Source organism: Hahella sp. CR1 (assembly GCF_029813005.1).
Classification (GTDB): Bacteria; Pseudomonadota; Gammaproteobacteria; order Pseudomonadales; family Oleiphilaceae; genus Hahella.
On the sequence record NZ_JAPELK010000007.1, the window covers coordinates 230,685 to 288,355 of the forward strand.

Genomic DNA, 57,671 nt, shown 5'->3' on the forward strand with positions numbered 1-57,671 from the left:
GCGGCTTAAAACGCTCCAACTGACCACCGGATTGTTTTTACCACACCAGACTCGTCTCCGACGGCAATCAGGTGATTCTGCTCATCGTAATCAATCGCAGTAATCTGCTCATTTCCCAGATTAAGCTTATAGAAAGCGTCTAACTTCGAACTCCAAATGACAAGGCTTCCACTATCATCGCTAACAAATAAAAAAGGCCCCTTATTCGCCAGTAAGGCGCCGCCTTTTCTAACTTTCGCGTTAGCCAGCTTTCCATAGCTCTCAGAGTCGAATACAGATACTTCGTCATCGTCCAATACAGCAAACCAACTATCGTCAGCAGAAAATGAAACGAACCTTGGATACCCTGACAGTGGCATGTCTTCAGTGACCAACTCTTTCTGAACATCCCAGATCAACAATTTGTTATCTCTGGTTGCGGTCACCAGCTTTTTCCCATTAGCATCCATGTCCGCACAGACCATTTTGACACCCGTCCGCCATTGCTTGGCGTTATTGTTCGCCAAATCAATAACATCAATGCTCTCACCCCAAAAGCTTGTTGCATAGAGCATATTTCCCGACGAGAACTGCAGTGAAGATTGGCCCGCATGCTGAAGACCTTCGCGGATAATTTTCTGGCTATGCAGATCAAATACTACATCCCCATAAGCAACATACTTTCCACTGGGGGATAACGTCGCATAGGCAGAGTCATCCTCTAGCTTATACTCAAATTCAAGCTTATCGAGACTATAGTTCCATACCTGAAATTTTCCTTCTTTTAAGGCGAGAAAAATGCCTTCTCCTCCAACAATTTCATCAAATCCAACCACTTCGTCGTCAAACTTGAGAGTAGAGGGCGGGGTCATATCATCTATAGGCAAATATGAGACATTCTGATAAATAGCTGCCGCTAATATCCCTTTTCCTGATGAAGAAATCACAACCTTCTTCACGCGAGTATCAGCGACTTTATGCTCGCTCAGGATATTCCAGTTATCAACCTGCTTAATCTCCTGGTTTTTCACACAACCAGAGAGTGCAATAACAAGCAAGAGAGCAAAAATTTTCACTTGATTAGCCATTCCTTATTTAGCCGAGACAAAGCCGTAGTAAAAATCCATAAAATCTCCCATTTTCAAATCAGATATATTTCTATTTACCGGCCAGTGATCATTACCCCAAGTATAAACTGTAAAGCTAATCTTTTTATCCCACATTGCACTCTCGTCTTCTCTTCTACTACCGTTTGTAAAAAAAGAGGAGATAGGCTTATTGTCGACAAGTATAGGAGAAGTCAGGACAACCCAGTGATCTGCAGGCGCTCTTCCTTTCTTAGTCCCAATAAATATGTCAGACCCAACAAAGAGGCAAACGTTGTGCCCACTTAAAAATTTACGACTTGCGTTTGCCAGATTGCTTGCCGACTTATCAAAGATAAGATTTGTATTATTCTCTACAGTTGTATAACCAGACTTTTTAAACCATTCTGAAATCTTACTCGGCAACGTAATACCAGAAATAGCATCTGAATGTGAATCATAATTAAAAAATAAATTCTCAGAATCCCTAAGACTTGCAAGAGTAACCCAATCACATACATTTATCGCACTGGAATATGTGTAGCTTCTACATGCACGACTAGGTTTTACCACAATATTCCCAATACTCGCGACGCCACGCTCATACAAATCAATTGCATACTTCACATAGGCCAATGGCTTTTGAGTTGCCAATATATAAATAAAAGCAGCCGGACCACAAAGGCTAGCATCCTGTTGATATATCGATTGAGGCTTATTTACGCGCTTTCTTAGATAGTAGTAAAAGTCCTCTCTTGTAATATTTGGAAAAGAAGCTGTATCTTTTTTGCCTGAAAAGCTTTGAATCAATGATAATGCTTCTCTTTTCTCAAACAGAATAGACGTCGAATTAACTGAAAGGAACATTTACCTACTCCAATAAGGGCGTTCTCCACAAAATTGGTTACATATTATTCATCAAGGCACGCTGCCTCAATAGTAAATTGAGGCTAGTCCTAAACACGATTATTCCCCTGGATGGAGCTATCTGGGTATGCTATGGGTCTTCTGATCATCAAACGGGGAGTAACATTTATGATCAATTGGACACGCAAGGCTTTTAGTGAACTAACGCTTGATGAACTGTACGCATTATTGCGCCTACGGTCAGAGGTTTTTGTTGTGGAGCAGAACTGTCCCTACTTGGATGCGGACGGCGCGGATAAAGACTGCCTGCATTTACTGGGCTGGTCGGACATAGAAGGCGTACAAACGCTGACAGCCTATCTGCGTCTTGCGCCGCCAGGAATAAAGTACACAGAGACCTCCCTGGGCAGAATTGTCACCGCACCATCTGCGCGAGGCGGCGGTTCAGGTAAGAAGCTAATGGCTGAGGGCTTGAGTTGGGCGCGGGAGCTGTATCCGCAACATGACATCAAGATTCAAGCGCAGGCTTACTTGGAAAAGTTTTATCAAAGCTTCGGTTTCGTCACTATTTCCGAGCAGTATGACGAGGACGGCATTCCTCATATTGATATGTTGCTGGCAAAGTAAATTTCTTACGCACGGAAAACCATTCAAGGTTTTCTGTCAGATAGAAGGGCGACGGGCGGCTTCCATGCCTGGGTTTAACAGCGCTTCTGCGTCAATTCCGTTTATAAGTCCGTTTCGACCCAGCCGGGTCTGCGGGCTAATCCTTTTGTGAGTCCATTTGTGAGTCCTTGATGAGAGCGTCCCTCTCCATCCCGTCGCAGGAGTAATATTACTTTTTGCAGCGACAAATACTGTCGCGGACTCAGAATTTTTTAGCGATTATGACGACGCCAGTGCAGGGCTTTTAATGCATCGATGGCGTGCTGTCCCCAATGAATGCGGAAGCTTTCTTCCCAGTAGCACACGGCTTCTTTGACGTGATTATGGTCCCATAAGGACAGGCCGTCTTTCATGTCACGATAAATATCCGCCAGATCATCGGCGATGTCGCCCGCATTGACGGAAGCGGATTGCATATCAAACGGGTCGTCGATATCGCGATACTGTGTGAAGGGCATCGAGCTGAATCGCTGGTAGACTTTCTGCCAGGCGTCGTGGGTCATGGTTTCAAATTCCAGATCCGTACCCGCCGGTTCAAAAGGCAGATCCAGTATCGTCGCGTAAAGCTTGGCCAGCAGTCTGGTAGCTGTCGCCATTTCTTCATCTTGGGAGCCCGGCGTCGCTTCGCTCCATTGACAATATTCCCGGGCCAATTCTACAAAACGTTGAGTTTGCTCACTGCTGGGTTCTATTGTTTTCAAGTTCAGTTACCTCTGAATATTAGGCTCGTTGTAATTCTATTGCGCAGGCCATTGCACAATTACAGCCGCGATTTTCGCCGCCGACTCATTCTTTATTATCTACGCAAAGACAGAACGCCTTTCGAGTTAATTTGTCACCAACGTTATCAAATACCCCATTGATTCAACAGCTAGTATTAATGCTAGCTCTGTATTCATAAATTCGAATGGAGAATAATGGGCTTCTCTTGCAAATTGCTGACAACACGCCGTTAATCATCTCAATACAGGATGTTATGACATGAGCGAAAACCTGCACTGCTGGGCCCATAATCCAAAGCAAAACAACGCGATCATTCTATTCGTACACGGGGGGCCCGGAAGCCACTCGCATTATTTCAAAGAGTGGCTGCAACGTTATCCTATTTACAGCGAACATTTTGGCTGGATCTCTTATGACCAGCGCGGTTGCGGACTATCAGCGCAGACGCCCGCGCTCAGTCATCAAGATAACGTCGATGATCTTATCGCCGTCATTCATCGCCTAAGCATCCGCCATCCTGGCTTCTGCGCCGTGGTCGGACACAGTTACGGCGCCAGATTGCTTTATGACGCACTTAAACAAGATGACGCCATTGAGACTAAAGCCGTTTTTCTGGGGAGGTCTCTACGACCGGATATTCCCGCTAAGAGAAACTTCCTGATAGATCAAATCCTGATGAAAGTTTTCCAACGGGATGACTACGCCACGCTGATGCAGGAAGTTGAGTATGATATTCAAAATCCCGCCAGCTTATGGAGCGCCAAACAAGCATTCCGGGAAAAGCTGAAACACCGCGATCTGCGAACCTTGTTTTATTGGTCAAATTTTCAGGCCATGGATGAATACGCCGCCATCAAAGCACAGACGGAGTTACAGGAAAGCGATGAGGTGTTTAAGCAGATTACCGGCTCAATTCACAGTTAGTCAGGGCCGGACGAGGTATATGACTTCGCCAGCTTGAAACAAGACTCTTTGCACATTATGGGCGTGGGCGATTTCGTCATGGCGGGGGACACTTACACTGCGCCAGCGGACAACGCCTATAGCGCCAGAATGTTTTCCAAGTCAGGACATTATCCGCATCTGGAAGAGCCGGAACCGTTTATCGCGACGCTGGAGCGCTTCCTTCTCCACCGTCGCGCATAACCACCCGCCGCGACTCAATAGGCGTGCGGCGCGTTCTCGCTATTCCCAATGTAAAACGAGGCTTCTCAGTAACTTCTCAGCCGGACTTTGTTTAAAAACTGAGTCCGCTCATGTTCGTCAGGAATACACTCCGCCATCGCCTGATAAAGCTTGATTTCCGTCGGCGACTCTTCACGGCATTTGCGCACGATACAGCCAGCCAACGGCCCGACATACCGGCTGAGAAGCTGCGTCAGACGCTGCAGCTTTTCTTCACTCAAGGCGGTTCCAACGCTGCTTTTATATTTGGGCTTCGGCCTGTTCGTGTTCGCCGCAGGCGCGGCTGCTTTTTGGCGCGCAGTGGAATCCAGGCTGCGTCCGGGATGCGTCATAACGTCATTTCTGTGGGCGCGATCAAGAAAAGTATCTCGCTCGGCGCCGTTGGGAATATGCAATGACAGCGTATCGATCATTTCCGGCAGTGAGCGGGAATGCGAGGCGGCATTGCGAATAAGGTGAGTTGAAACCGGCCCCAAGTGTCGCGCCAGCGCGACGGTCAAGATGCCATAGATTTCCGCTGACAGTTGAAGTGGCGATGTTGTTTCAGATTGACCATTGCGCGTACTGCTTCGGCTTGCGCTCTCTTCGGCCGTGTGACTTCCATTCTTCCCATAAACTCTGGTTGCCAAAATATCCATACCATAGCCGCCTGTAATGTTGCTTTCGTTTTTAGTATCAGGAGATGTGAGAGAGTTTCACATTAAGAGAGGCAAGGCCTTGCAAGGCAATACAGAGTCGACCGCATGACATCCCTCTCATACGCCGCGAACACTGCTGGGTTCTGGGCGTGTGGCGGCTCAAACAAAGCATTCCAGGCTTCATGGGCCGCCAAATGAGCAAGCGTCGCATCAAGCGGACAACCGTCATTAATTTGATAAACGATCGCCCGCGCGATGACGTTAAACGCCTACGACGTCACACTCTATCATGATAAAACGTCAGTTTCAGTCCTCTCCTACCTCTACCCCGCCATTTTGTTTGGGTGCATGAGCCAAAATTCGATCCGCCAGCCGAGAGAACGGCAAACTTTGAATCCAGACAGTCCCGGTTCCCCGCAGGGTCGCCAGAAACATGCCTTCTCCGCCGAAAAACATACTGCGTATGCCTTTCACCATCTCAATTTCGTAACTGATGGACGGCGTAAACGCCACCAGACAGCCTGTATCCAAACGCAGCGTTTCGTTATCAAGGCGCTTTTCCACCACAGTTCCGCAAGCGTGGATAAAGGCCATGCCGTCCCCTTCCAGCTTTTGCAGCACAAAACCTTCGCCGCCAAAGAAGCCGCTGCCCAGTCGACGATTGAACTCCACGCTAATGCGAGTCCCCATAGCCGCCGCCAGAAAGGAGTCTTTCTGACAGATAATAGTTCCGCCCTGATTGGCCAGATCCACGGGTACGATGCTGCCTGGATAAGGCGCCGCAAATGAAACCTGCTGCTTGCCATGGCCGCTGTTGGTGAAGTGAGTCATGAACAGAGACTCCCCGGTCATCATGCGTTTGCCGGCGCTGAACAACTTGGAAAAGAAGCCCTGCTCAGGGTCCGAGCCATCGCCCATCTTGGTTTCGAATTCTATGCCGCCGGTCATGTAGTTCATGGCCCCGGCTTCCGCGATGACGGTTTCACCTGGGTCCAGCTCCACTTCCACCATTTGCATATCGTGGCCGATGATCTTGTAGTCCACCTCGTGGCTGCGCATATCAGTTTTTCTCCTTGCGATTTTGTTGATGACCTCATAACGCCATAGTTATCAAACAGATGCAAGCCTCTCTCCTTCTGCAAAAGACAGTACAGGTCGTTGTGTTCTGTATTATTGGCCAGGATCGACACAGCCATTGATAAAAGCAGTTCCATCATTGTTTTGCACTCAGCGCACAGCCAATTTCATCACTGCAATTGTCCCGCCGCTGAGGTATAAAGGGAGCGCAAAAATGTTCGGAAACAAAGACTACAACAGGAAGCTTTTAGGCAGGATCAGAACCATGGAACGTACTGAAAGGGAGCAGACTTCGGACAGCAACAAGGCCTTGCGCACATTACGCACCGCGATGCTGGCTGGAGCGGCGGCAATCGCCCTCTACGCACTGCAATTTTCGGCGCTCTCGCAAAAAACGGCAGTGGCCAGCGTTGGACTGATGGTGGCGGGCGCCTTCCTGCTTATGGGCGGCGTACTCGGCTTTATATTCGGCATTCCCCGCACCTTGCAACAAGAGTCAGGCGGAGCCATCAAAGTCGGCGCCAGCGACAGCCCAGGGGCGGGCTACCTCGCCAACACCAATCTTGAACAAATATCCGACTGGCTGACCAAGATGCTGGTTGGCGTGGGCCTGACTCAATTGACCGCCATGCCCTCTCACCTGCGCGCGGTAACCGGATACATTGCGGAGGGCATCGGCGGCGGGCGGGACGCCTCTATCTTCGCCTTATCGGTGCTGCTGTACTTTTCCATCATTGGTTTTTTATTCGGTTATCTCTGGACCCGCCTGTTTCTCGCCGGCGCTTTTCGTCAGGCGGATCAAACCGCGCTGGGCACATTGTCCGAGCGCATGGAGCGGGCGAACCGCGACATTGAGGAAATCAAGAAACAAACCAAACTGGATGCCGAAGCGCAAAACCTGGTGGACCGCCAGCTTAACCCGAGTTTTGAACTTCCTCCCGCCCCACAACCGGAGCTGGATGAAGCCATCGCCGCCGCCTCGCCGGAAGCCAAAGCGAAAATCTTTTATCAGACCTGGAAAGTGCGCGGAGAAAACTGGCGTAACAATAAACAACTCATGGAGAAAACCATTCCCATATTCCGCGCACTGGTCAAGTCAGACCCAGACGGTCGCTACCATATGAACCATGGGCAACTGGGCTTCGCGTTGAAGGATAAGGTGACGCCGGAATGGGAGAATGCGCTAACAGAACTGTCCTGCGCCATTGATATCCGCGGCGGCAATAAGGAAGAAGGCTGGAGATACTATGAGTTCAATCGCGCTATCTGCCGCATTAACCTGGATGAGGACTTTCGCAGCAACCAAGCCTCTGCTCCGCCTGTGCGCAAAGCTATAGTGGCGGATCTAAAGGAAGCAATCGCGCACGACTTTACCGATTTGGTCAGCGCCAACGAAAACATTCAGGCATGGATGCAGCTGAATCAGGTCAGCATGGAAAATATTGCCGCCTGACCAGTGAGAGCGTAATGGGAAGTCTTATCAGGCTTCCCATCGGCTTGGATCACTCTAACTCGACGATCTCAAATTCTTTCTCCTGGCCCGCTGCGACAAGCACAACCACGTCGCCCACCGTTTTCCCCATCAGTTTCATACCGATGGGAGAATGCCGCGTAATAACCAACACCTCTTGTTCATCCAGCAGAAACTTATACCCAGCCGCTTCAGGCCCCACGAACAAACGACGCTCGGAGCCGTCTTCCGCTTCCAATGTGACTAACGCAAAAACGCCGACCTCATCTTGATCAGTAAAACGCTTGGGCGGGGTATTTTGATAAGAGGCGAGCGCCAGTTCCAGTTCCCTCACGCGCCGGGATTGCCCTTCCGCCAGATAAGACGCCTCCAGACCGAAAGTGTCGTATTTGTTTTCCGCAACGCTTTCTGTATGGGTGGCGGTTTCATGAGCGGTATTGGCCGCCTGCTGGGCGACAGCCAGGTCGTCCTGCAGTTTGGCGATAATCTGTTGGTGAATTTTCTCTTTTCGCATGGTCCTAAAGCACAACGGCGCAGAAAACGAAGAACATGATTAAAACGGCGATACGCCGCGGCAGACAAGCGCTGACACACAACAGCCTATCCATTCAGACAAATAGAAGGAGACAGCGGGCCTGCCGGATGAATAAATAAACCAGATTCGTTTTCCTGTCCATATCCGCCGTGCAAAGAGCCGGATTACAGCCGCAAAAAAGCCCGGAACCGCACAAGGCGGCGCCGGGCTAAGCGCTATGGGTTTACCAACCAAGGATCAGTGGATTATTTGATCCAGTGTTTACCCCAGTGAGTAATGTCGTAGGAAGAAGCGCTGGAGCTGGAGCTCGCGCTGAATGCGCGCATTGCCGCAACACCTTCGTCTTTCTTCGCCGCAGCTTCGATTTCATCATCGATAACTTTGGTGGACAGAGACAACCAGCTGGTTACGAACGCCACTGCGTCGATGTTGATTTCCAGTGCGTCCTGCGCGATGTTGTTGATGTCGTCGCAAGCCTGGTGGTAGCAATGGTCCAGAGCAACGCCTGCGTCGCCGCCGTATTTCTCCGCCTGCTCTTCAGTCTTCGCGACTTCCGCGCCAGTGAACAGACCGCCGAAGGCTACGCCGTCAGTGAAGAACTGCGCATAGTCGGAACGGAAGCTGATCTCGGTGCCTTCATAAGGCAGCGCACGCAGCTTGTAGTAGTCTTCAAACAGTTTTTCAGTGGCTTTGGACCCAGGAGGACCTTCCAGACCGAAGTCAGAACCATCGCCGTCATAAATCATATAAGCGAAGTTCGGAGAAGCGATCATATCGAAGTTCAGGTAGACCTTGATTTTCTTAAGCTCGTCTTCCGGCAGGTTCTGCACGTAGTGTGTAGAGCCAACCAGACCTGATTCCTCAGCGCCCCACCATGCGAAGCGGATTTTGTTGCGTGGATGCGCGCGACGCATTTGCAGCGCCATTTCCAGCAACGCAGCGCTACCGGAGCCGTTATCGTTGATGCCAGCGCCTTCATAGACGGAGTCAAGGTGCGAACCGACCATGACGACGTTGTCCGGATTGCCTCTTCTGGACTCAGCGATCACGTTAACTGTCTCGGTTTGCTTTCTCACGACGTCAGTCACGACGTGCATCTGCAAGCCTTCAGTTCCGGACCATGCAACACCGTTGTCGTAGGTCGCGAACACAACAGGAATGCCGCCAGTGTAATCATCGCCCAAGGTAGCATTCATCAGACCTTTGCGGTCTTCAGTGTTGCCCTGGTTGAAGATGATGACGCCGATTGCGCCAGCCGCCGCTGCATTTTCCGCTTTGATCTGGAAAGTACAGGAACCGCGCTGAACCAATGCGATGGAGCCTGCCGGGAAGCCGGCGAAGTCTTCCGCTTCACATCCACTGGTAGAGCCGTTATCCGGACCCAACGCCAGATCAACCGCCGCCACAGGACCTGTTACATCGCCTGCGTCGGTTTGCGACAGATAAGAGAAATCAACTTCCCACTCATAGGAAGTGGTGTCTGGAGCGGTGGATTCCAGAGTTCCCGGACCCTGCGGATAGAACGCGTTGAACGGGAATGGAGCCAGCGTCACGTTGTAACCCGCGCTTTCCAGCGTGGATTTGATGTAGTCGACGGAAGCCTCGTAACCCGGCAAGCCAGCGGCGCGAGTGCCGTCGTTAGCGCCGGCGATATCGTTCAGCATTTGCAGGTGCGCCATGACGTTTTTAGCCTGCATACAACGAGGCAGCCCCCATGGGGAGTTATTTAAAACGCCAAAGCGGCATTCCAGTGGATGCAGGCGGTCTGGGCTCCAGAATTCGTTCAAGAGATCACTGCGTGAAGGGGGAGCCGAATGAGCGGCGGTGGCGAGAGCAAGAGTAAGGGAGCTCAAAGCCATGGATAGGCTTGTCTTCTTCGTTAGCATTTATTCCTCCAGTCCATATAGGAGATTTATTTTTATCTGATAGGCCTGCTTTTGGCCGGCTATCATTTTCGCCCTATACAACTCCTCTTAGGCGCGATCAGTCTATAGTAGTCAGATTGAGTCTATGCGGAAGGGGTTAGTCCGGGCTTTAGGTAGGTAATTACCGAAGGCCGTTATCCCTCACGTTTAATTAATGTGAAGAGGCTCACACTTTATAATGTCAACCCTTAGTGGACTATCCCAATAGTCTCGATTGGACAATGGGTTAGCGTGCATAAATCGCATTCTCGGCCTTCTCAATCGGCTCCCTGCAAGGCTTTATGTGCCATAATACGCCGCCTGATAAGTCATATAACAACACAGCAAACACACACAGTTAAGGAGTCCACGATGAGCGAGTTATTGAGTTATGAACTCAAGGACAATATTGCCGTCATCACGCTAAATAACGGCAAAGTCAACGCCATTTCCCCGCAATTGATCGAAGAGTTCAACGCAGCATTAGACGCTGCGGAACAGAGTAAGGCCGTGGTGGTCATCACAGGAACACCGGGCATGCTCTCCGGCGGCTATGACTTGAAAGTCATGACGCAAAGCATGGAGTCAGCGATGGCGCTGGTTAAACAAGGGTCCACCCTGTCTCACCGCCTGCTTTCTTTTCCCATGCCTATTATCGTCGCCTGCCCAGGTCACGCCGTCGCCAAAGGCGCCTTCCTGTTGCTGTCCGCAGACCTGCGTATTGGCGTCGAAGGCCCCTATAAAATAGGCCTGAATGAAGTGGCGATCGGCATGACCATGCATCACGCCGGCATCTCTATCGCCCGCGCGCGTCTGGCGCCGGTATACCTCAACCGTTGCGTCATCAACGCGGAAATGTTTGCGCCTCAACAGGCCAGAGAAGCCGGCTTCCTGGATATTGTGGTAGAAGAGTCAGAACTGATGGCGAGGGCGATGGAGGAAGCCAAAAAAATGACGGCGTTGAATTTGAAAGCGCACAAGAACACCAAACTGAAAGTACGCAGCGCGTTCTTGAGCGAATTGGCGGAAGCCATTGAGAAAGACGCAACCGGATCACTGTAATCCCGCACGTCACAGGCGCGCCCGCTCAAGGTTAAGCTTTCAAAGTAAACCGATAACAGCAGCGACGCGCGCCTTTCAACACATGTTCCGTACGCTCCACCGTTGCAAGCTCTTCAAAACAGCGCTGGAAATTTTGCAGCTCCGCTCGACATAATCCCTGACAATGCTGCGCCGCCACGCAAACAGGACAATGGTTTTCCACCAGATACCAGACGCCTTCGTCCTGCTCAAAAAACGCGGCCGCCATATACCCTTCCGCACTGCGCAGCTCCGCCAGTTTGGCGATTCGCTCTGACACATCAGGATACACAGATAGCGCCGTTAAATAGCTCTGCAATTGTTTGGCGTTGCGCGCCTCAATGAGCTTATCCAACCCCTCTTCTCCAAACACCTCACGGGTGGATGCGATCAAGTCGACGGTCAGATTGGCGTGACTATCCGGAAACCGACTCTGCGCCTTTTCCGTCAGACGCCAGACCGCGACAGGGCGTCCACGCGCCTTCCTTTCCTCTACGCTATACAAAAGGCCCTCTTGCTCCAGCTTTGCAATGTGTTGTCTGGCGCCCATGGTGGTCATGCCCAGCATCCCGCCTAATTCGGGAGCGCTGGCCGGCCCTCGGGATTTAATCAAGTACAGAATGCGCTCGCCGCTGTCTTCCTGCGTCGTCAAAGAAGTCTCGCTCCTACAATGAATGGATAGCGCCTCAGTATACGTTGATAGGAAAAATTTAGTAAAGCGATAGCTTTACTAAAGAAAAGAACAGGAATAACCTATTTGGAAAGCAAACGCTTTACTAAATAAACCTAACAACAAATACGCCCCCCAGGGCGACAATGGAGAACGAATCATGTATCTGGAACACGCTAACATCACCGTTGAATCCATCGAAAAGTCCATGGAGTTTTTGCAAGCCGCTTTCCCCGACTTTGCATTACGGGGCGAAGGCGATCTGATGAGTCAAAACGGCAGATGGGCCCACGTGGGCAATGACCGCTTCTACTTCGCGCTACAGCAGTGCGATAACCACCTGAGCGATGTCAGCACCCGCTATATCAACGACGGCATTAACCATATTGGCATGGTGGTGGAGGATCTTGATGGCGTGACAGGACGTTTGCAGCAGCGCGGTTACGATGGTTATGAAACAGAGGCGCATCCGTTTCGCCGCAGGGCCTATTATTTCGACCCTAACGGCATCGAGTGGGAGTTTGTACAATATCTGAGCGAAAACCCTGCGGAGAAGAACCGTTATTAGAGCGCCCAGGCAACGCCACATCTATAAAGCGTTAAACGCCCCGTTCATGGGGCGTTTCATGGCGATACCAGAAAAGTTGTCGATATAGCGATCAACGTGCAGAAAAAGTCCATTTATCGGGCATTTATTTAACAAAGTTTCACAAATAACCGCGAAATAATTATCGGAGAAACCCGCCGCCATCGGATACCATGGCTCTACATTATTACAAGAACTGAGAGTGCTATGACCAAGTTAGTTTTCCGGGTCGCAGTCAAGCAAAGTGAGAAAGCGGACTACTTCTCGTCGATACCCGGACTTCTGGTTTGCGGCGTGGGAGGCACGCTGGAGGAAACGCTGGCCAACACCCAGCTCATCATCGCTGACTACCTAAAAGACAGCATCAATGCCCCTGTTGCGGCGCTAGCGGACACTAAGGTCACTTATACCGACGTCACCTGGCATATCGTCGAAATTAACCGTCCATAATTTCAGATTACTCTGGGCATAGCATCACACGAACGCAGCTTGCGCACGTTTAGGCGCCGAGCTTCAATCCACGCTACTGACAGCCAAGCGATATTTCTTCATACCCGACGACAAGGTCAGCGGAGACGACGACTCTTCGCAAAGTATCGCTGCTTTTCTCATAAAACCAGAGAGATTGATCTCCGCCTTGGGAGACACTGACCCGTGTATCGCTGTTCCTTAATACTTTGTCACAAGAGGGGACCGGAAAGCGCATTAGTAAAGCAATTTCTCGACTGACGGCATCTTCAACCCGCCCAGCGAACTCGCTCCACTGAATAAAATATCCAATCCCAAACCCAAGCGAGAGGCAAAGCACCGCCACAATAACTGTCTTCATCTGCACACCCTGATATCCAACAAGCTTCAGACAGATAATTTACAGCAATAGAGAAAATAAAACGCTTTTCCATATTCGCCCCAAGCTGAGACTCAGGATATTCCTCAGTCCTGGCGTTATGGAGAAACGCTCTTGTGGGCGCTTCCCTTCAGCGACAAAAATGCATAAGACGCAGCATGGTTTCAGTATGTAGTCTTATACGCATTCGCTAAAAAGAGCAAAAACGGCCAACAAGCGTAGCGCAAGGCACGGAATATGTAGCCCTGCAAAGTATTTGGCCTAAAAAGTCGGCGACAAAAGTTTGTATGACGCATATACCGCGCGCCTTTACCAATGGGCCACAACTGTAAACAGTCGCCGGGATTCGAACCCGAAAATTCGCAGCCCCGATGTAGTCATACGGGCATTCGCCGACTTACCAAAGAACTCTTGCATCAGATGCAAAAGCGCTTTCCCATAATTTACTCATTATGGGGAAACGCTCTTGCAAGCCTTTCCCTTCGGCGACGAGAGTGTGTGTGACAATCCTGCTCTCCCGACTGAGCTACCACGCCATTTTAAGCGTGGGCGGGACTCGAACCCGCGACCTGGCCATTAAAAGTGGTGTAGTCACACAGGCATTCGCCAAAACTAAATTAAGGCGGCCAACAAAAAACCGTCAGGAAGTTATTTGGGAAAAATGTAATCCTGACCAGCATTTGGCCTAAAAAGACCAGCGACAAAAAAGTCGTATGACATCTACGCTCGCGCTACCACTGCGCTACGGTTGTCAGCCAACCGCCGGGACTCGAACCCGGGACCTCGCGCTCCTATGTAGTCATACAGGCATTCGCCGGTTTAACTTTAAAAACGTCTGTTTATCTCTCCTTAAAACGCTTTCCCATAACCTTCATGTTATGGGGAAACGCTCTCACGAGCCTTTCCCTTCGGCGACAAATATGTGTGAGATACTTTCCTGCTCTATCCAATTGAGCTACCGCGCAAGACTTCCGCGCGAACGGGACTTGAACCCGCAACCTGGTCGTTAACAGCGATGTAATCCCACTGGCATTCGCCAAAATCAACATTGGGCGGCCAACAAGTTGTGGTCTGGATGTTTTTGGATGTAATCCTGACCGGCATTTGGCCTTAAAAAAACGCGGCGACAATAAGGGCGCATGACATGTCATCTGCTCTACCAGCTGAGCTACGGTCAGAGACCGCCGGGACTCGAACCCGGGACCAAATGGTTAATGTAGTCATACTGGCATTCGCCGTTTAAATCTGAAAACTCTTACTTATTTTCCATAAAGCGCTCTTCCATTACGCTCGCGCGATGGGGAGACGCACTCAGAATCCTTTCCCTTCGACGACAACAGTTTGGTATGACGCTCGCTCTGCCAACTGAGCTATAGCCGCGCCCGGCCACCGGGACTCGAACCCGGGTATGGAGTCATACAAGCATTCGCCGATATCAAAAATTAAGCCTTCGAATCAGGCCGCCCGCAGGCGGCCTTTTTCTCCACCAAGATCCCTGGCTACAGTTCGATTTCCTTGATGGTGCGCACCCAGGTCTGTGGGTTATCGCTCAAAAAGGACTTCATCACTGTGAACACCTGATCGGAGAATCCTCCCACGTTCAGGATGTCATCACGCTCCATCGCCTGGGTGTACGCATTGGGCACAACATCGATACACACCATTTTTGCTTTGGGGTTACGCTGCTTCAGCTTCAGCCACTCCTGCATTACCGCCGTCCCTGAGTTGTACCCCGCATAACGGCTGTTCGTATCAATCCATGACTCGTTATCACTAACGAAGACCACCGTATCCACCTCCGCTTTGCGCCGGTTCAGCTCTACCAGAGGCGCGGAGCAGTCCGTTCCGCCGCCGCCCAGTTGCGCCAGTTTGGTCGCGTTGGTCATCACCGAATCCCGGGGATTCAAACGCACCTGATGCACTGAGGTCGCGAACGGGAGAATCTCCGCATCCTTGTTTTTCGCCAGGATAGCCGCAGCCACCAGAGCGGCGACATCAATACATCGCACCTTACTGGAAGCGCCGGGACGATAACCTGATACCGACTGAGTCATAGACCCGCTGGTATCCGGCAACACGACAACCCGCCCTTCCAGCGCCGGCACATTCTGCAGCGCGATCTCCATCGCATCCTGCAAGGCCTCCGTCACCATTTTAGGCACACCTTCGCCCGCCATGGTGTAGGCAGCCATCAATTGGTACGGAAACGCCTTGGCCTTGCGAATGGCGTTCTCATCACGCAGACGGTCAGCGATCACACGGTCCATTCCTTTTTCATTGAACACGCCCTGCCGCGCAAAGGTATTCAAGTTCATCCGCGTCATCTGCCATCCCGCATTGCGGGCGATGCCAGCCCAATGCGCTTGCGTCAGGTTCAGCGCCGTCAGCAACCGAAACTCCACTTTCGGCAGCGGCTGGGACTGATCCGCCTTAAAGGCCTCATAATCCCGCACAACCTGCGGCAGCTTCTCCGCATCGTATTCTCTATCGATCAGATAACCGTACAGAGCCTGCCGCATCAGGTTTTCCGGCTTTGGACGCACCATCTTGATGACATCCTTCATCGAAGGCGACGCGCCAACAGAATCCATGAACAAAGAAGACTCGCCGCGGGCGTTAATCCACTCTTTCACCAACCGCTTGGGCATGGTTCCCAGGGATTTACGCCCAACAACGCCGGAACGCATGATCTGCACAAAGTTTCTCACCATACGGCCGTTATCAATGACCCGCTTGAACACAGCAGGAACCAGTTCCGGCGCCCGCACTGTCAGAATGGCGGTCAACAGCGCTGGCATATCTTTCATGAAGCCGCGCTCCCGAGCGAACACCGCCAATTTTGCGATAAACTCAGGCTCCACTTGAGCGGCGAACTCCATGACTTTTTCCAACTGATCTTCAGCGGAAGCATAGAATGTGCTGGTGAAACATCCGGTCACCGCGTACTGCGCCAGCGCATGCTCTGCGGAGTATTTATAAGCCAGGCCGCCGGCCTGATTAAGGGTGTCCGCCGCAGGCGCCATATTTCCGCGCTGGGTGTTGAATAGTGTTTTACTCGCCATTTCTTTACTCCCGCCGACAATACATTCGGCTTTACTGAATTTCACTGCTATCTAATCTGGTAATCAGACTCTGTCGCAGTGTTCCAAGACATTGTTTGTTTACTTGCCAGATGTATTGCAGCCCACATGCCAACTTTCCCAAATAATCCGGAAATATTTTTTAACTTATTGATATTAAATAACTTAATTTTTATTTCTTGATTTATTACGGAGAAATGAGGGGGCTCATAAAATGGACTTTATATCTATAAAAATAAAAAATTATCCAAATAAATAACCGCGATTATCCTAATCCACTTTTAATTGGCCTCGTGTCTCGTGTCTCGTGTCTCGTGTCTCGTGTCTCGTGTCTCGTAATAACGACTATACTTAACGCCACAATGAAAACGCTTTCACAAAATTCATAAAAATCAGATCGCTTGAACAGAGAGTTAATAACGGATTAACAAGGAGGCAATATGGAGATAACTATTTGAAAATAAATATTAAAAAAGAACAAACATCGCCAGTTCCGTCAACGCTTCCATCTGGCATGAAGGGAAATGCTAGTCCGGATTACCGATTCATCTCACCGCCTGAGCGTTGTATAAGCCTGAACTGGCCAATACCAAACAGGGATAGCTTTAGATGTATGCGCTTTCCTTAAGATAAAAATGGTAACGCTTTCATAAAGAGACCGCCTATGAAAACCAAAGACTCCATTATGGACAAGCTGCTGACGACTCTACTGCTGCTTTCAGGAACCGCCTACGCCGCTGATCCCGGCGACCCTCGCGAGTTCACGCAAATACTACAGATGAATGGCGGCTCAGCCATGCTGCGCTTTCATTCTCCCCAAGCCCTCAACCTGCGCTCCCCCACGGAACGGGTATATATCAACTACCGCATCAATGGCTCGCCAATACAGGTTGAAGAGTTGACGGAAACCGCTTCACAAACCGATTTTGAGGCCCAGATTTCCGGATTAAACGATGGCGACCGCATTGAGTATTACTACACCCAGGTGCTGGACGCCCAGTTCGCAGAACTGCCGGTGGATAGCGGCTGGTTCAAATACAGAGTCGGCGAAGGTTTCTCAAAACCCGCCTACCCTCTTACCTTTACCTTCGGCGGTCGTTTTCGCGATCGACACGAGGGCGAAGGCCGCTTTGATCACTATGTCGCCGGCTACACCAGCGGCACCAGTTACATCGCCACCTTCAAAGACTGGGGCGACCGCCTGGAAATGACAGTCGTGACCGACGATCCTACCGATAACGGCGATATTCGTTGGAGCGACCACATCGGCGTGCCTGACCCGCTGAACAAGCAGGATGTCTGCTACCGCGCGGAATTCGATAAAGGCGGCGACATGGAGCAGGTCAACGCCAATACCTGGCGCTATGTCATCAATGACGTCACAGAAGGCCAACTGATTGATCTGGAATGGACGTTCAAGCGCGCCAGCACGGATCAGCAGTACTACAACGATATTTTCCGCATCCGCATTGGCGAGGGACGTCTCTCTCAGGAGCGCCAGCATCCTTATTTCTCACCCGGCGGCGCCACCACGCCGAACATCATTCAGGACAAACAGTTTCTGTTCGCCCAGCACCTGGTCAATATCGGCGGCCAGGAAATGAAAAACTTCCTGGCGGGGAAAACGCTGTTCGACACCGACTTCGGCGAGAGCAATCCAGATATCGCCTTGCATGCGCCTCAGACCAAATACGATTGCATCGGCGACCAGCCCTCTCCCAAGCAATATATCGACTTCCCTCAACGGGCTCGCACGCCAGTCACGCTGGCGAACCAACTGGGACCTCAGTTCAACAACAGCTCCTGTTTCGCCTGCCACACCAATGACGGCCGCGGAACGCCGCCAGAGCCCGGCCAGCCGATGCAGTCCATGCTGTTAGCGCTCAGCATTGAGGGAACCGACGCTCACGGCGGACCCGTTCCGCATCCTACTTACGGTGGGCAGCTACAGGATAAAAGCGTAGATGGCGGCGCCGGCGAAGGCCAGGCGACCGTGACGTACCAAAACATTGTCCGCAACCATATTGGCGGCGGCGCTTATACTCTGCACAAACCTGTTTACGATTGGACGTTGGACTCTCCCATCGACAGTGGCGATATTCTGTTTTCACCCCGCATTGCGCCGCAGCTGACCGGCATGGGTTTGATTGACGCCATCTCCGACGCCACCCTACTCGCTTTCGCCGATCCCGATGACGCCAATGGCGACGGCATCTCCGGCAAAGCCAACTATGTGTGGGACAGGCAGTCGCAAACCATGCGCCTGGGCAAATATGGCTGGAAGGCCGGACAATCCAGCGTCTTACAACAGACCGCCAAGGCGGCCCATGAGGACATGGGAATCACCAACCCCCTCTTCGGAAACGGCGCCGAGTTTTCCATGGAAGATTTGCACAAGATCGAATCCTACGTACGTCATCTCGCCGTGCCGCCCAACCTGGAGTTTTTCGCCGACGAGGCGTCTCAAGCCAGCAAGCTAAGGGGCAAAGAGCTGTTCAAGGAAGCTAACTGCAGCGGCTGCCATATTCCCACCATGACCACTTCACCGGACTTTGAAGTCGTCTCGCTCCGCAATCAGGTTATCCAACCCTTCTCCGATTTCCTGTTGCACGACATGGGACCAGAACTCGCCGACAAGCGCCCGGAATACGCCGCTACCGGTTACGAGTGGAGAACGCCGCCGCTATGGGCCATCGGGCACTTCGCGGAAGTTAACGGCGCCGCCCGTTATCTGCATGATGGTCGCGCCACCTCCATAGAAGAAGCGATCATGTGGCATGGTGGTGAGGCCGCCGCCTCTCGCGACGCCTTCTCAGCCATGTCGCCCGCGGAGCGCGAAGACCTCCTCGCCTACACCCGCTTCCCGTTTGTTGACCCTGTCGCAGACGGCGGACCTGCCGTGAAAACGCCATCCGCGTCAATTGTCTCCCCGGCCCAGGGTAGCCAGGTAGAGAGTAATTTCGATCTGGCGTTCACACTGCGCAACTGGGAAATGAACGCTGACGGTCGTCATCTGCATTGGTTCGTGGATGGCGTCGACCAGGGTGAACGCTATGACGCCTCCCCTATCGCGATCTCGGGGCTCTCCGACGGAGAACACACTATCGCCGTGAAGCTGGCGAACGCCGACCATCAGTTTGTAGGCGGAGCGCAGGTCAATGTGAAAGTGGGCGGCGACGCGCCCGGACCAGATCCGCAGCCGCAAGGCATTACAAAGAACGCGGATGGCAGCGTCACCTACTCCATCACGCTAACCAGCAGGATGGAGCGCGTGCAGTTATTTGTGGAGAAAAACGGCGGCCCCGGCTATTTCTGGGCGCCCTTGTTGAAGGCGGATGGCGGCTTACAGAACGGCGCACAGGAAACCGCTAACAGCGATGGCTCGTACCGTTACAGCATCACTCATCCGGCATCGCATTATGCGCAAGTACAAACCTTGCGCCATCGTTTCTACGCTTACAGTCCTGCGGCGGGACAGCTGTTTCAGCCAGGTCCCGGCGACGCGCTGGGCGAGGTGTTCAACTACTGAAGCCAAGTATGAAACGCGCAGTATAAAACTGTCGCAGACATTGCAGACATTAAAGGGGCGCTAGCGCCCCTTTTTACGTTCTACGTTTTACGTTTTACGTTTTTTTATAGCCCTTAGGCCAATAAGGCGAGAATCTCCGTGACAGCCTCGTCAATTCCCGTCAAAGCTGGAGGCTTCATAGGCGGCGCAGCGCAGATCTGATTCAGCTCGTCGCCAAGCGCGCCACTGAACAGGCGCCGCTCATCGATTTCCTGGCATGGGACATGTTCCTGCAGCCATTCAATCTGATAAGGCTCTTCCGGCCAATCCCGCCGCGGCAGGTACAACACCGGCGTCTGATTCACCGCCGCTTCCGCCAGCGTGCCGTAGCCGGGTTTGGTGACGACGGCGTCGCAGCTGGCGAGAAGATCGATATGCGGAATTGGGAAATCTTTGTAGCAGATAAAGTCATCCCGGCCGTTTACCGGCTCCCCTGTCAACCAGACCAACCCCGGAGTGGTTGGCCAGTCGTGAAAAGGAATGGCGTAAGGCATGCCGCCCATAGACACCAACACGAATCTGTCCGCGTCCGGGCGCTGAAATGCCTCACGCAAATCGCTTCGGACACCGGACCGCGATATCGGCCCGATTGGCTTCACATGGGCCATGCCCGTCATCGGCATCCCAGGAGTCACCCGCAAAAACGCCTGGGCCTGATTATAGGAAGCGCATAACCACGCGTATATTTCCTGACTCCTGGGCCTGTCGCCACAGTAGGAAAGAAATATATCGGCCCAGTTCAGCGAGCAGAAGTGCATGGAAGGAATACCCAACTCTCCCGCTGCGGCGGATAATCGATAGCTGATATTGGTCAGCACCAAATCCGGCTTCTGCTCACGCAAGTGCGCGGTTTCCGTCGCCAGCGTCTCCGCCCACGTCTCATATTCATTCAGGTACGCATCATAAGTGGCCTGAACATTGACCTTGAGAGCGTCGAACATGGGCATGCCCAAATCCGTTTGCCTGATGACATGACGAAACGGACACTGCAGCCAGGTTTGCAGGATCGACAGCGGCGCTTCGCTTTGAATGATCAATTCGATATCCGACCGCTCACGCATCAGGCGATTCAGCACCGGGGCTACTTGCGCCAGATGCCCGAAACCATGAAAGGAAATCGCGCAATAGACGGTTTTCATCACGCCCCCGCTTCGCCCAAAATCAATTCAGCGCCCAATAGCCGACCGGCTTCAGGTGCTTGGTGAAAAACGCCTTGGTCAGCTCGACCACTTTTGCGTCATTGAAACGACCATGCTGCCCGCCTTTTACCGTATAAAAGGACACCGGCACTTCCGCCGCTTTCAACGCAGCCTCCAGCAGTTGGCTTTGATGATGAGGAACGATGGGATCAGCGTCGCCATGCACAATCAGGAAAGGCGCGTCGCCTTCGTTGACATAGGTGATGGGATTCGCCCGCTCAACTTTGTCTTTGTTGTCCTGTATTGCGCCGCCAATCAAACGGGATTCGGGAGAGCCCGCTTTGTCGTGAGACTCACTGGCGGGCAGACGGTTCTCGTCTATTTGAAGAAAATCAGTGGGGCCAAAGTAATCCACCACCGCCTGCACCCGGCTGGAAACATTCAGGTTTTCACCCACGTCAAAATCCTCCACGTCCCCCGTCGTTCCCAACAACGCGGCGAGATGACCGCCGGCGGAAGCGCCCCACACGCCAATGCGCTCAGGGTCAATGTCATATTGTCCTGCGTTGGCGCGCAACCAGCGCACCGCCGCCTTAACATCTTCTAACTGCGCGGGAAATTTGGCCACATTACTAAGCCGATAGTTGATGCTGGCGACGGCATAGCCTTCATCCACATAACCGATGGGAACGCCCTGGGTTTTATCGCCATTCATCCAACCTCCGCCGTGAATCCAGATAATCAGCGGGATATTTTTACCGGCGGAAGGAAGGTGCAGGTCCAACTTCTGTTGCGCATGGCCGTTACTCACGTACGCCATGTCTCGGTGCGAAATAACGCCCTGTTCCGCAGGAGGGATAAATCCGGAGTCAGGGGTCGGCGCCGACTTTTCCTGCACGGGCGACTGCGCAGGCGCGGGCGTCGCCTCAGGGGCACTCTCGGTCGCCGCCACTGAAACACTTACCATAAAAAAGGAAGCAATGAATGCTTGAAGCCGCATCTGACTATCTCCTTTCGATGCAGTGACCACGCGCCGGTTTTAAGCACATCCTTTTTCCATGCGCGCTAAAAGCATAGGTCCGCGCAGAAAAAGCGCCAGAAAATCCGACGACGCCAAATGGCGCTGAACATAACATGCGGAAGAACGCAGTGACAACCGAGCTGGTTTGTCGCCGACCAAGGAGAGAAAGAGAGGAAGCAAAGGGCCGGGTATGCGCCCGGCCCTGTTCAGCAGAATAAAGAAAATAGCGTTATTGCAGCGTTACCGTTGCGCTATCCGAAGGCGACACTGGCGCCGAACCATCGTCATCCACAACGGTTGCGGTGACGGTATTGGTATGAGTCGCACTGTTCACCCAGGCCTCGAAGCTACAGGTGTAACTGTCTCCAGGTTGCGCGGCGGGCTGCAGTTCCTGCGGCGTCACACAGGTCGTGTTGTAGAGATCGCCCTGAACCACCGTTACGTCGCCGAACATATCATCCACCAGAGCGGTGACCGTCAGCGCTTCAGCATCGGAGGTATTGGTCACTGTCACTTCAAACGTCACCAGCGCCCGCGTCGCGGTTTTGGTAAGCGTCGCCGCCGGCGGCGCATTGATGATGTCGACGGTGGCGTCGCTCATGGCGCTGAGCACCTGTCCGTCATCATCCACGCCAAGCGCCAGCACCACGTTGGTGACCGAGGTATTGCCATTGCCGCTGACAAAGGTGGTCACTGAACAGGTGAAGGATTGCGAGGAGTACAGGATTTGCGGCAGCGCGCAGTCGCCCATGCCGTTCAAATCGCCCAGCTTGTCGTCGTCCAGGTTTTCAATGGTCACTGCATCGACGGTGGACAGGTTGGTCACGGTATAGGTGTAGGTGACATTGCCTCCCGGCTCATCGACCTGCTCTGGATCGGCGGTTTTGGTCACCGAAATTTCCGAAGGCACGTTAACGATCACCACGGTTGCAGAGTCACTGGCGCTCACCATATTGCCCTCGTCATCGGCGCCGGAAGCGGTGACCGTATCCGTCTCCGATTTGCCCGCGTTGCCCATGACATTGGTGGTGAAGGAGCACAGATACTCCTGCCCCGGCGCAATGACAAGCCCGGACTGGCAGTCGCCTTGACCATTGAGGTCACCATGAATGTTGTCCACTAATGAACTCAGCGTAATGGGATCGCTGGACGCCGGACTCGTGTTTTTCACGGAGACGGTGAAAGTGACAGGACCGCCGGGCTCCAACAACTGTGTGGGCGAAGCGGTTTTGACCACTTCCAGCACCGGAGGCGAATCCAGAATGGTGACGCTCGCGCTATCCTGCCCCGACAGTGAGTAACCATTGTTATCCACGCCGCTGGCGGTGACCGTATCGGTCTCCACAGTGTTGGCGTTCGCATTGATCTGCGCGGTGAACTGACAGCTATAGGTGTCCACGCCGCCAGGATTGCGATCATCCGCCGGGATAGTCTGCGGCGTCGCGCAGGTAGTGCTGATTATGCCGTCATGTCCCGCCATGGTGATGTCGCCGTAGATATCGTCGGTCAACGTATTCATCGTCACCGAGTTAGACGGATCGACTCCCACGTTAGTGATAGAAATGGAGAACGTCACCGTCCCGCCCGGCTCCGTCAGCGTAGTCGGTGAGGCGGATTTAGACACCAGCAGTTCCGCCGGCGGCACATCGATTGGCACGTTGAACCCTTCGTCGCACTTACACTTCGAAGGCGATCCTGGGAAAGCATCCGTGGGAGTCACGCAAAGCTCATTGGCCCCCGCCTGCCGCCAGCTGGTGCAGTACGGCAGGTTCAACTTACCGTCGGCATCCGGGTCGATACACACAGCGGTAATCGTGATAGTCGGATACAGCGGATTATGCCCGGGCTTGTCGATATCGCCACAGGTATCCTGCACCCCTGACGGCCCTGATGTGCCAGGAAAAGGATCGTTAGTTCCGTCCAAGTCCAGCCAGGGAGGGTCTGGTTGAAACGGCAATGTGGAAATTGCGCATGAACCACTGACGGCTCCGTCCCCTTCCGGGTCTCCGTCAGTGACGAAGTAGATGCCGATATCGTGTCGCTCTTTCGCCGACGACACCAACTCAAACGTAGCGGTGAACTCAACCGTATCTCCCTGATAAGCGCAACCGTCATCCAGTATTTCAAGTTGCGGCGTTCCATCCGGGTTCGTGGCGACGCCGGCTATCTGAATATCGTTAGCCGAACATTGCACATTGAAACCCGCGGTTTCCTCCATACAGCCCGCTTCCACCAAGTTCTGCGCAAACCCTGGTGAGCTTATAAGCATGGCCGCGGCCAGCGCCGCCATGCCACTCACCTTTCGGCGCTCCTTTCTCGTACCTGATAATTTCGCGTTAACTGACTGCATATCCTTTTTTTCCTTTGTGATTGATTTTCACTTTGGCCCAGCGCAAACCGACAAACCACAGGGCCTCCAGCAGGATAAAGACTAGTCCATTACACATAGTTCATATTTTTAATTTAACGTCGGTATGTAACCCAACGTTTGAGGGGCGGGGAAGTTCACCGGTTATAGAGAGAGTGTGTATGCCCTCGGTGACATGCTTTTGGAGATCAGGGGCGGAAATCGAACACAAAAGACAAGAACACTGCCATTTGTCACTAGAACCAGACACATGAAAGAGTGATATATCGCATCGTTTTTCTAGTCTTATGTTCTGCTAAAAGAGGTAAAACATTGTTAGGAACGCAAGTAGCAATCATTGTCATAAAAGGCGTTCTATTTTTTGCTGTCGATGGTTTCATACAATTCGCGAGCGGCCTCGCCAAGAGCGCGAGAGAACAGGCTGAATACGGCGGAACGAGGCTCTGAGCGTTCAATCACGCCAATACGCCGATAAAAAACATCACCCTTTAATTCAAAAACACGCACTTGGCTGACATCCAATCCCGGCGAGATCGGCAACAAGGCCACACCCAATCCTTCCTCCACCATTTTGACGATCCCTGTGAGCTCATCCATCTCGGCGCAGTCATTCACATGCAGACGATGCCGGCGTAGAAAGCGTTCCACCAGTCGACCGCCAAATGCGCCGCGGTCATAGCGGATAAAACGATGCGCAGTCAGTAGCGTGCGCCAGTCACTTTCCTGCGCGTCATGGGGTGCAACCAACGCATAACGCTCATTCGCCAGGGGCGACCAGTTCAACTCACGAGGCAAGGCAAAAGGCGGCTCTACTAATATCGCCGCATCGATTTCGCCGCTATCGACCAGCGCCAGCAGCTGCAACGATGAGCCGGGGATAATCCGCAGCGATATCTCGCTTCCCGCGCGACGCAGATGAGACATCGTTACCGGCAGCAGACCAGCCTGCGCAGTGGAAACCGCCCCAAGCCGAACCTCGCCGCGCACAGGTCCTGGCTCCGCCCCCTCGCACATGCCGCCGAACAGGTCGAGAATCTGTTCCGCTCTACCAATCGCCGCCCGGCCCTCCGGCGTCAGTTGCGCCGACCTCCCTGCGCGTTCAAACAATGAGTAGCCCAATGCCTCTTCCAGACGCTGCATCTGCGCGCTGACCGCAGACTGGGTCAAACCGATGCGATCGCCGGCGGCGGCGAATGTGCCGCATTTAGTGACTTCCAGAAAGGTTTTAAGCTCTCTCAACATCGTCGATTGGCCCTCTGTAGCTATGTAGATAGACAGCGTCGGATAAACGAATTGATCAATAAAATTTGATAATAGGCTAAAAATTTATTGTTTTAAATTTCAAAAATTAATCAATAAAGTGACTCCGCTGATGTCCAGAAACATACGGAGAAATACGGTGTCCCTACCTTTAACCAACGATGGCGCGCAATGGGTGAAATCCATTCAGGACGGCGAATGCACAGCGGAAGAAGTATGTGAAACATTGATCGCTCAGGTTACTCGCTATGAGCCGGACATCCGCGCCTTTGCTGCATTCGATCCACACAGAGTTTTACAACAGGCTCAGGCGATAGACTCCCGCCCCAGCAAAGGAAAACTGAGCGGGCTCCCCATCGGCGTAAAAGACATCTTCGACACTGCCGACTTTGCCACAGAATATTTCTCTCCTATCTATCAAGATCACCGCCCTTCACGGGACTGCTCCGTGGTGGCGCGACTACGGCGAGAAGGCGCTATCGTCATGGGTAAAACGGAGACTACTGAGTTCGCCTTTATGCATACCGGACCGACCCGCAACCCACATGCGCTGGATCACACGCCAGGCAGCTCCAGCGCTGGTTCCGCCGCAGGGTTGGCGGCGGGCTTCTTCCCGGTGGCGTTGGGTTCGCAAACGGCGGGCTCCTTGCTCAAGCCCGCGTCCTATTGCGGTCTGTTCGCTTTCAAACCGACTCGCGGAATTGTCTCTCTGGAAGGAGTCAAACCCCTGGCGCCCAGCTTCGACACCGTCGGCTGGTATGGACGCAGCATGGATGATTTGCAGTTACTCGCGGAGGTCCTGCTGGAGCCTTACTTATCGCTGCAGACGCCTCCTATCAACAGACCTCTCCGACTGGCCTGCGTCATTGACGAGTTTTGGTCTACCGTGGAAACGCCGGTCAAGGAGGCATTGCTCACCAGCCTTTTAACGCTGCGCTCCCAAGGACATCACATTCAAAATACCTCCACGCCGTTCAGCCTGAAGCAGTTGGCCGACAGTCATAAAATCGTGAACGACAGGGAGGGCAGCCGCGCGCTGGCTTACGAATACGCCAGCCGCCGCAACCAGCTCAGCGCTTCCACGCTGGAAATGATTGAGAACGGCTTACGCCTGACCTTCGCCGAAGAACTCGCAGCTAAAACCACGATCACCGCCGCCGCAGACGCCCTCCCTCAATTCATGAACGGCTACGATGCCATTATCACTCTCAGCACGCCCCACACCGCCCCGGAAGGCCTTCTCAACACAGGCACATCGGATCTGATCAAAGTCTGGAACGCCCTGGGCGTCCCTCAACTCAACCTTCCTCTCACCCTTCCCGGACGCCTGCCGGTAGGACTACAAATCGTCGGGATACAAGGCGGTGATGGATGGTTGTTGGAGGTAGGCAGAGTGATCGCTGGCGCGTTAGGGGTGAGCAGGTCAATAGAGACCTTAAAGCCTTACTGACAATGTAGATTAGACCTTATACCCGAGTGACCCGTTTTAGCTGTTCCTTTTAGAATTCGATTTCTATTCGCTTACGCATACAAGGAAGTTATTCAATGTGCATAAAGAGCAGTGTGGGCCTGCGCGGGACCAACTCAAAAACAGACGTAAAAGTCATTCAAGCAGCATTAAATCTTTATACATCTGACTCTTTTCTTTTAGAGTCGAAGTTAACTATAGATGGACAGATAGGCCAAAAAACCATACAGGCCATAACGTTATTTCAAAAATCCTCGGTCCAAATATCCAAACCTGACGGAAAAGTCGATCCAAAGGGAAAAACACTTAAAACTCTAAAACAGGGCGTCACGAAAGGATTAAGCGAAGACGCTTTGACGGCAATCATGGCGCACGGGAAATCATCGACAATTAACAAGTATTTTCCCTTACTCCAAAATAATCTTTCCCGATACCAGATAAATTCACCACTTCGCACTGCGCACTTTCTCGCCCAAGTCGGCCATGAAAGTCTGTCTTTTAGATACACAGAAGAACTGGCCAGCGGAGCCAATTACGAGGGCAATCTAGCACTCGGAAATACACAATCCGGCGATGGTGTTCGATTCAAAGGACGAGGATTAATTCAGCTAACCGGTCGCAGTAATTACTCTGAGTATGCCGAGTATTCCAGAATAGACCTCATGAAAAAGGGGAATGAGGTATTAGTGGCATTAACTCCCGCCTACGCATTGGATGTAAGCCTGTGGTTTTGGAATAAGCGTCGCTTAAACATCAAAGCTGACAAAGATGATCTCCGTGGAGTTACTTATCGTGTAAACGGTGGTTACACTGGTTTACAGGACAGGCGAGACTATCTTGATCGCGCCAAATTCTTTTTCATGCCTTAGAGTCAAATTATGCGACAAGTGTACATACTATTAACCATCTTCCTAGCCGCCTGCTCGCAGGCTCAAAATCAGCCGGTGCAGAAGGCCTCGCCAGTGATTTGCGCATTTGAGTCTGAGCAGATAGATACCTGTCACTTTGAAGACGGCGGCGATGAAATATCCGCAACACTGACCACCCATCTCAGTAATGACGACGAGCTTCATATCTCTGCGATCAACATCTCTCGGGGCAAGCGTCGGCAAACTCTGACCCTGTCGCCCGATGCATTACTATTGCCGGGAGACAGAGGGTATATCTCGTTCGAAGATATTAACTTTGATAACCATGCAGATATCGCCGTCACCACCAGCCTAGGGGCCGCCAATCTTTATCTGGATTACTGGGTCTACTCGGAGGAGCAGAAGCGTTATGTGAAGGTTGGAAACTACCCTGTATTCAAACTCCATCCCGATACGCAAACGCTCACCACAGAAGTCCGCCTCAACGCCGCGCAATACGATAGAAAAGCTTACCAATGGCGCGGATTAGAACTTGTGGTGGTCGAATAGTTGATTAAACGCCAAACGCCTTAGCCCTTACAGACGAATTGCCGTTGCGGCGTCTCGCGCTTAGCATAAATGCGCCCGGGAAACGGGGAGTCATTAATGTGAGTACGGCTCCTCTATGTGACATCAGACGCTTAGGGCGTCTGACTCTTGCTTCGACGAGAAGGACTTTTTATGCGACGCGTTGCGCTTCTTCTATTTCCCATCATTACGTCATGCGGTGTTTCGCCGCTTCAATCCATATCGAAAGACGGAGACGCCTGTCTGTTTGGCGTCGGCCGCATCCCAACCTGTGAGCATGCGTCTGCGGCGCTTCAGATCAAGGCTTCGCCGATGCTCGCGCCGCTTGCGGATGATCAGGTATTGCTGCAGGCCGTGGCGGCTTCCATCAACGGTCAGGAGCAACGGCTGGAGATCGCCCCCGACACGGTGTTCTTCGCTGGCGACATTGGCCATATCGCCTTCGACGATATCAACTTCGACGGTTTCCCCGATTTGGCTATCACCACCTCGGCAGGCGCCAAGCATGTTTTTCTGGATTATTGGCTGTACTCCCAGAACGCCAAGCGCTTCGTGAGGCTGGGCAATCTGCCGGAACTGACCGCCGATCCCGCGACTCAAACTCTCAGTTTGCAAGTTCAAGTCAGCGAAACGCAGTATGAGAGAAAGCGGCTGAAGTGGAATGGCTCAAACTTGATTCCTATCGACTAGGAAATCAGATCAAAACAAGCCGATCTGTCCGCCGGCGATATCCTGAAAGGACGCATTCATAAAACGAAGGATACCGTCGGCGATAGGCTCGATCTGTCGCTCCACGTAGAGGTCATAATCCAGCGCGGAACGTCGGTACTCCAGAGGCTCCGGCCCATTTACCGTCACCACGTATTCAATCCATCCTCCGCGCTGATAACGGGGCGCCAGCTCCTGCTCTTCGCGAATGCGATCCGCCGTACGCGCCGCCTGCACATGCGGCGGCACATTGCGCTGATACTCATCGAGTCGGCGACGCAGACGCTTACGGTAGTAGAGCTGATCGTCTTTTTTGCCTGCGCGAATATCACTGACCAAGTCGCGCACGTAATCCTCATAGGGCTCGTTATGAAAAATGCGACGATAAAGTTCTTTCTGGAAAGTACGCGCCAGAGGCGTCCAATCGGTGCGCACCGTTTCCAACCCTTTGAACACCATTTCCGGCTCACCTTCGCCTCTGGCGGCCAAGCCGGCGTAACGTTTCTTGCTGCCCTTTTCGGAACCGCGAATGGTCGGCATCACAAAGCGTAAAAAGTGAGTCTCAAACTGTATTTCAAGAAAGCTCTCGATGCCGTATTCCTGCGTCAGATAATCCCGCCACCACTGATTCAGCGTTGCAGCCAGTTGCTTTCCAACGCTATCAATCTCCGCCGCCGGACTTTGCTTGTACTCTTTCAACCAGACAAACACCGAGTCGGTATCGCCATAGATCACCTGATGGCCCTGCTGTTCAATCAGTTCCTTGGTGCGGTACAGAATCCGGTGTCCGCGTAATGTGATGGAGCTGGGCAAACGATGATCGAAGAAGCGGCATCCCGGCGTGCCCAGCACGCCATAGAATGAGTTCATCAGAATTTTTATCGCCTGCGACATCGCCGCATTTTTGTGGCGTTTCGCCTCATCCCGCGCCGCCCACAGCTCACCGATAATATCCGGCAGGATATTATGCTCTTTGGAGAAAACCGCGCCGTTAAAGCCGGGAACCAGTTGCTTGCGGTCCGCTTTCGCCGTTTCCTGCTGGTCCCACAGATCTTCACGCAGCACGTCCTGCCCGCATTCAATTTCAATGCCCTTGATACGCGCCAGCGGATCAATTTTGAAGGTGCGGATGATACTGGGGTACAGGCTTTTAAAATCCAGCACCAGCACGTTGCGGTAAAAGCCCGGGATTGAATCCATCACATAACCGCCGGGACTGCCCACGCCTACAGGATTCTGCGACAGCATCGGCGCCACGTACCCTGCCCGATGTAAACGCGGCAAATAGCGGTTATCAAAAGAGGCGACCGAGCCGCCGAAACGGTCCAGCGCCAACCCGGTCAATTGCGCCCGCTCTACGGCGAACTCAATCAACAGGGCGTGCTGGAACACCTCCCACACCAGTTGACAATCTTCCAGGTTATACGCGGCTAGTTTGGGCTTATCGTGAAGAAACAAATGCGTGATCTCATCGCCCCGGTTATCCGGGTCATGAATCAGCTTGCCTCGTCCCAACAAATGCTGGGCGACATACTCCAGAGAAAAGCTTTCAAAGTTGTAGGTGGCGGATTTGAGCGTATCAATGCCATCCAGCACCACTCGGCCAGGAATGCATAAAGTGAAATGCTGGTCGTCGCTGCGCGACTGGCGCCAGTCCATGGGCGTCCCGCCTCGTCCCGGGTGAAAGGACAGGTTCAGATCATCGGCTTTCTTTTGCAGAAAACGCAGATCGAAATTGATGACATTCCAGCCAATCAGAATGTCCGGGTCAAACTCGTCAAACCACGCGATAAAGCGCCGAAAAACTTCCGTTTCGTCAGCGCAGTAAACCAGGTATTCCGGGCTGTCTTCCGCATTATTACCCACCATAAACACGCGCCGCTGCACAGCGCCTGCGCCGACATCCGCGCCATAAGAAGTCGCCACCAGACCAATGGAATATAACTGCGCCCCATCCATGGACGTCTCAATATCCAGCGACAATACCTTGAAATAAGGCGCATAGGGCGCGGGCTTGATGCGTGGATTGTGAAATTCCAGCACCCCATCCTTTTCCACCGCCTCGCCATGAACCGCCAACGAGCCGGTCACAAAGCGCTCCATCAGGAAACGGTCTGTAGGATGAATATCCGCCTCCATTGGTGAGAGGCCCGCCTGCGTCAGCAGGTCGCGCACGCGATAAAGGTTGCGTTGCTCGCGCAGATACACCCCATGCACCGGCTGCCCGCCAAAATCCTTCAGCTCAAGCTCTTTTTCATACCAGGGAGGGCGCTCGCCGCCTCTGTCGCCGAGCAAGTTGGTCAGAATGCGGCGCGCCACAGGCATCGCCGAACTTTCAAGAAAGCACACCGCGTATTGGTCACTGACAGTCAGTCGCGCCGGACCGCGATCCGTTAATATCCAGTACTGCAGCGCCAATGATTTGGTGAGTCCGCCCCGCGCCTTGTCCTGCTCAGGGACGAGATCATCCCATTGTCGGGTCAGCAGAAACCCTCTCAGCGGCGCGGACATCGATATTATTCAGCCTCAGTTTTGCGATCGCGACAGGCGAACAACGCCACACAACCGACTATTTCCATTTCGACGCGATTAAAATACCGTCGTAAAACGTCATGAAGCGCCGTTGCGCAATCCTCTTCGTTACAGAAAACGCCGGCTTTGTTCAGGCTGCTCATACAGAGTCGGGTGAACATATCTTTCTCTACCCCGACGCTCAGCACCGTGGAGCCGAACAGGACGCCGTCATCATTCAACAATTGACTCAAATGCCCAAACGCCTCGCCTTTGCGTTCGAAATGCCCTGGCACACAATGCATGACATAGTTCACTGCGATGGAATCAAAGCCCGGGGCGTCAATCTCGATAGGTTGCAATATATTGCGACGATAGCATTGTGGGTGATAACGGGTGAGCCTGCGTGAGGTTTTCTGGAGACAGCTTTCACTCAGATCCATCAACGCCAACCTCGGCTCCTTGGCGGGGAAAGTTGAGTGATCCAGCAAATAGCCCGAGCCAACGCCGACTTCCAGGTGATTAGCGCTGAGATGATCGCGATAATGGCGCAATACCCGCTCAGTTGGACAACCCCAGGCGTACTTATCGATGAAACCAAACAGCGCCAAGTCATAGACCGCCAATGTCAGCGGGTTAAAGTAGCGTTGCGACAGCTTTACTCTGCTGTCTACAGGTCGGGAAACTGTTTCCATCTATAACATCTCCTGGAGGCCGACCGTCGTTTCATCCCTTTCCCTGCGCGGGCATCCACAAAACCCGGGCGCGCCCGGCAAGACAAAACAACATGTCTGAATTGAGTTTTAGGGCATCCTAACACCGAAACTCTGTTTTCGCCGCTACTATTTGTTTTATAACAGATAGGTTGTTTTATAACAGACAGGTTGTTTTATAACAGTCAGGCGGATGAATGACAGACAGATTGACTTATACATCCAACAGATCAAACAGGTAACGAGATCCTCCATGTCTCTTCGAACACTGCAGTTTTCCAATATCATTGACTTAAGCCACCCCATTGACGCCAATATCCCCCTGTGGCCGGGAGACCCGGCGGTTCATTTCACCGACGAGGCCAGCATCGCAAAAGACGGTTACTTCCTGCGCAGTTTCCAGATCGGCGAGCACAGCGGCACTCACATGAATGCTCCCGCCAGTTTTTTTGAGAATGGGATGACCATCGACGAATACTCCCCTCAGCAACTAACGCCGGAGGCGGTGGTGATTGATGTCAGCGCCCAGGCGCAGGAGCAACCGGACTACGCCGTCACCATGCAGGATTTATATCACTGGGAACAAAACCATGGCGTCATACCCGCCGGGTGCGTAGTTCTGTTCTATACCGGCTACCAGCATTACTGGAACACGCCAGAGCGCTTTTTCAATATGGACGCGCAGGGCGTCATGCGCTTTCCCGGCCTGGCGGCGGAGACGGCCAGGTTTTTGCTGGAAGAAAGACAGGTCGGAGGATTTGGGATAGACACCCACGGCGTCGATCCCGGGGCCAGTGTGGAACACCAGGTCAATCACCTGACGCTGGCGCAATCCGGCATTGTGCTGGAGTGCCTGACCAACCTGAACCGCCTGCCGCCCAAAGGCGTCGCATTGGTGATCGGCCTGCTGCGACTACGGGGCGGCTCAGGATCGCCAGTCTCTGTTCTGGCGCTCATACCCTGAGCGCCGTAAGCGTTACCACATCAGGTCGTCGGGAATCTGATAAGCGGCGTAAGGATCATCTTCGTCGGGCTCAGCGTTTTTGTTATCGTTGAGCACCACAACAAACTCAGGCGCGCGCTCGCGGATTTTCTCCGCCACTTTCCTGCTGATCACTTCGTAAGCGTCCCCCATTCTCGCGATGGCGAAACGTCCAGAAGCCAAACCATCCTGCAGCTCTTGAGTGACGTAGATTTTCTTGACCTTGCCTTCATCCGCAAACTGATAGCCAACCTCGCCTTTATTGCGGTTGATGCGATTCATCTCGATCAACTGCTTAACCTGCGCCTTCAGCGCTTTACGGTCGGCCTCTTCCTGGCGCTGACGGTTCATCTCACGATCCCGCTGCGCTTTTTCCTCACGCGCCTGCTGCGCGCGCACCTTGGCCTCGTCCTCGACCTGATGACCTTTCGGCGTCTGTTTCGCCTGCTTGCGCTTTTCCTGCTTTATCTGTTTCGCTTTTTTCTGATCAACCAGCCCCGCCTTGAGGAGCTGCTCTTGAAGAGACTTAGCCATTATTCGCGTTCCAAACCATTAGTTAACTGAAATGGATTTTAACAAATCCCGCGCCAAGGTTTCAGCGCTCTTTTGCGCCCGTCTGCGCGTTCTCAATCCTGGCGATCGCCGCCGCCAGATCCTGTTGCCCCTCGTAAACCGGCCGCTCAGGATCAGGAGATACTTTGCGTATATACACTGCCGCAATCCTATCAGCAAAACGCGCCTGAATATCCCGGTAAATCTCCGGGTCGCGCTCGCCGTCATCACCGAGCAAAACAAAATTCACCACCGGAAAACGCTGCAGCAAATCTTCAATATGAGCGGTTTTGTAGGCCGTCTGATCCAGCCAGGGCTCGCTGTCGGACTCATTCGACACTTTCTTGGCGACCACCACGCCGCGAGGAAAACCATTGTGCTCCAAGAACAGCGTAATATTACCGTACAACTGCCGTGGCGACGCGGACAAATAGAAGACCGGCGACGCATCCCATAGCGCATTATCGGCGATAACACTGGCGATAAATGCGGAAGCGCCCGGAACCGCCTCACGCTGAAGCGGATTCTTCAAAAATGTATTTTTCAACAATGAGGCCTTCGCCGTCACCTCACTGATCATGAGTGTATCGTCCAGGTCGGAAATCACCCCCAGGCGATTTTCAGAAGGCGCCATATAAACCCCGCCTTCGACAGCTTTCGCGCTTTCCGCATGCGCTGTCACCGTCAGCCAGCCCGACTGTTTTGCGTCCGCCAGTTCACCGTCGAGCCGAAAGTAGCCTTCCTCGTCCGTCTTCACTCGCCAATGCTGGGCGTCAAGCTGAACGCGCACCTCAACATTTTCCTGCTCGGCGTTGAACAGTTGCGCCAGATTGCGGCGTAGATTGGTCGCACCGCCGTCTTCCGGCGCTGCGCCCGCCGTATCTTCGTCCAGCTCAATGACGCGCCCCTCCAGAGTGAATTTACCTGCGGAGCCGTAGCCAGCGTAGAGGATCACCGCCAGCGAATCCTCTTCTTCCGCGCTGGCGAAGCCACAAAAACATAGCCATCCCAAAAAAACGACAGTCCAACGCATAAAAAGCTCCAAAGCCTCACATATCACACCGGAGGTATCGTCAAACAATACTCCCCGCAAAAAAGTTCAATACGTTTAACGCCTGAGTGAGCATGCCTCCAGGCAGCCGCCGAAATCTAACAACTCATCATTTTTATCTTCGGCGGCGTTCTCCCCAATAGCAAAGGTGATTGCATATGTTAAATGGAAAGGCCGGACTAGCATCTCTCTCCGCCTGCGTCTTAATGTTATCCCTATCCAATCCTGACGCGGCGCAAGCGGCGGGATTACTCAAACCCCAAAGCGGCAGTTTACCAGACCTGGATTTACGCTCCCAAGACGTCAACGTCACCATCGAAGGCGAATACGCCATCACCACCGTCGATCAGGTTTTCTATAATCCCAACGCCCAGCCTCTGGAAGCCATCTACTCATTTCCAGTACCGGAAAAAGCCGCCGTCTCCCAGTTCACTTATTGGATCAACGGCGCGCCGGTTCATGGCGAAGTCGTCGCGAAAAAACAGGCCCGGGAAATCTATGAGCAGGAAAAATCGGAAGGTCGCAACGCAGGTCTGACCGAACAGGACGCCTATAAAACGTTCGACATCTCCATCAGCCAGGTCTTACCGCAACAGGAAACCAAAATACGCCTGGTGTATTTGCAGCCAGTGCATGTGGACACCGGAATCGGCCGTTACGTCTACCCACTGGAAGAAGGCGGTGTGGATGAGGAAAAACTGGCTTTCTGGACCGCCAACGAGACAGTGAAAGAACGCTTCAGCTTCAATCTTGATTTACGCAGCGGCTATCCGGTGGAAGCCTTGCGTTTACCCGAGCATCCACAGGCGCAGATCTCGCGAATGGACGAGCAGCGCTGGACAGTTTCCCTGCAGTCAGACGCTCAAAGCCAAGCAGCCGTTCAGGAAGGCGCCGCCAATGCGCCCGCTTCCGCTCCCAGCGCTTACAGGCTGGATAAGGACATCGTGGTCTACTGGCGGCAACAACAGAATCTGCCAGGCTCCGTCGACTTGATCACCTATAAAGAACCCGGCAAAGAAAAAGGGACCTTCATGCTCACCGTGACGCCCGGAGACGACCTGCCGGCCATTACCGAAGGGCGCGACTGGACGCTGGTGCTGGACCGCTCCGGCTCCATGTCAGGCAAGTTCTCCACCTTGCTGGAAGGGCTGCGTAAAGGGTTCGCCAAGTTCAACAGCAATGATCGCGTTCGCATCATCATGTTCAATGACAACGCGACTGACATCACCAACGGATGGGTGCAGGCGACACAGGAGAATCTGCAGCAGGTAGTCAGCGCCGTCGAGAATGCGGGTCCCAGCGGCGGCACCAACCTCATGTCAGCCATTCAAGGCGCGCTCACCGGACTTGATGCAGACCGCACCAACGCTATCTGGCTAGTCACCGACGGCGAAGCCAATGTCGGCGAAACCAAACAAAAGGCGTTTATTGAACTATTGGAGAAAAAGGATATTCGCCTGTTCACGTTCATTATGGGCAATTCCGCCAACCGTCCTCTGCTGGAAGCGATCACCAAGCATAGTAACGGCTTCGCCATCAGCGTCAGCAATAGCGACGACATTATCGGTCAGCTCATGCTGGCCGCCAGTAAAGTCGACCACGCCGCCCTGCATGGCGCCAACTTGAAGATTTCCGGCATCAAAACCGCAGACGTCTTCCCCAAACAAATCGGCAGCGTTTACCGCGGCCAGCAATTGGTGATGTTCGGTCATTACTACGGTTCCGGGCAGGCGAAAGTGGAGCTGACAGGCAAAGTCTCAGGGTCGCCTATCCGCTATCAGACTCAGTTTGAAGTCAAAGACGGAACCCTGCATCCTGAACTGGAGCGTCTCTGGGCCTTCGCACAGATCGAAGATCTGATGGATCAGCAGCAGGATTATGGCGAGGATGCAGACCGTAAACAGGCTGTCACGGATTTAGCCGTCGAGTACGGTCTGGTGACCGACTACACCTCGATGCTGGTGCTGGATGAGGGACGCTTTGAACATTACGGGGTGGAACGCCGCATCGGAGATCGCATCCAACGTGAAGAGTCCGCCCGCGAAGTACGAGCGCAACAACCTGCGCAATCTCACCGGGTGGACTCGCAACAGCCGATGTACACCAAGAGCCGCCCATCATTTGGCGGAGGCGGCGGTGGCGGGGCCATCGACGGATTCATGCTGGCGCTGCTGGGCGCACTGGCCATCGCCGGACGTTGTTTCCGACCTCGTAAGCGCTAACTTCGGGAAACAGCAAAGAGACGGAACCTTCCGTCTCTTTTTCTTTTTAAGACAATGACATAAATGTCTACTGCCCAGCTTGATCGGCTCAACGGCGCTGGTATAGCATGGCCGGCCAATCGCGCCATATCCCATATAAGGAAAACCGACGCTAAATGGCTAATTTTAATACACATCTGCTCGGCGGAGCCGCCGCATCCGGCGTACTGACCTCTACCCTGCTGTTGACCGGTTTATTCACCCCCGGGCAAGGCATGGCGCTGTGGGTAGCAGGGACCTTGGCGGGCCTGGCGCCAGACCTGGATGCAGACACCACCGCCATATTAAAAGGACTGTTCAGCGCTCTGGGCGTCATGGCTTCCTTTGTCGTACTGTTTACGTTCCCCGACCTGCCTCTGTTGCCGCTATGGGGCGCCATGCTGGTGGCGTTTCTCACCGTTCGTATAGCCGTGCTGCAGGTGTTCGCTCACCTCACTGAGCATCGCGGCTCTTTCCACTCACTGTTGGCCGCCGCCAGCTTTGGGTTGGGTTCCGCGTTTTTATGCTGGCGCTTCATCGATCAAGGCGTGGACTTCGCCTGGGCATTGGGAGCCATGGTGTTCGCCGGCTATATCGTCCATCTTATTCTTGACGAGTGTTACGCGGTTAATCTGGCGGATATGGAGTTCAAGCGCTCATTTGGAACCGCGTTGAAGCCGGTGAGCATCGATAACTGGTGGGCCAGCGGACTCTTTCTCGCCATCGCCATCTATTGCGCCATACAACTGCCACCGCCGCACAAGTTGCATCTTGAGGTGGTCAGGCTGGCCACTCTGGATCATATCTGGCTATCACGCTCCTAGAGGCCGTTTAAAATTTATGCCAGTAAGAGTCGGCAATAGCTTTGACCTTATCGCTTAGATAGGGGTTATCGACATAGAAGGTGTGTCGCTGTTCAGGATGGATAGCGGCGATCATCTCTTTGATGGCCGGATGGGAGTTAAAATTCTTCATAAAAGCGCCGTTCTCATAGGCTCGCCGCAGCCCCAGAGTAAGGATGCGATAACGCTCGACATCGTCTTTCCCCAAATAAAGGAAATAATCGAACTTGTACGCGACCATCAAGCGCGGCTCGATCATCAATCCTTCCCCCGCATGCTCACCGAGTTCAATAACCGCCTCGTGAACGCCGCGATTAAAGCCGTCAAAACGCCCCCGTTTTAACATCAACCAGAGGCTGGCGTAAGTGGACTCAGTCACCGTAAAGCCTGCGGAGCGCAATATGTCCGTATCCGGCCAGTTCACACCCGAGCCTATCGTCAGCGTCTGTAGATCCGCCAGTGAGCTGACTTGGGAGAACTTTTCCGCATGATCTTCACGGATCATGAACACCCGATGCCCCAACAGTCCTCTCGTCAGGGGCACATCGACCTGTAAGAAGCGCTCTTCCCGAGTGCGGCTATATCCAGTGAAGAACACATTGAGAATGTCCGAGCGCCGGTGCAGTAGATTTAAGATGCGTTCCTGAGTGGCGTCCCCCATAGACACCACTTCCAGGGTATGCTCGCCCGGCGCATAGTTAAGCGCCAACTGCACGACACTGATTTCGTAGCTGAAAATTTCAGCGTCGCCATGCAGCAGGCCCAGCTTGAAATCCGCCGCCTCTGATCGGCTGCATAGGGTGACAAATATAAAAAGCAAAAAGATACGAATCGCCATAACGCGGGCTGTCCCAGCATGGGGGCGGATATCTGCAACCTATTCACAAACGGCTTTATAAATAGTAGACCAGTTCGGACTTGATATAGCTTCAGTTCAAACTGCTTCACGCGGCGCCCTATTGCGCCACGGATTTTAACGTGACCAGGGAAATTTCTGGAGGAACCCGAAAACGCACAGGAAGAATACTGGTCCCAACTCCCGGGGTTACAAACATCTGGCGACCGTCCTCATCAATATGCCCAATGGCGAATCGCTCGCCATATTGAGACGGCACAATGGGCCGACCAATCAATGGCAGGTTAACCTGACCGCCATGGGTATGACCGGCGAAAGTCAGGGATACGTGGCGAGGAATGTCGTAGAACACATCAGGGTTGTGAGTGAACGCCAGTACAGGCGCCTCCGCGGGAATGTCGCCAAGGGCTTTGCCGATATCATGCGCGCCTTCCCAATAATCGCTGATTCCAGCCAACCAGAACTGGCAATCCCCCTGGGTCAGCTCTTTGGACGTGTCTTCCAAAAACTCGATATGGGTTCCCGTAAAGGCGTCGAGGATCAATTGTGGGCCATGCCACCAGTCATGATTGCCCATGACGGCGTACACGCCCAGGCTGACTTGCAGCCGGTCCAGCTCAGTGGCGATGTCGCGCGGCTCCGCAAACTCGCCGCCAATCACGCCCTGAATTACAAAATCTCCCGCCAGCAACACCAGGTCCGGCTTCAACGCATTGGTTGCGTCAACTAGCTCCCTCAGCCGGGATAAGCTATTGTGCGGCGATCCTACATGCAGATCGGCCATCACCGCCACCTGTAACCCATCGCAGGACTGCGGCCAGGGATGAATGGCGATACTGACTTCATTTTCAACCAACGACGCAGGCTCGATCCAAAACGCCCAGACGCCGAGCGCGATGCTCAACACAGCCAGGCCCATCATAATACGACGAAAAATTATCACTGCTTTGGGCTCCCGACCGCCTCTCGTTTATTCAACTTTCCACACTGGATTTTTTGCGCAAGTGGTAGGTCAACGTCATTGCGATACAATGACGCAACGCCTCCACGGGAATATCGTCCGCCATATCAAACAGAATGCTGCGATTTCCCTCAAACCGAAACTCATCGCCATAGATGCGCCGAAACGTCTCCACCAGATTTGTCTGACAGTGGAAATAAACCGCATATCCAGAGGACGGGGACTTTAAGCGATCGATTCTGAGGGTACTGCCGCTTTTCGTCTTTGCAGTCAGATAGCTGGGCTGTCCCCATTTGAGCGTTTCCTCCAGCTCGCCCACGCCTTCAGTGTTTCTCGCCACGTCAAAAATCAAATCACGCAGGAACAACAACTTTGCTCTCACTTCATCCGGGTACGCGGCGAATGTCGCCTGTACGCGCGCATCAGCGAATTCAACACTGGCGTCGCTCATTTGGCTTCCTTCAATCAGAACCGGCGAGATAAGAAAACTCGCCATATTTAAGTTGGGGGTCAGCGTCTCAGCGTAGGGCGCTTGCAACGCCCTGACAACGCACCGTTAACAATTTATTGCAACACAGCCTTTAAAGCGCGCTGCACGGGCAGTTTATAATCGGTCTTTTGGCTCTCCAGCGCACTTTACGAGGATGTAATTTTTAGATGAAAAGATGGTTGCTGCAATTATTGGTGGTTGTCGCGCTGGTTCCCGCAGTCTGGTTTATCTCTACGCCGGATCAACGCAGAACCTATCTGAACGCGCTGAGCCTGCCGCAAGATCCCTCATGGCTGCACGAAGCTAATTTACTTGCCCTGCTGGGTAAAACACCTCAGCAACCGCCCGAAGCAGAATCGTTGACGGACAGGACACCCATGCCTGACGCGCCAGCATCATCGCCTACTTCATCAAAAGACGCAGCGCCCAATGTCATGAGCGCTTTGCGGCAAATGGCGCACAGCGCTCTGCCTCAAACCATGTGCGGAAAGACCGCCACTCGCGACATCCGGGACGTGGAAACCCCACAGATTTACAAATGGACTGACGCCAATGGACGCGTCCATTTTTCTGACAGCGCCCAGAACAAAAGCGCGCAATTCGTGGGCGAAAGCTACGCCTCACAGAAGAAGTATTTCGATTTCAAGCTGACCAGCAAAGGCATGCCACGCAACGGCCTGGTGGAAGACAAGATCCGAGCCGCCGCCCAACAGGTTTATACACAACTGGAAGCGTATCTCGCGCCGGAACGCCGTAGACAGATCATTCTTAACCTGGAGCTTTACGGTGATCGCGCTGAGTACGAAGCCCTGCGTAAAAAAGTGTTCCCCGGTTTCAACGCCGCCGCGTTCTTCTCCCACGGGGCCAACACCATTTATATGGTTAACGAGGACCAGATGGAGACCACGGTCGCTATCGCCAAGCACGAAGTGGTTCACGCTGTTCTGGCGGGCCTGGTCGGCCCCATGCCTACATGGCTCAACGAAGGCATGGCGGAGTACCTGGAACACGGCGGACTGCCCTACAAGGCGCTCCCCATTGATTTGAGCGAAAACGCCATTAACCAGCTGCTCGCTACGGAGCATCAGGACTTTTATAACGCCAGCGCGGAAAGCAACTATATGGCGTCACATAAATTGGTGGCGTACCTGAACAGCTCCGGCGAAGGTCGTCGTGTGATTGCAGACATTTTTAATGGCCTTGCCGAATCGCCCTGCAGCCAGGTCGATAGTCTCGGAGTCGTCACGGGGGCGATGGGGGATGTGGGGCACCTGGCCAAATTGCTCTGATCTCAGGCTCGTCGCTATTGTGCGCCGCTCCCATCCAGCGACCATTGCCAGAACCGCTCCCTGGCGTTGCCGGGGCGGCTATTAGTCATAAATAAGCCGACAGTCCGGTATCGCGGCTCCACCTCAATATTCCCATGCAGACAGGCGGCGGAGCGTGGCGGATTGACCAGCGCAGAGGCCGCCTGCATCCAGACAGGATTCTTTGCTTCACCAGCCTTCTGACTGAAACGAAGCATGTTATAGGGCGTCGGGAATGGCAGCGTCAGACTGCCCTGCTCTTCGTCCAGCCTGTAGTCGCTGGACAGGGAAGCGTCCGTGTCGACGCGAATGGCGCTTTCATTGCTGCTGTATGGGTCAGAACTCCAGATATAACCGATGGCGACCTCCGACTCCACTGGAGTGACGATATGCAGCTCGTCATCCAACCAGCATGCATAGGTCACCGCCAGATGCTCAATATCCTCATAGCGCTTGCCATCCAACTCCAGGTTCAAGCGCAGCACCTCTGTTCCAGCAGGCTTTTGTAAAACAGCATGCCTGATCATCTCGCCATCAGGCATGCGCCAGACTTCATTTCCCACCAATTCTATAACGCCGTCAGCCGCCTTGGGCGAAGCGGTCAAACTTCGTCTCGCATCCCACTCTCCCTGAATAAAAATACCGGACGTCCCCTCCACTAACCAGACTGGCGTCGCCCCCAATATCAGCATACGAAACAGTAACAAAGCAATATGCGCCATGGAAACGCGATAAGCGGCGGAGAGGCCCCATACAAACAGGGTCAATATGGCGGGCGCCAGCACCAACACGCACAGATAGAAGACACCCAATCCCTCCATACCGGAAACAGTGGAAGGAAGTAGAATCGTCGCACCGACGGCGCCCGCGACGCCAATAGCCAGGATCAGGTGCACGCCAATGGCGCTGAACCAGTCCAGAGGATAGTCTGGCCTACGACGAAGCCCGTTGCGACAGGCGAACAAAAGAAGGACGGCTAAAGCCAATACAAAAAGGATTTTCAGGCTGGGCAGGATATATAAGTAAAAAATCGCCGTCACGGTACGTCTCCAGAAAGGAAAAGGTATCTGAAAGCCTAGCTTTCACAGTAACCCATAACCACATCAGCGATAAAAGTATCGCATAGCGAGACGACAAGACGTAACGACGCCCATGCACGCCCAGACAAACACCCCGGCTCAGTTAACGCTGCGATAGGCTCTCACAGCGTTAACTGCAGTCCGCTGGCGTCACTGCCGAGAGGCTTCGTACTCTTGAATCGCCCACAGAATTCTACGCGCCCCTTTCATCACTGTTTCTTCATCAGGATGAATGCCATCGCCGCGATGTTCGAACGTACGCCAGGGATTCACCAGCAGTGCGCCTTCAAGCTCATCATGAATCCGGCGCGCATATAAGCGGCCGAAGAATTTAAAATCATCATTGCTCATCGCCCAGGTCAGTCCGGATAAATTGGCGAAAAGAGACAGATCGAGATCATCCGGATTCGGATAAAGGGGATATACGGGGGTGAGGCCCAGGTCCAGTACTTGTTGGCCAATAGCAATCAGGCGATCCACCGCCGCATTCATTTCCGCATTGCTGCACAGGACAGTTTTAGACTGTTCGATACCGAATGAATCGGAATGCAGGCAGTCGTTGCCAATACTGATAATCACATAATCCGCGTTGTATCCAGCAAAACCAGATGGGTCATATTGCGCCACCCGCATTAACGCTTTTTTCAGTTGCGTCTCGTAACTGTCCCAACGCGCAGAGCCGCACTCCGGATTACAACTGATACGGCTGAATGTGGTGGCCCCCGCCTGCGCCTCGCTTTTGACTTTCACCCCATATCGCATCAATGCGTTACCCAGGTCGACATAATCTCCTGAACCAACCGATATCCCCGACAATGGTCCCTGCAGGTCGGAGTTTAGAGGCGTATCGCCACTGGCGTAGGAAGCGCCTATCAGCAACACGGGCTTATCGATCGCTGCGACGGAAGTGGTCAGGAAAATTCCTGTGGCGAGCAGTAGTCTCACAATCAGTTGTAATGCGTTCACTATTCTTGATCTCCATGTGGTTTAACCAGTACCTCACCCTCTAGCCATCCGGGACACCTGCCGCCGGGACAAACTTGGCGACAGTTCGCTATCAGGATGTAACGCATTTATAACAACTCCGAGCACATTGAAAAACGCACGATTGTTACATGGCGGAACGTAACAAAGCATATATGCTGAATAATGTTTGTTTTCAGAACATTTCAAAAAGCAGAGCGGTAGAATCATGAATGCGGAATTTTTCCACCAGCCCCGCCAATTTCGAAAAAGCGACTTTGCCCTGCGCCTGAAAGAGCTGCGCAGTCATTTCGGCTACACCCAGCAAAAGGTGGTGGATGGCGTCAATGAGCTTCTGCCCTTAATACAGCACCGCCCCCACCCGCTTTGTCGCAGCCGATACGCCAAGTGGGAATTGAACAACCGCACAGAAATGCCAGACTATCCAGAGCTGCTCGCCTTGTGTCACTACTTCGAGCAGGAACCTTACTACCTGCTCACTGGCGTCAACGGGCCTCGCAAGTCCCGCAATAGTCAGCATGCGCTGGACACCCTTTATAGCCGCTGGGAAGAAGACATTCACTTCAAGTACGTCGTAAAAATGTTGCTGGAGCGCACTCCCGAAGCCACTCGAAGATTAGCGGAATTAATCGACGTGCTGACGTTAGGCGACCGCAGCCTGCTCAATAATCACAAAAACAGGGCGAACTGATATCCCGCAGAGCGAAGCAACTTTTTCCTAACTTCCAACCTTAGGGTAAACCCCATATTGCCCCTCTGCTGCATAGCCTGCACACTGCTTACTACCCTAAGCATCAGAAACAAAAGGATATTTTATGAAGTCCGCACTAGGAGCCCTGTTTGGGTGCGCGCTCTCTGGAGCCTGTTTCGCCACCAACTTGAACATCGTCGACTACGGCGCCACGCCGGATGACTACAACGATGATGACGCCATCGCTATCAACGCCGCCATCAACGCCGCCCGCGAAGGGGACGTCGTCATCGTTCCTGAAGGGACATTCCATATTCGCGAAACGATCAACCTGAAAAGTAACGTCAGCCTGAAAGGAGAGGGCTACGCCAAGTCAGGCATTGCAGCGTTATTTGAGGGGGATGATCCAGAAGATATCGCCCTTAAAGGTAAGAACGTCACTAAAGTCACCATTTCCGGCTTGCGGCTTAAAACCAACTTGAGCGGCGGCGTTAAAGCGCTGGTTTATATCAAGAACTCTTCCGACGTCACTATCGACGACGCCAGCTTCCACCGATTCAAACGCCACGGTGTTTACTTCAGTAACACCGTGAACGGAAAGGTTCTGAACTCCAAGTTTCAGGAAGCCACCGAAATTAATACTGGCGGTTATGGCTATGGCGTGGTTTACACCGATGGATGTGAAGGCGGCCGAGTAGAAAACAGCGACTTTAATGGCCCGGATATCCGTCATGGCGTCGTCGTGCAAGGCGGAGACGCCAACGGTCCCAGCCACGGCGTCGTGATCAGGGACAACCGCTTTGTGCATACCGCTCAAGACGCCATCGACCTGCATGGTTACGGCGAGTACGGCAACTATGTCATGTACAACACCATCCAAGGCGACCCGGACAGTGACACTATTGGACGCGGAATTGGCGTCGGCGAAGACGTTCACGGCCCCTCAGGAAGCGGTAACGTCATCAAATACAACGTTATCCGCGATACCCGTTACGGCATTCATGTACTGACCGGCTCCCCCAGCGTCACCATCCGATACAACGAAATTTACGACTGCAAGCGCTACGGTATTTACATCCAGAATGGTCCCGATGCGGATATTCGCGACAATAAAGTCGAGGGCTGTGAAAAATGGGGCATTTACGTAGAAAAAGGAGACAACACCGTCATTCGTAAAGCGGAGACAGGCAACCAGGTCCATAACAACGGACTGGGCGGCTCAAGCTTTGGGGGCGTGCGCGTTGATGCAGACAATTCAGGTCTGGATATTCAGGACAACGATTTCTGCAACAACGAAAGCAAAGGCGGCGTAAACCTCTCATTCGCAGGCCAGGGCACGGTTAAAAACAACCTTTGCCAATAACTTCGTTGGGTCCTTGAAATTGCGGGACTACAGCCTGCCGCCCCACCAAGGTCAGGCAGGCTGAACTCGCGTCAACTTGGACCGTCATATGCCTGGCGTCAAACCCCAGGCTTCCATATTGCGCTTCCGCTCTGCGGAGTTAGACGCACCAACCACCCTAAACATCAGAAACAAAGGATATTTTATGAAATCAGCACTAGGAGCCCTGTTTGGGTGCGCGCTCTCCAGCGCCTGTTTCGCCACCAACTTGAACATCATCGACTACGGCGCCACGCCAGACGACCACAGCGACGATGACTCCATCGCCATCAACGCCGCCATTAACGCCGCTCGTGATGGCGATACGGTCATCATCCCTGAAGGAACCTTTCACACCCGCGAGGAAATCATACTGAAGAGTCGTGTTAACTTGAAAGGCGCGGGGTACGCCAAATCGACGATTACTGCGGTATACACCAGTAAGGACAATGACGACGAACATAAAACCTTAATTAAAGGCAGGTACCTGTTTTCGGTCACCATATCCGGGCTGAGACTGAAAACCATCCATCCAGAGGGAGTCAATAAGCTGATTTCCATCATAGATTCTGAAAACGTCAGCGTTAATGAAAGCAGTTTTCACCGATTTGAAGAGCATGCCGTTTATTTTTATAACACCGTCAACGGCAGAGTCGCCAACTCCCGGTTTCAGGATGCAACGAATACGAGCGATGGAGGACATGGCTATGGCGTGGTCTACACAAGCGGGTGTAATGGAGGCAGAGTGGATAACAGCTACTTCTATGGCCCCGATATTCGTCACGGCGTAGTGATTCAAGGGGACAAAAAAATAAACCGCCCCAGCCACGGTATCACTGTAAACAGCAATTACTTCAAAGACACAAAACAAGACGCCATTGATCTACATGGGTCAGGCGAGTACGACAACCTCGTCATAAACAATACCATCGTGGGCAATCCCAACGACAAGACGTTAGGCCGAGGAATTGGCGTCGGCGAAGATGTGCACGGCCCTTCTGGTAGCGGAAATATCATTAAAAACAACGTTATCCGTAATACTCTTTACGGCATACATGTCCTGGCGGGTTCGCCCGACGTCAAGATCTCGGGGAATAAAATATATAATTGCGATCGCATGGGTATATTCATTGAGAAAGGGCAAAACGTAGATGTACGAGCCAACACAATAGAAGGCTGCAGATGGTGGGGTATTTATGTGGAAGACGGCGACAATACCACCATTTCTTCAGGAAGCGAGGCTACAAACGAAGTGCACGGCAACGGCTGGGGCTCCAGTGGAACTTGGCGTGAACCCAAAGTCTATGGCAACGGCGGCGTACGCGTAATGAGCCAAAACTCTGGGATGAATGTGCGAAATAACAACTTTTGCGACAACGAGAGCAATGGCGGCCCCAACTTCCAGTTTGAAGGGCAAGGTACAGTCCTGAATAATCAATGTCAGTGAGGAGAACTAACTCCTCTCACATGTGATTAATGCGTCGCCAGGGCAGCCGCAAACTGCCCTGGCAGCGTCCCTCTTCTTCAGTCCTAGCCCAAACATCGCTAATACTCCGTCTTGGGAAACTCATTTTTCGACAACCAATAATAGAAGATCGAGTAAATGGTGTCGTAAAAATCCTGTATCCCATATTCCATTCTTTTGCTGATCAGGCTGGAAGCGCCCGATTTGTAACACTCAATCGCTGTGCGTTCATGGGTGGATTCCGTTAGAACGACAATGGGCGTAAAACGATTATGATCCGATTTACGGATCGCCTGCATGACTTCATAGCCGCTGGCGATTGGCAGCCCCAAATCCACCAGAATGAGGTCGAAGTGGGCGTTGTGAACCTTGAACATCGCCTTGGCGCCGTTATCCACAAACTCGCACTGGCATCGAACTTCCCGACGCTCCAGAACCCTGCGCATGAGGTCCACCGTGTCCTGATCGTCCTCAATCACCAGAACCCTGCGATTGTGCGATGTGCTGCTTTCCATTAAACGGTAATCTGCATAAGACACGTTTTTCCGCTCCTTATGAAACCTGTTATTCAACGGTTCGCTCAGGGATTGACGGCGGGAAGGTCACATTTCTGCGAGACGCGGACAATGAGAAGACGTAAACGGACATCGGGCTGATCATAACCCGCCAGATGGACCGCTCCCTGGCGATTAGTCGATTTAAGCATAGTTTAAATCGAGGGCTAAGGCCGAGCTTGCCCCTGAAACGAAAAAAGCCAGCCTTCTGAGGCTGGCTTTTTCAGCAAATGCAGCTGGCGATTAGCCTTGCATTGGCACCAGTTTCAGCTCAACGCGACGGTTGGCTGCGCGGCCTTCAGTCGTGCTGTTGGTGGCCACAGGATAACGCGGACCGTAACCGATAGTTTGCACACGTGAACTCGCCACGCCTTGGGAGATCAGGTAACGACCAACGCTGCCGGCGCGCTGCTCGCTCAGACGCTGGTTCAGGTCCAGGCTGCCGGTAGAGTCAGTGTGGCCGCTAACCTGAATAATAGTTTTATCGAACTCTTTCAAGACCAGACCAACTGAATCCAGTGTATCGTAGAAGTTGGCTTTGACATCAGAACGGCCAGTATCGAAAGTGATGTTGCCAGGCATAACCAGGGTAATCTCGTCGCCGTTACGCACTACGCGTACGCCAGTGCCTTCCAGACGGTGACGCAGCTCAGACTCTTGCTTGTCCATGTAGTAGCCGATGCCGCCGCCTACAGCGCCACCCGCAGCTGCGCCGATCAGAGCGCCCTTGCCGCGATCTTTCTTGCTGGAAGTGGCCGCGCCAATTGCTGCTCCAGCAACCGCGCCGATCACAGCGCCGGTAGTTGCGTTAGCGGTTTTCTTTTCCCCAGTGTAGGGATCGTAGGTTTGGCATCCAGCGGCCAGGGAACCCGCTACTACAAGAGCACAAAGCTTAAATTTCATTCTCTATCTCCAGATTTATCAGAGTTGGCGGTAATTGTAGTTTCATTTTTCTTAACAGAAGCTGAACGCTGACCAGCGATAGCTCTGTCAAAAGCTTCACTGATCCAGCCAAAGACCCTTGCCCGGATCTCTGGCGACTCGTTTACCAGTTGATGACGTCCCGTCTCCAGATATTGCACTTCCGCATTCGGCAACAGGCGCTGTAATTGCGGAATATTATGGCGCCAGTCCACGGTAGTGTCTTCCTTACCTTGCACAATGGTGACAGGTTGCTCCAGCGGGTCCGTGCTTTCAATACGTTTTACCCACCGTCGCAACGCGCCCACCCAGTCAATGGACACCGCCCTCGACTGCAAAGGATCTTTGTCTTTGAGAAACTTAATAAATTCGGGGTCGTTGGAATTGACCATAAATACCCGACGCCAAGTACGGATAAAAGGTCCAAACAAGGTATGCAGCATCACCACGGAGCGCCACCCCTGCGGACGCACCAACGGCGCCAAAAACGCCCAATGCAGGAACGGGCTGCTTTCAGGCGTGAACCGGTTACTGAACAGATACTCTATTAAAACCGCCCCGCCCGTGCTTTGCCCCACGGACATCCAGGGTTTCGGCATATGGCCGTCGCACAGCATCAGACAGGCTTCCAAAATAGACTGATATTGAGCGAAGTTCTTGATCGAAACGGTCTCTCCGCTGGACAGTCCGTGACCGGGCAAGTCATATGCGACCACCGCGTAGCCATCGCGCAACAAATGCTCAACCAAATGCCCAAACAGTCCCACATGGTCAAAGTAGCCATGAAACACAAATACCGTACCGCGCGGCCGGGGAGGCGTATACATATGACAGGCCAGTCGATAACCAATAGCCTCAAAGTATCCCAGTCGATGCGCTACGCCAGTAATGCGGGTTTCTTTATCGATGCGATAGTAACTGCAGTAGTGTTTTTCTATCTCAGTCAGATGGGGCGCGTCTTTAAATGAAATAGGACGCAGTTGCTTGCGCAGGAGTTCTCTGTCCCAGAATGGCGTCATGAAAAAATCAAACCTTAATTTCAGGTCGGGCCGGCCCGCCCCAGATTCCTTTTGGCGAAGCACTCATTGCCGCCGCTATCTTCGCGCCGGATATCACACCGACGTCTGTTCAGCATAGACCAATCACGGGCTCGCGGTCGGGGCTAATTTAGCATGATCCGACTTGCGCCAAGATTAACAATAAAAAAGGGAACACCCGTCGCATTATCGCGGCGGGTCATTCCCTTCCTTAAGGTCTTAAGCGATCAGCGGATCAATTGATCTTCTGATCAAGTTCACCACGAGAGTAGCGCTGGAACATGGCTTCCAACGACATCGTCTTGATTTTGCTGGCCTGACCGGCGGCATTGAACGCTTCATAACGCGCCACGCAGATTTCCTTCATAGCCTTGGTGGCTACAGCCAAGTATTTGCGAGGATCGAATTCAGACTTGTTCTGCCCCATGAAACGACGGATCGCGCCGGTGCTGGCCAGACGCAAATCGGTGTCGATGTTCACTTTACGCACACCGTACTTGATGCCTTCCTGAATTTCTTCAACCGGCACGCCATAGGTTTCCGCAATTTCACCGCCGAACTCGTTGATGATCGCCAGCCAGTCCTGAGGAACGGAGGAAGAGCCGTGCATAACCAAGTGCGTGGTGGGAATACGTTCGTGAATCGCTTTGATGCGATCAATCGCCAGAATGTCGCCTGTAGGCGGACGGCTGAATTTGTAGGCGCCATGGCTGGTGCCGATAGCAATCGCCAGCGCGTCCACCTGGGTCTTCTTGACGAAGTCAGCCGCTTCATCCGGATCAGTCAGCATCTGATCGTGGCTGAGAACGCCCTCAGCGCCAATGCCGTCTTCTTCGCCTGCCGTGCCGGTCTCCAAAGAGCCCAGACAACCCAACTCGCCTTCCACGGAAACGCCGCAAGCATGGGCCATTTCCACAGTGCGACGAGTGACGTCGACGTTGTATTCATAGGTAGTCGGGGTCTTGCCGTCTTCCCCGAGGGAGCCGTCCATCATGACGGAGGAAAAGCCCAGCTGAATGGAACGCTGGCATACTGCCGGCGAAGTGCCGTGATCCTGGTGCATCACTACCGGAATATGAGGAAACTCCTCAATCGCCGCCAGAATCAAGTGACGCAGGAACGGAGCCCCGGCGTATTTGCGGGCGCCCGCAGACGCCTGCACGATCACAGGGCTGTCGGTTTGGTCCGCAGCTTCCATAATGGCCCGCATCTGCTCCAGGTTATTGACGTTAAATGCAGGAACGCCGTAACCGTGTTCAGCCGCATGGTCCAGAAGCTGGCGCATGGTAATCAGTGCCATTTCTCTTCCCCTTAGTGTTCAATTTTTAGTTAATTAATCTCTCGCATCGACCATCGCGACGGATACTTGGCCCGTCGCGTTTTCTGAGCCGACAATCTGACTACAGTCTGTCCCCAAAACTTACTCGGCGGCCCGCTTTTGCAGCATGGCCACAGCCGGCAGGGTCTTGCCTTCCACAAATTCGAGGAACGCGCCGCCGCCGGTGGAAATGTACGAAATCTTATCAGATACGCCATATTTATCGATCGCCGCCAGGGTGTCCCCGCCGCCAGCGATGGAAAACGCATCCGATTCAGCAATGGCTTTGGCCAGGGTTTTGGTGCCTTCGCCAAACTGGTCGAATTCAAACACGCCGACCGGACCATTCCACAGAATCGTCTTAGCTGACTTAAGCAGCTCCGCCAAGGCGGCCGCAGACTGAGGTCCGATATCCAGAATCATATCATCGTCCGCCACCTCGGCAATCGGCTTAACGGATGCTTCGGCGCTCTCGCTGAACGCTTTCGCCGTGACAACATCGGTCGGCAACGGAATTTGCACCTTGGCCGCAATGCTGCGAGCGGTGTCCAGCAGATCCATTTCGCACAGAGATTTGCCGACTTTGTGATCGGCCGCCGCCAGGAAGGTATTGGCGATGCCGCCGCCAACGATCAATTGATCGCAGACATCCGACAAAGAGTTCAACACGTCCAGCTTAGTCGATACTTTGGAGCCCGCCACGATAGCGACCATGGGTCTTTGTGGTTTATCCAAAGCCTGACCCAGCGCTTCCAGCTCCGCCGCCAGCAAAGGCCCGGCGCAGGCGACTGGCGCGAATTGGGCGACGCCATGGGTGGAAGCCTGCGCACGATGCGCGGTGCCGAAGGCGTCCATGACAAAAATATCGCACAGCGCCGCGTACTTCTTGGACAACTCTTCGTTATCCTTGCCTTCGCCGACGTTGAAGCGCACGTTCTCAAACAGAACCAGACCGCCCTCTTCCACCTCAAAATCGCCGTCCAGATAATCACGCAAGACTGGCGTTTCGCGTCCTAACAGGCTGGAAAGATGAGCGCCCACGGGCTGCATGGAGTTTTCTTCGGAGAACTGTCCTTCTTCCGGACGCCCCAGGTGAGACATCACCATCACTTTGGCGCCCTGCTCCATCGCCAGTTTGATAGTGGGAAGCGCCGCCTGAATACGCGCGTCGGACGTCACTTTGCCGTTTTTGACGGGTACGTTCAGGTCTTCACGGATCAACACTCGCTTGCCGCGCAAATCCAGATCCGTCATTTTAATCACAGACATAACAGTTCCTCATTTCAACAAAACAGTTGTTATCGTTTAAAACCCTTCCCTATGGCGTCGGCAGGAAAATCCCGGCGAGCGCCGCGGCGGCCGGGATCTGGCGCTAAAGACTCAACCAATGCGCGGACGTATCCAGCATGCGATTGGCGAAGCCCCATTCGTTATCGAACCAGGCCATTATTTTTATCAGTCGTCCGCCGCTGACTTTGGTTTGATTGGCGTCCACCACCCCACTGCGGGGATCGTGGTTGAAATCACAGGAAGCCAGCGGCTCTTCGGAAAAGCCAAGGATTCCAGTGTAAGCGTTCTGTGAGGCGGCCTTGAGCAAGCCGTTAACTTCCTCCATATCCGTCTCACGGGATACGCACACCGTGAGGTCCATCATGGATACGTTGATAATCGGCACCCGCACCGCGTTCGCTTCAAACTTACCGACCATGGACGGCAACAGTCTTTCGATGCCTTTCGCCAAACCGGTGTTCACCGGAATGATGGACGCCATCGCGCTGCGCGTGCGGCGAAGATCATGATGGTGGTAGGCGTCAATGACCGGCTGGTCGTTCATGGCGGAATGGATAGTGGTGATCACCCCACGCTCCACGCCAAGATTGTCGTCCAGCACCTTGATGATGGGGACGATGCAATTGGTGGTGCAGGAGGCGTTGGAAACGATGCGATGACTTTGCCGCAGTCCGTCGTGATTGATGCCGTATACCACGGTGTAATCCACGTCGGCTTCGGCCGGTTGAGAAAACAGCACGCGGCTGGAGCCGCTGCGCAGATGTTTTTCTGCGGTCATGCGGTCGGAAAAGGCCCCGGTGCATTCCAACACCAGGTCCACTCCGATATCCGCCCAGGGAGCCCTGGCCGGATCTTCTTCACGCAGGATGCGGATTCTGTCGCCATTGACCATCAGTTGTCCGTCCCGTAAAGACACCTCCCCACGGAAACGACCGTGGGTGGTGTCATAACGCGTCAGATAAGCGATGGTTTCCGCGTCCGCCAGTTCATTGACGGCGACAATTTCCATGGATTGGCGATAGCCGGACTCGTACAACGCGCGCAACACGCTTTGCCCGATCCGGCCATACCCATTAATGGCAATACGATGGGTCATACCGCTAAGGCGTTCTTCTGTTAGTAAGTGGATTTATGCATCCAGCGAGTCTAACAGATCTTGCGCCTGGGCCACCACGTTATCCACGGTGAAGCCGAACTCTTCGAACAGCAGGTTCGCAGGCGCGGACTCGCCGAAAGTGCTCATGCCCACGATGCGTCCGTCCAGGCCAACGTACTTGTACCAGAAGTCCTGGTGCGCTGCTTCGATCGCGATGCGAGCGCTTACTTCCAACGGCAGCACTTGCTGGCGGTAATGGAAATCCTGCTTGTCGAAAACGTCAGTGGCCGGCATGGACACAACGCGCACCTTGTGACCCTGCGCTGTCAACGCTTCAGCAGAAGCGACAGCGAGACCGACTTCAGAACCGGTTGCGATTAGAATCAGGTCAGGCTGGCCCGCGCAATCCTTCAGGATGTAGCCGCCTTTCTCGATATTCGCTACCTGCTCAGCGTCGCGGGGCTGATGAGGCAGATTCTGACGCGAGAAAATCAACGCGCTTGGGCCGTCTTCACGGGTGATCGCGCTCTTCCAGGCGACAGCAGATTCAACCGCGTCACAAGGACGCCATGTGCTCATGTTTGGCGTGGTGCGCAGGTTGGCCAGCTGCTCGATCGGCTGGTGAGTCGGACCGTCTTCGCCCAGACCGATGGAGTCGTGGGTGTAAACCAGGATGGAGCGTTGCTTCATCAGCGCAGCCATACGCACCGCATTGCGCGCGTATTCCATGAACACAAGGAAGGTGGCGCCGTAAGGAATGAAGCCGCCGTGCAACGCCACGCCGTTCATGATGGCGGACATGCCGAACTCGCGTACGCCGTAATAAATGTAATTGCCGTCAGCGTCTTCTTTGCTAACGCCTTTGCTGCCTTTCCAGATAGTCAGGTTAGAGCCCGCCAGGTCAGCGGAGCCGCCCAACAGTTCCGGCAACAGCGGAGCGTATGCGTTGATGCTGTTCTGAGAGGCTTTGCGGCTGGCGATGGTTTCGCCTTTGGCCTGACACTCAGCGATATAAGCGTCCGCGTTGGCGGCGAAGTCTTCCGGCAGTTTGCCGGCGCTACGACGCAGCAGTTCTCCCGCCAATTCAGAATGCGCCTGCTGGTATGCAGCGAATTTCTCGGACCAGGCTTGTTGCAGCGCTGCGCCTTTTTCTTTCGCGCTCCAGGCCGCGTAAATATCTTCGGGAACCACGAAAGGCTCGTGGGTCCAGCCCAGCGCCTGACGCGCGCCGGTGATTTCATCGTCGCCCAGAGGCGCGCCGTGACACTCTTCTTTACCTTGCTTGTTGGGAGCGCCGTAACCAATGATGGTTTTGCAGCAGATCAGCGTCGGCTGTGAGGTATTGCCGCGCGCTTGCTCAATCGCTTGCTTGATGGCGTCGGAGTTGTGTCCGTCCACGCCTGGAATCACTTGCCAGCCGTAGGCTTCGAAACGCTTGGGCGTATTGTCGGTGAACCAGCCTTCCACTTCGCCATCGATGGAGATGCCGTTGTCATCGTAGAAACAGATCAGTTTGCCCAGCCCCAGGGTGCCCGCCAAAGAACACACTTCGTGGGAGATGCCTTCCATCAGACAGCCGTCGCCCAGGAATACATAAGTGTAGTGGTCGATAACATCATGGCCGTCGCGATTGAACTGGCCCGCCAGCGCTTTTTCCGCCAGAGCCATACCCACGGCGTTGGCGATGCCCTGACCCAGAGGACCGGTGGTGGTTTCTACGCCAGGGGCGTAGCCGTATTCAGGGTGACCTGGCGTTCTGGAGTGCAGCTGACGGAAGTTTTTCAGGTCTTCGATGCCCAGATCGTATCCGGACAGGTGCAGAAGGGAGTACAACAACATGGAGCCGTGACCGTTGGACAGAACAAAGCGGTCGCGGTTAATCCAGGAGGGATCGGTCGGGTTGTGGTTCAGATAATCGCGCCACAGCACTTCCGCAATGTCCGCCATACCCATCGGGGCTCCGGGATGTCCTGACTTGGCTTTTTGCACAGCATCCATACTCAACGCGCGAATCGCGTTGGCGAGTTCTTTACGAGATGGCATTCAGCTCACTCCCTCTCAGATCGAGTTTTGGTTTGTGATTAGGGGGTCAAAAACGAGAGCGTATTTTCATACATTAAAGAGGTAGGAGCAAATTTCATCGCCCCAATCCCCATGTTTACCGCCCGTTCACCCCTCAAGCCCGTCTCCAAGGCGGTGACGCCGCCTTGTCCTACTGTCATTCACTGCAAAAAACAGCCCATTTTTTGCGCCAGAGAAACTATATCAAAATTTTTTGATATAGTTCTTGTGCGCATTTTTTGATGTTGCTAAACTTTCGGCCTATGAATGATTCCATGCTCTCACACAGCGACGGCGCGGATACTGAAGCCGCTGCGGACTACGCAGAACTGGCTGGCGTTTATAAGGCCTGCGGCGATGCGTTGCGTCTGGAGATATTGCGTGTCCTGGAACGGAACGCCTACGGGGTGCTGGAATTGTGTTCGATATTCGACGTCAAGCAATCCGCCATGAGCCATCACCTGAAAGTGTTGGCCAAGGCCAGGATGGTGGAAGCCCAGCGGGAGGGCAACAGTATTTTCTACCGACGTCCTATTCTGGCCGGCGACGACAGCGCCGAGCTGGCGCGGCTGCAGTTGTTCAGCAATCTGGACCTGATGCCGTTGACCACGGACACCCGCGACCGTATTGGCAATGTAGGAGAGCAACGCGCGCAGCAAAGTCAGGCGTTTTTCTCCCGGTACGCCGAGCATTTCCAGGCGCACCAGGAGTTGATTGCGGAATATCCGTTATACGCCACGCCTGTGCGGGATATGTTGCAACAACAGTTGGCCGGCGAGAAGGTCAACACGCTTCTGGAAATCGGCCCCGGCGAAGGCGCCTTTCTGGAAGATCTGTCGACGATGGCGGATTCCGTCATCGCCTTGGATAACTCCGAGGAAATGTTGCAAAAAGCACGCGATTTTGCGGACGCCAGACAGTTGTCGAACGTGCGCTTTATCGTAGGAGATACGCGAGGCGCCCTCGAACAGGGCGTCAGCGTTGATGTGATTGTGATGAACATGGTGTTGCACCATGTGGCGTCGCCGGCGGACATGATTCGCGATTGCGCGGCCTTGTTGCGCCCCGGCGGCATGTTGATTTTGAGCGACTTGAGCCGCCACGATCAGTCCTGGGCCAGAGAGTCCTGCGGCGATTTGTGGCTGGGCTTCGACAGCACTGAAATCTCCCGTTGGGGAGCGCAGTCGGGCCTGGCGGAAGGCGAAAGCATTTATATAGGCGTGCGCAATGGGTTTCAGATCCAGGTGCGCCAATTTTTATTGCCCAAAAACGGGAGCCAAACGCTGACCGGCGCAACCGCATGTCAGTCCGAAGGTTCCGCAACATCAACCCACCCCAGTCATTGTAATCTTTAACCATAAGGACGCATGCGATGAGCGAATATTCCATTTTTACTTCCGAGTCAGTATCTGAGGGCCATCCAGACAAGATGGCGGATCAGATTTCTGACGCTATCCTTGACGCCATCATTAAAGATGATCCGAACGCGCGAGTGGCGGTTGAAACTTTAGTGAAGACGGGCATGGCGGTTATCGCCGGCGAAGTGCGCACCAACACTTACGTGGACCTGGAAGACATCGTCCGCGGCGTCATTCTGGATATCGGTTACAACAGCTCAGACGTTGGCTTTGACGGCGCGTCCTGCGCAGTACTGAACGCCATCGGCAAGCAGTCTGGCGACATCGCCATGGGCGTGGACGAAGCCAGCGAAAAAGATTTGGGCGCCGGGGACCAAGGGTTGATGTTCGGTTACGCGACCAATGAAACTGACGTGCTGATGCCCGCTCCGATTTATTACTCCCACCGTCTGGTGGAAAGACAGGCTTACCTGCGCAAAAACAGCATCCTGCCCTGGCTGCGTCCAGACGCCAAGAGCCAGGTGACTCTGCGTTACGAAAACGGCAAGCCGGTAGCGGTAGAAGCGGTGG

The 57,671-nt window shown here is 53.4% G+C and carries 51 protein-coding genes (1 of these 51 only partly in view); 21 read left to right on the forward strand and 30 right to left on the reverse strand.

The window, feature by feature from the left end; genetic code table 11:
• Positions 1–5: 5 nt before the first annotated feature.
• Together ONV78_RS18435 and ONV78_RS18440 are read right to left on the reverse strand one after the other, a co-directional pair.
• The gene (locus ONV78_RS18435; RefSeq protein ID WP_279505344.1) at positions 6–1,067 is read right to left on the reverse strand and encodes a hypothetical protein; all 1,062 of its coding nucleotides are present in this window, start codon (positions 1,065–1,067) and stop codon (positions 6–8) included.
• 3 nt (positions 1,068–1,070) lie between these two features.
• Positions 1,071–1,931, reverse strand: coding sequence for a hypothetical protein (locus ONV78_RS18440; protein WP_279505345.1), 861 nt, complete (start codon positions 1,929–1,931; stop codon positions 1,071–1,073).
• A 168-nt stretch (positions 1,932–2,099) separates the two neighbouring features.
• Here ONV78_RS18440 and ONV78_RS18445 point away from each other — a divergent pair, with 168 nt between their 5' ends.
• Positions 2,100–2,558: a GNAT family N-acetyltransferase gene (locus tag ONV78_RS18445; RefSeq protein ID WP_279505347.1), complete on the forward strand. Its 459-nt coding sequence runs from the start codon at positions 2,100–2,102 to the stop codon at positions 2,556–2,558.
• Positions 2,559–2,809: 251 nt separating this feature from the next.
• Here ONV78_RS18445 and ONV78_RS18450 read toward each other — a convergent pair whose 3' ends face one another.
• Positions 2,810–3,298 carry a DUF5063 domain-containing protein gene (locus ONV78_RS18450; RefSeq protein ID WP_279505348.1) on the reverse strand — a complete coding sequence of 163 codons (489 nt, stop codon included), beginning with the start codon at positions 3,296–3,298 and terminating at the stop codon, positions 2,810–2,812.
• Positions 3,299–3,578: 280 nt separating this feature from the next.
• Between ONV78_RS18450 and ONV78_RS18455 the strand changes: the two genes are divergently transcribed.
• Both ONV78_RS18455 and ONV78_RS18460 read left to right on the forward strand, forming a co-directional pair.
• A complete protein-coding gene (locus ONV78_RS18455; RefSeq protein WP_279505350.1) occupies positions 3,579–4,244 on the forward strand; it encodes an alpha/beta hydrolase in 666 nt (221 codons plus the stop codon).
• Positions 4,245–4,277: 33 nt separating this feature from the next.
• Positions 4,278–4,466: a hypothetical protein gene (locus ONV78_RS18460; protein WP_279505352.1), complete on the forward strand. Its 189-nt coding sequence runs from the start codon at positions 4,278–4,280 to the stop codon at positions 4,464–4,466.
• Between the two features lie 65 nt (positions 4,467–4,531).
• On the opposite strand, the gene ONV78_RS18465 is transcribed toward ONV78_RS18460, so the two are convergent.
• Together ONV78_RS18465 and ONV78_RS18470 are read right to left on the reverse strand one after the other, a co-directional pair.
• Entirely contained in the window at positions 4,532–5,005 is a 474-nt protein-coding gene (locus tag ONV78_RS18465; protein ID WP_216739528.1) for a hypothetical protein, read from the reverse strand.
• Positions 5,006–5,449: 444 nt separating this feature from the next.
• On the reverse strand, positions 5,450–6,202 hold the full coding sequence (locus ONV78_RS18470; RefSeq protein WP_216739527.1) for a TIGR00266 family protein: 753 nt from the start codon (positions 6,200–6,202) through the stop codon (positions 5,450–5,452).
• Between the two features lie 283 nt (positions 6,203–6,485).
• Here ONV78_RS18470 and ONV78_RS18475 point away from each other — a divergent pair, with 283 nt between their 5' ends.
• A complete protein-coding gene (locus ONV78_RS18475) occupies positions 6,486–7,673 on the forward strand; it encodes a hypothetical protein (RefSeq protein WP_279505355.1) in 1,188 nt (395 codons plus the stop codon).
• Between the two features lie 49 nt (positions 7,674–7,722).
• Here the strand turns inward: ONV78_RS18475 and ONV78_RS18480 are convergent, their stop codons facing one another.
• Both ONV78_RS18480 and ONV78_RS18485 read right to left on the reverse strand, forming a co-directional pair.
• Positions 7,723–8,205, reverse strand: a complete 483-nt coding sequence (locus ONV78_RS18480) for a GreA/GreB family elongation factor (RefSeq protein WP_216739525.1) — start codon at positions 8,203–8,205, stop codon at positions 7,723–7,725.
• Positions 8,206–8,471: 266 nt separating this feature from the next.
• On the reverse strand, positions 8,472–10,112 hold the full coding sequence (locus ONV78_RS18485) for a M28 family metallopeptidase (protein WP_216739524.1): 1,641 nt from the start codon (positions 10,110–10,112) through the stop codon (positions 8,472–8,474).
• Between the two features lie 390 nt (positions 10,113–10,502).
• Between ONV78_RS18485 and ONV78_RS18490 the strand changes: the two genes are divergently transcribed.
• Positions 10,503–11,192 (forward strand): crotonase/enoyl-CoA hydratase family protein, encoded by a 690-nt coding sequence (locus ONV78_RS18490; RefSeq protein ID WP_216739523.1) that lies wholly within the window; start codon positions 10,503–10,505, stop codon positions 11,190–11,192.
• Positions 11,193–11,223: 31 nt separating this feature from the next.
• On the opposite strand, the gene ONV78_RS18495 is transcribed toward ONV78_RS18490, so the two are convergent.
• Entirely contained in the window at positions 11,224–11,862 is a 639-nt protein-coding gene (locus tag ONV78_RS18495) for a transcriptional regulator (RefSeq protein WP_279505359.1), read from the reverse strand.
• Positions 11,863–12,040: 178 nt separating this feature from the next.
• Here ONV78_RS18495 and ONV78_RS18500 point away from each other — a divergent pair, with 178 nt between their 5' ends.
• Together ONV78_RS18500 and ONV78_RS18505 are read left to right on the forward strand one after the other, a co-directional pair.
• A complete protein-coding gene (locus ONV78_RS18500) occupies positions 12,041–12,448 on the forward strand; it encodes a VOC family protein (RefSeq protein ID WP_216739521.1) in 408 nt (135 codons plus the stop codon).
• 225 nt (positions 12,449–12,673) lie between these two features.
• Entirely contained in the window at positions 12,674–12,916 is a 243-nt protein-coding gene (locus ONV78_RS18505; protein WP_216739520.1) for a hypothetical protein, read from the forward strand.
• Positions 12,917–12,989: 73 nt separating this feature from the next.
• Here ONV78_RS18505 and ONV78_RS18510 read toward each other — a convergent pair whose 3' ends face one another.
• Positions 12,990–13,295, reverse strand: coding sequence for a hypothetical protein (locus ONV78_RS18510; RefSeq protein WP_279505363.1), 306 nt, complete (start codon positions 13,293–13,295; stop codon positions 12,990–12,992).
• Positions 13,296–14,812: 1,517 nt separating this feature from the next.
• On the reverse strand, positions 14,813–16,375 hold the full coding sequence (locus tag ONV78_RS18515) for an RNA-binding protein (RefSeq protein WP_279505364.1): 1,563 nt from the start codon (positions 16,373–16,375) through the stop codon (positions 14,813–14,815).
• A 682-nt stretch (positions 16,376–17,057) separates the two neighbouring features.
• On the opposite strand from ONV78_RS18515, the gene ONV78_RS18520 reads away from it, so the two are divergent.
• Positions 17,058–19,922 carry a di-heme oxidoredictase family protein gene (locus tag ONV78_RS18520; RefSeq protein ID WP_279505365.1) on the forward strand — a complete coding sequence of 955 codons (2,865 nt, stop codon included), beginning with the start codon at positions 17,058–17,060 and terminating at the stop codon, positions 19,920–19,922.
• A gap of 113 nt (positions 19,923–20,035) precedes the next feature.
• Here ONV78_RS18520 and ONV78_RS18525 read toward each other — a convergent pair whose 3' ends face one another.
• The 4 genes from ONV78_RS18525 to ONV78_RS18540 all read right to left on the reverse strand — a co-directional run bounded on the left by ONV78_RS18525 (position 20,036) and on the right by ONV78_RS18540 (position 25,731).
• On the reverse strand, positions 20,036–21,100 hold the full coding sequence (locus ONV78_RS18525) for a hypothetical protein (protein WP_279505367.1): 1,065 nt from the start codon (positions 21,098–21,100) through the stop codon (positions 20,036–20,038).
• A 22-nt stretch (positions 21,101–21,122) separates the two neighbouring features.
• Positions 21,123–22,100 carry an alpha/beta hydrolase gene (locus ONV78_RS18530; protein ID WP_279505368.1) on the reverse strand — a complete coding sequence of 326 codons (978 nt, stop codon included), beginning with the start codon at positions 22,098–22,100 and terminating at the stop codon, positions 21,123–21,125.
• Between the two features lie 250 nt (positions 22,101–22,350).
• Positions 22,351–24,411 carry a hypothetical protein gene (locus tag ONV78_RS18535; RefSeq protein ID WP_279505369.1) on the reverse strand — a complete coding sequence of 687 codons (2,061 nt, stop codon included), beginning with the start codon at positions 24,409–24,411 and terminating at the stop codon, positions 22,351–22,353.
• A gap of 432 nt (positions 24,412–24,843) precedes the next feature.
• Complete coding sequence (locus tag ONV78_RS18540) at positions 24,844–25,731, reverse strand: LysR family transcriptional regulator (RefSeq protein ID WP_279505371.1); 888 nt, start codon at positions 25,729–25,731, stop codon at positions 24,844–24,846.
• A gap of 157 nt (positions 25,732–25,888) precedes the next feature.
• Between ONV78_RS18540 and ONV78_RS18545 the strand changes: the two genes are divergently transcribed.
• From ONV78_RS18545 to ONV78_RS18560, 4 genes are all read left to right on the forward strand, one after another.
• Positions 25,889–27,199 (forward strand): amidase, encoded by a 1,311-nt coding sequence (locus ONV78_RS18545; RefSeq protein WP_279505373.1) that lies wholly within the window; start codon positions 25,889–25,891, stop codon positions 27,197–27,199.
• 95 nt (positions 27,200–27,294) lie between these two features.
• Positions 27,295–28,086, forward strand: a complete 792-nt coding sequence (locus ONV78_RS18550; protein ID WP_279505374.1) for a hypothetical protein — start codon at positions 27,295–27,297, stop codon at positions 28,084–28,086.
• A 9-nt stretch (positions 28,087–28,095) separates the two neighbouring features.
• A complete protein-coding gene (locus tag ONV78_RS18555) occupies positions 28,096–28,635 on the forward strand; it encodes a hypothetical protein (protein ID WP_279505376.1) in 540 nt (179 codons plus the stop codon).
• A 171-nt stretch (positions 28,636–28,806) separates the two neighbouring features.
• On the forward strand, positions 28,807–29,343 hold the full coding sequence (locus ONV78_RS18560; protein WP_279505377.1) for a hypothetical protein: 537 nt from the start codon (positions 28,807–28,809) through the stop codon (positions 29,341–29,343).
• Positions 29,344–29,352: 9 nt separating this feature from the next.
• On the opposite strand, the gene ONV78_RS18565 is transcribed toward ONV78_RS18560, so the two are convergent.
• Both ONV78_RS18565 and ONV78_RS18570 read right to left on the reverse strand, forming a co-directional pair.
• The gene (locus tag ONV78_RS18565) at positions 29,353–31,872 is read right to left on the reverse strand and encodes a DNA polymerase II (RefSeq protein WP_279505380.1); all 2,520 of its coding nucleotides are present in this window, start codon (positions 31,870–31,872) and stop codon (positions 29,353–29,355) included.
• 5 nt (positions 31,873–31,877) lie between these two features.
• Complete coding sequence (locus ONV78_RS18570) at positions 31,878–32,567, reverse strand: class I SAM-dependent methyltransferase (protein WP_279505382.1); 690 nt, start codon at positions 32,565–32,567, stop codon at positions 31,878–31,880.
• A 271-nt stretch (positions 32,568–32,838) separates the two neighbouring features.
• Here ONV78_RS18570 and ONV78_RS18575 point away from each other — a divergent pair, with 271 nt between their 5' ends.
• The gene (locus ONV78_RS18575) at positions 32,839–33,549 is read left to right on the forward strand and encodes a cyclase family protein (RefSeq protein WP_279505384.1); all 711 of its coding nucleotides are present in this window, start codon (positions 32,839–32,841) and stop codon (positions 33,547–33,549) included.
• 12 nt (positions 33,550–33,561) lie between these two features.
• On the opposite strand, the gene ONV78_RS18580 is transcribed toward ONV78_RS18575, so the two are convergent.
• Together ONV78_RS18580 and ONV78_RS18585 are read right to left on the reverse strand one after the other, a co-directional pair.
• Entirely contained in the window at positions 33,562–34,101 is a 540-nt protein-coding gene (locus ONV78_RS18580) for a DUF2058 domain-containing protein (protein ID WP_216735695.1), read from the reverse strand.
• 61 nt (positions 34,102–34,162) lie between these two features.
• On the reverse strand, positions 34,163–35,152 hold the full coding sequence (locus ONV78_RS18585) for a phosphatase domain-containing protein (protein WP_279505386.1): 990 nt from the start codon (positions 35,150–35,152) through the stop codon (positions 34,163–34,165).
• A 176-nt stretch (positions 35,153–35,328) separates the two neighbouring features.
• Here ONV78_RS18585 and ONV78_RS18590 point away from each other — a divergent pair, with 176 nt between their 5' ends.
• Both ONV78_RS18590 and ONV78_RS18595 read left to right on the forward strand, forming a co-directional pair.
• Entirely contained in the window at positions 35,329–37,392 is a 2,064-nt protein-coding gene (locus tag ONV78_RS18590; protein ID WP_279505388.1) for a VIT and VWA domain-containing protein, read from the forward strand.
• Between the two features lie 155 nt (positions 37,393–37,547).
• Positions 37,548–38,234 carry a metal-dependent hydrolase gene (locus ONV78_RS18595; protein WP_279505390.1) on the forward strand — a complete coding sequence of 229 codons (687 nt, stop codon included), beginning with the start codon at positions 37,548–37,550 and terminating at the stop codon, positions 38,232–38,234.
• Between the two features lie 7 nt (positions 38,235–38,241).
• On the opposite strand, the gene ONV78_RS18600 is transcribed toward ONV78_RS18595, so the two are convergent.
• The 3 genes from ONV78_RS18600 to ONV78_RS18610 all read right to left on the reverse strand — a co-directional run bounded on the left by ONV78_RS18600 (position 38,242) and on the right by ONV78_RS18610 (position 40,520).
• Positions 38,242–39,090, reverse strand: coding sequence for a hypothetical protein (locus tag ONV78_RS18600; protein ID WP_279505391.1), 849 nt, complete (start codon positions 39,088–39,090; stop codon positions 38,242–38,244).
• 118 nt (positions 39,091–39,208) lie between these two features.
• Positions 39,209–40,051 (reverse strand): metallophosphoesterase, encoded by an 843-nt coding sequence (locus ONV78_RS18605; protein ID WP_279505393.1) that lies wholly within the window; start codon positions 40,049–40,051, stop codon positions 39,209–39,211.
• Between the two features lie 31 nt (positions 40,052–40,082).
• Positions 40,083–40,520, reverse strand: coding sequence for a DUF1801 domain-containing protein (locus tag ONV78_RS18610; RefSeq protein WP_279505396.1), 438 nt, complete (start codon positions 40,518–40,520; stop codon positions 40,083–40,085).
• Positions 40,521–40,726: 206 nt separating this feature from the next.
• On the opposite strand from ONV78_RS18610, the gene ONV78_RS18615 reads away from it, so the two are divergent.
• Positions 40,727–41,848, forward strand: coding sequence for a DUF4124 domain-containing protein (locus ONV78_RS18615; protein WP_279505398.1), 1,122 nt, complete (start codon positions 40,727–40,729; stop codon positions 41,846–41,848).
• A 14-nt stretch (positions 41,849–41,862) separates the two neighbouring features.
• Here ONV78_RS18615 and ONV78_RS18620 read toward each other — a convergent pair whose 3' ends face one another.
• Together ONV78_RS18620 and ONV78_RS18625 are read right to left on the reverse strand one after the other, a co-directional pair.
• Positions 41,863–42,906, reverse strand: coding sequence for a hypothetical protein (locus ONV78_RS18620; protein WP_279505399.1), 1,044 nt, complete (start codon positions 42,904–42,906; stop codon positions 41,863–41,865).
• Between the two features lie 189 nt (positions 42,907–43,095).
• On the reverse strand, positions 43,096–43,911 hold the full coding sequence (locus ONV78_RS18625; RefSeq protein ID WP_279505400.1) for an SGNH/GDSL hydrolase family protein: 816 nt from the start codon (positions 43,909–43,911) through the stop codon (positions 43,096–43,098).
• A 226-nt stretch (positions 43,912–44,137) separates the two neighbouring features.
• Here ONV78_RS18625 and ONV78_RS18630 point away from each other — a divergent pair, with 226 nt between their 5' ends.
• From ONV78_RS18630 to ONV78_RS18640, 3 genes are all read left to right on the forward strand, one after another.
• Positions 44,138–44,620: a helix-turn-helix transcriptional regulator gene (locus ONV78_RS18630; protein ID WP_216735685.1), complete on the forward strand. Its 483-nt coding sequence runs from the start codon at positions 44,138–44,140 to the stop codon at positions 44,618–44,620.
• Between the two features lie 124 nt (positions 44,621–44,744).
• Positions 44,745–45,983 carry a right-handed parallel beta-helix repeat-containing protein gene (locus ONV78_RS18635; protein WP_279505402.1) on the forward strand — a complete coding sequence of 413 codons (1,239 nt, stop codon included), beginning with the start codon at positions 44,745–44,747 and terminating at the stop codon, positions 45,981–45,983.
• A 184-nt stretch (positions 45,984–46,167) separates the two neighbouring features.
• Positions 46,168–47,448, forward strand: a complete 1,281-nt coding sequence (locus tag ONV78_RS18640) for a right-handed parallel beta-helix repeat-containing protein (RefSeq protein ID WP_279505403.1) — start codon at positions 46,168–46,170, stop codon at positions 47,446–47,448.
• Positions 47,449–47,546: 98 nt separating this feature from the next.
• Here the strand turns inward: ONV78_RS18640 and ONV78_RS18645 are convergent, their stop codons facing one another.
• From ONV78_RS18645 to tkt, 7 genes are all read right to left on the reverse strand, one after another.
• Positions 47,547–48,005: a response regulator gene (locus tag ONV78_RS18645; protein WP_216735682.1), complete on the reverse strand. Its 459-nt coding sequence runs from the start codon at positions 48,003–48,005 to the stop codon at positions 47,547–47,549.
• A gap of 258 nt (positions 48,006–48,263) precedes the next feature.
• The gene (locus ONV78_RS18650; protein ID WP_279505405.1) at positions 48,264–48,923 is read right to left on the reverse strand and encodes an OmpA family protein; all 660 of its coding nucleotides are present in this window, start codon (positions 48,921–48,923) and stop codon (positions 48,264–48,266) included.
• Positions 48,920–49,960: an alpha/beta hydrolase gene (locus tag ONV78_RS18655; RefSeq protein WP_279505407.1), complete on the reverse strand. Its 1,041-nt coding sequence runs from the start codon at positions 49,958–49,960 to the stop codon at positions 48,920–48,922. The genes ONV78_RS18650 and ONV78_RS18655 overlap by 4 nt, the downstream gene beginning before the upstream one ends.
• Positions 49,961–50,213: 253 nt before the next feature.
• Positions 50,214–51,278, reverse strand: coding sequence for a class II fructose-bisphosphate aldolase (fba, locus tag ONV78_RS18660; protein ID WP_216735680.1), 1,065 nt, complete (start codon positions 51,276–51,278; stop codon positions 50,214–50,216).
• Between the two features lie 120 nt (positions 51,279–51,398).
• Complete coding sequence (locus ONV78_RS18665) at positions 51,399–52,565, reverse strand: phosphoglycerate kinase (RefSeq protein ID WP_279505408.1); 1,167 nt, start codon at positions 52,563–52,565, stop codon at positions 51,399–51,401.
• 103 nt (positions 52,566–52,668) lie between these two features.
• Positions 52,669–53,682 carry a type I glyceraldehyde-3-phosphate dehydrogenase gene (gene gap, locus ONV78_RS18670; protein ID WP_216735678.1) on the reverse strand — a complete coding sequence of 338 codons (1,014 nt, stop codon included), beginning with the start codon at positions 53,680–53,682 and terminating at the stop codon, positions 52,669–52,671.
• A gap of 33 nt (positions 53,683–53,715) precedes the next feature.
• The gene (gene tkt / locus ONV78_RS18675) at positions 53,716–55,725 is read right to left on the reverse strand and encodes a transketolase (RefSeq protein WP_279505409.1); all 2,010 of its coding nucleotides are present in this window, start codon (positions 55,723–55,725) and stop codon (positions 53,716–53,718) included.
• 293 nt (positions 55,726–56,018) lie between these two features.
• On the opposite strand from tkt, the gene ONV78_RS18680 reads away from it, so the two are divergent.
• Both ONV78_RS18680 and metK read left to right on the forward strand, forming a co-directional pair.
• Positions 56,019–57,098, forward strand: a complete 1,080-nt coding sequence (locus ONV78_RS18680) for a metalloregulator ArsR/SmtB family transcription factor (protein WP_279505411.1) — start codon at positions 56,019–56,021, stop codon at positions 57,096–57,098.
• Between the two features lie 17 nt (positions 57,099–57,115).
• Positions 57,116–57,671: the 5' portion of a methionine adenosyltransferase gene (gene metK, locus ONV78_RS18685; RefSeq protein ID WP_216735675.1), read on the forward strand. Its footprint extends 605 nt past the window's final position; only the first 556 of its 1,161 coding nucleotides appear in the window; the start codon lies at positions 57,116–57,118; its stop codon lies off the right edge, out of view.

What these genes read in the sequence shown, in the direction of transcription:
- ONV78_RS18445 (WP_279505347.1), top strand. Translation starts at nt 2,100, where the DNA reads ATGATCAATTGGACACGCAAGGCTTTTAGTGAACTAACGCTTGATGAA.
- ONV78_RS18665 (WP_279505408.1), bottom strand. Translation starts at nt 52,565, where the DNA reads ATGTCTGTGATTAAAATGACGGATCTGGATTTGCGCGGCAAGCGAGTG.
- ONV78_RS18470 (WP_216739527.1), bottom strand. Translation starts at nt 6,202, where the DNA reads ATGCGCAGCCACGAGGTGGACTACAAGATCATCGGCCACGATATGCAA.
- ONV78_RS18550 (WP_279505374.1), top strand. Translation starts at nt 27,295, where the DNA reads ATGTGCATAAAGAGCAGTGTGGGCCTGCGCGGGACCAACTCAAAAACA.
- ONV78_RS18530 (WP_279505368.1), bottom strand. Translation starts at nt 22,100, where the DNA reads ATGCGGCTTCAAGCATTCATTGCTTCCTTTTTTATGGTAAGTGTTTCA.
- ONV78_RS18480 (WP_216739525.1), bottom strand. Translation starts at nt 8,205, where the DNA reads ATGCGAAAAGAGAAAATTCACCAACAGATTATCGCCAAACTGCAGGAC.
- ONV78_RS18555 (WP_279505376.1), top strand. Translation starts at nt 28,096, where the DNA reads ATGCGACAAGTGTACATACTATTAACCATCTTCCTAGCCGCCTGCTCG.
- ONV78_RS18680 (WP_279505411.1), top strand. Translation starts at nt 56,019, where the DNA reads ATGCTCTCACACAGCGACGGCGCGGATACTGAAGCCGCTGCGGACTAC.
- ONV78_RS18435 (WP_279505344.1), bottom strand. Translation starts at nt 1,067, where the DNA reads ATGGCTAATCAAGTGAAAATTTTTGCTCTCTTGCTTGTTATTGCACTC.
- ONV78_RS18595 (WP_279505390.1), top strand. Translation starts at nt 37,548, where the DNA reads ATGGCTAATTTTAATACACATCTGCTCGGCGGAGCCGCCGCATCCGGC.
- ONV78_RS18515 (WP_279505364.1), bottom strand. Translation starts at nt 16,375, where the DNA reads ATGGCGAGTAAAACACTATTCAACACCCAGCGCGGAAATATGGCGCCT.
- ONV78_RS18585 (WP_279505386.1), bottom strand. Translation starts at nt 35,152, where the DNA reads ATGCGTTGGACTGTCGTTTTTTTGGGATGGCTATGTTTTTGTGGCTTC.
- ONV78_RS18500 (WP_216739521.1), top strand. Translation starts at nt 12,041, where the DNA reads ATGTATCTGGAACACGCTAACATCACCGTTGAATCCATCGAAAAGTCC.
- ONV78_RS18505 (WP_216739520.1), top strand. Translation starts at nt 12,674, where the DNA reads ATGACCAAGTTAGTTTTCCGGGTCGCAGTCAAGCAAAGTGAGAAAGCG.
- ONV78_RS18565 (WP_279505380.1), bottom strand. Translation starts at nt 31,872, where the DNA reads ATGTCCGCGCCGCTGAGAGGGTTTCTGCTGACCCGACAATGGGATGAT.
- ONV78_RS18575 (WP_279505384.1), top strand. Translation starts at nt 32,839, where the DNA reads ATGTCTCTTCGAACACTGCAGTTTTCCAATATCATTGACTTAAGCCAC.
- ONV78_RS18600 (WP_279505391.1), bottom strand. Translation starts at nt 39,090, where the DNA reads ATGGCGATTCGTATCTTTTTGCTTTTTATATTTGTCACCCTATGCAGC.
- ONV78_RS18590 (WP_279505388.1), top strand. Translation starts at nt 35,329, where the DNA reads ATGTTAAATGGAAAGGCCGGACTAGCATCTCTCTCCGCCTGCGTCTTA.
- ONV78_RS18490 (WP_216739523.1), top strand. Translation starts at nt 10,503, where the DNA reads ATGAGCGAGTTATTGAGTTATGAACTCAAGGACAATATTGCCGTCATC.
- fba (WP_216735680.1), bottom strand. Translation starts at nt 51,278, where the DNA reads ATGGCACTGATTACCATGCGCCAGCTTCTGGACCATGCGGCTGAACAC.
- gap (WP_216735678.1), bottom strand. Translation starts at nt 53,682, where the DNA reads ATGACCCATCGTATTGCCATTAATGGGTATGGCCGGATCGGGCAAAGC.
- ONV78_RS18525 (WP_279505367.1), bottom strand. Translation starts at nt 21,100, where the DNA reads ATGAAAACCGTCTATTGCGCGATTTCCTTTCATGGTTTCGGGCATCTG.
- ONV78_RS18455 (WP_279505350.1), top strand. Translation starts at nt 3,579, where the DNA reads ATGAGCGAAAACCTGCACTGCTGGGCCCATAATCCAAAGCAAAACAAC.
- ONV78_RS18510 (WP_279505363.1), bottom strand. Translation starts at nt 13,295, where the DNA reads ATGAAGACAGTTATTGTGGCGGTGCTTTGCCTCTCGCTTGGGTTTGGG.
- ONV78_RS18615 (WP_279505398.1), top strand. Translation starts at nt 40,727, where the DNA reads ATGAAAAGATGGTTGCTGCAATTATTGGTGGTTGTCGCGCTGGTTCCC.
- ONV78_RS18485 (WP_216739524.1), bottom strand. Translation starts at nt 10,112, where the DNA reads ATGCTAACGAAGAAGACAAGCCTATCCATGGCTTTGAGCTCCCTTACT.
- ONV78_RS18520 (WP_279505365.1), top strand. Translation starts at nt 17,058, where the DNA reads ATGAAAACCAAAGACTCCATTATGGACAAGCTGCTGACGACTCTACTG.
- ONV78_RS18650 (WP_279505405.1), bottom strand. Translation starts at nt 48,923, where the DNA reads ATGAAATTTAAGCTTTGTGCTCTTGTAGTAGCGGGTTCCCTGGCCGCT.
- ONV78_RS18635 (WP_279505402.1), top strand. Translation starts at nt 44,745, where the DNA reads ATGAAGTCCGCACTAGGAGCCCTGTTTGGGTGCGCGCTCTCTGGAGCC.
- ONV78_RS18630 (WP_216735685.1), top strand. Translation starts at nt 44,138, where the DNA reads ATGAATGCGGAATTTTTCCACCAGCCCCGCCAATTTCGAAAAAGCGAC.
- ONV78_RS18440 (WP_279505345.1), bottom strand. Translation starts at nt 1,931, where the DNA reads ATGTTCCTTTCAGTTAATTCGACGTCTATTCTGTTTGAGAAAAGAGAA.
- ONV78_RS18560 (WP_279505377.1), top strand. Translation starts at nt 28,807, where the DNA reads ATGCGACGCGTTGCGCTTCTTCTATTTCCCATCATTACGTCATGCGGT.
- ONV78_RS18640 (WP_279505403.1), top strand. Translation starts at nt 46,168, where the DNA reads ATGAAATCAGCACTAGGAGCCCTGTTTGGGTGCGCGCTCTCCAGCGCC.
- tkt (WP_279505409.1), bottom strand. Translation starts at nt 55,725, where the DNA reads ATGCCATCTCGTAAAGAACTCGCCAACGCGATTCGCGCGTTGAGTATG.
- ONV78_RS18475 (WP_279505355.1), top strand. Translation starts at nt 6,486, where the DNA reads ATGGAACGTACTGAAAGGGAGCAGACTTCGGACAGCAACAAGGCCTTG.
- ONV78_RS18535 (WP_279505369.1), bottom strand. Translation starts at nt 24,411, where the DNA reads ATGGCGGCGCTGGCCGCGGCCATGCTTATAAGCTCACCAGGGTTTGCG.
- ONV78_RS18540 (WP_279505371.1), bottom strand. Translation starts at nt 25,731, where the DNA reads ATGTTGAGAGAGCTTAAAACCTTTCTGGAAGTCACTAAATGCGGCACA.
- ONV78_RS18610 (WP_279505396.1), bottom strand. Translation starts at nt 40,520, where the DNA reads ATGAGCGACGCCAGTGTTGAATTCGCTGATGCGCGCGTACAGGCGACA.
- ONV78_RS18570 (WP_279505382.1), bottom strand. Translation starts at nt 32,567, where the DNA reads ATGGAAACAGTTTCCCGACCTGTAGACAGCAGAGTAAAGCTGTCGCAA.
- ONV78_RS18580 (WP_216735695.1), bottom strand. Translation starts at nt 34,101, where the DNA reads ATGGCTAAGTCTCTTCAAGAGCAGCTCCTCAAGGCGGGGCTGGTTGAT.
- ONV78_RS18655 (WP_279505407.1), bottom strand. Translation starts at nt 49,960, where the DNA reads ATGACGCCATTCTGGGACAGAGAACTCCTGCGCAAGCAACTGCGTCCT.